Source organism: Frateuria sp. YIM B11624, assembly GCF_049727805.1.
Classification (GTDB): domain Bacteria; phylum Pseudomonadota; class Gammaproteobacteria; order Xanthomonadales; family Rhodanobacteraceae; genus Frateuria_A.
Genome location: NZ_JBCNYA010000002.1, coordinates 1 through 57,671 on the forward strand (window position 1 = coordinate 1; position 57,671 = coordinate 57,671).

Annotated in this window: 42 protein-coding genes, 1 tRNA gene and 1 pseudogene (1 of these 44 running past the window's edge); 20 read left to right on the top strand and 24 right to left on the bottom strand. The window is 70.2% G+C overall.

What is annotated here, in order from left to right:
* The 3 genes from AAIL17_RS01010 to bioB form a co-directional block, all read right to left on the bottom strand.
* On the bottom strand, positions 1-854 hold an 854-nt coding region (locus tag AAIL17_RS01010; protein WP_424680942.1), incomplete at its 3' end, for a sulfurtransferase.
* 26 nt (positions 855-880) lie between these two features.
* Positions 881-2,068: an 8-amino-7-oxononanoate synthase gene (gene bioF / locus AAIL17_RS01015; RefSeq protein WP_424680943.1), complete on the bottom strand. Its 1,188-nt coding sequence runs from the start codon at positions 2,066-2,068 to the stop codon at positions 881-883.
* A gap of 6 nt (positions 2,069-2,074) precedes the next feature.
* Positions 2,075-3,076: a biotin synthase BioB gene (bioB, locus tag AAIL17_RS01020; protein WP_424680944.1), complete on the bottom strand. Its 1,002-nt coding sequence runs from the start codon at positions 3,074-3,076 to the stop codon at positions 2,075-2,077.
* A 142-nt stretch (positions 3,077-3,218) separates the two neighbouring features.
* Here bioB and AAIL17_RS01025 point away from each other — a divergent pair, with 142 nt between their 5' ends.
* Together AAIL17_RS01025 and AAIL17_RS01030 are read left to right on the top strand one after the other, a co-directional pair.
* Entirely contained in the window at positions 3,219-3,425 is a 207-nt protein-coding gene (locus AAIL17_RS01025; RefSeq protein WP_424680945.1) for a hypothetical protein, read from the top strand.
* 16 nt (positions 3,426-3,441) lie between these two features.
* Complete coding sequence (locus tag AAIL17_RS01030; protein ID WP_424680946.1) at positions 3,442-4,155, top strand: ComF family protein; 714 nt, start codon at positions 3,442-3,444, stop codon at positions 4,153-4,155.
* A 36-nt stretch (positions 4,156-4,191) separates the two neighbouring features.
* Here AAIL17_RS01030 and ubiA read toward each other — a convergent pair whose 3' ends face one another.
* Both ubiA and AAIL17_RS01040 read right to left on the bottom strand, forming a co-directional pair.
* Entirely contained in the window at positions 4,192-5,085 is an 894-nt protein-coding gene (gene ubiA / locus AAIL17_RS01035) for a 4-hydroxybenzoate octaprenyltransferase (protein ID WP_424681112.1), read from the bottom strand.
* Between the two features lie 270 nt (positions 5,086-5,355).
* Complete coding sequence (locus AAIL17_RS01040) at positions 5,356-5,526, bottom strand: hypothetical protein (protein ID WP_424680947.1); 171 nt, start codon at positions 5,524-5,526, stop codon at positions 5,356-5,358.
* Positions 5,527-5,725: 199 nt separating this feature from the next.
* On the opposite strand from AAIL17_RS01040, the gene AAIL17_RS01045 reads away from it, so the two are divergent.
* Positions 5,726-6,841, top strand: coding sequence for a GGDEF domain-containing protein (locus AAIL17_RS01045; protein WP_424680948.1), 1,116 nt, complete (start codon positions 5,726-5,728; stop codon positions 6,839-6,841).
* 276 nt (positions 6,842-7,117) lie between these two features.
* Here AAIL17_RS01045 and ilvA read toward each other — a convergent pair.
* The 15 genes and pseudogenes from ilvA to AAIL17_RS01120 all read right to left on the bottom strand — a co-directional run.
* Positions 7,118-8,113 (bottom strand): annotated as a pseudogene (gene ilvA, locus AAIL17_RS01050) (threonine ammonia-lyase, biosynthetic); the annotation flags it as partial.
* Positions 8,110-8,346 (bottom strand): acetolactate synthase small subunit, encoded by a 237-nt coding sequence (gene ilvN, locus AAIL17_RS01055; protein WP_424680949.1) that lies wholly within the window; start codon positions 8,344-8,346, stop codon positions 8,110-8,112. The gene ilvN and the pseudogene ilvA, both read right to left, overlap by 4 nt.
* A 12-nt stretch (positions 8,347-8,358) precedes the next feature.
* On the bottom strand, positions 8,359-10,200 hold the full coding sequence (gene ilvB / locus AAIL17_RS01060) for a biosynthetic-type acetolactate synthase large subunit (protein WP_424680950.1): 1,842 nt from the start codon (positions 10,198-10,200) through the stop codon (positions 8,359-8,361).
* Between the two features lie 90 nt (positions 10,201-10,290).
* Complete coding sequence (gene ilvC, locus AAIL17_RS01065; protein WP_424680951.1) at positions 10,291-11,301, bottom strand: ketol-acid reductoisomerase; 1,011 nt, start codon at positions 11,299-11,301, stop codon at positions 10,291-10,293.
* Between the two features lie 51 nt (positions 11,302-11,352).
* Positions 11,353-13,068, bottom strand: coding sequence for a dihydroxy-acid dehydratase (locus tag AAIL17_RS01070; protein WP_424680952.1), 1,716 nt, complete (start codon positions 13,066-13,068; stop codon positions 11,353-11,355).
* Positions 13,069-13,200: 132 nt separating this feature from the next.
* Positions 13,201-14,298: a 3-isopropylmalate dehydrogenase gene (gene leuB / locus AAIL17_RS01075; protein WP_424680953.1), complete on the bottom strand. Its 1,098-nt coding sequence runs from the start codon at positions 14,296-14,298 to the stop codon at positions 13,201-13,203.
* Positions 14,295-14,894 (bottom strand): 3-isopropylmalate dehydratase small subunit, encoded by a 600-nt coding sequence (gene leuD, locus AAIL17_RS01080; RefSeq protein WP_424680954.1) that lies wholly within the window; start codon positions 14,892-14,894, stop codon positions 14,295-14,297. Before leuD ends, leuB begins: the two co-directional genes overlap by 4 nt.
* Positions 14,895-15,129: 235 nt before the next feature.
* Positions 15,130-16,542 carry a 3-isopropylmalate dehydratase large subunit gene (leuC, locus tag AAIL17_RS01085; protein WP_424680955.1) on the bottom strand — a complete coding sequence of 471 codons (1,413 nt, stop codon included), beginning with the start codon at positions 16,540-16,542 and terminating at the stop codon, positions 15,130-15,132.
* Positions 16,539-17,546, bottom strand: coding sequence for a branched-chain amino acid transaminase (locus AAIL17_RS01090; protein WP_424680956.1), 1,008 nt, complete (start codon positions 17,544-17,546; stop codon positions 16,539-16,541). Before AAIL17_RS01090 ends, leuC begins: the two co-directional genes overlap by 4 nt.
* The gene (locus AAIL17_RS01095; RefSeq protein WP_424680957.1) at positions 17,543-19,132 is read right to left on the bottom strand and encodes a 2-isopropylmalate synthase; all 1,590 of its coding nucleotides are present in this window, start codon (positions 19,130-19,132) and stop codon (positions 17,543-17,545) included. Before AAIL17_RS01095 ends, AAIL17_RS01090 begins: the two co-directional genes overlap by 4 nt.
* A 405-nt stretch (positions 19,133-19,537) precedes the next feature.
* The gene (locus AAIL17_RS01100; protein ID WP_424680958.1) at positions 19,538-20,425 is read right to left on the bottom strand and encodes a hypothetical protein; all 888 of its coding nucleotides are present in this window, start codon (positions 20,423-20,425) and stop codon (positions 19,538-19,540) included.
* A gap of 60 nt (positions 20,426-20,485) precedes the next feature.
* The gene (gene thrC, locus AAIL17_RS01105) at positions 20,486-21,790 is read right to left on the bottom strand and encodes a threonine synthase (protein ID WP_424680959.1); all 1,305 of its coding nucleotides are present in this window, start codon (positions 21,788-21,790) and stop codon (positions 20,486-20,488) included.
* The gene (locus tag AAIL17_RS01110) at positions 21,787-22,716 is read right to left on the bottom strand and encodes a homoserine kinase (protein WP_424680960.1); all 930 of its coding nucleotides are present in this window, start codon (positions 22,714-22,716) and stop codon (positions 21,787-21,789) included. The genes thrC and AAIL17_RS01110 overlap by 4 nt, the downstream gene beginning before the upstream one ends.
* Positions 22,717-22,736: 20 nt before the next feature.
* A complete protein-coding gene (locus AAIL17_RS01115; protein ID WP_424680961.1) occupies positions 22,737-23,888 on the bottom strand; it encodes a homoserine dehydrogenase in 1,152 nt (383 codons plus the stop codon).
* A 519-nt stretch (positions 23,889-24,407) separates the two neighbouring features.
* The gene (locus AAIL17_RS01120) at positions 24,408-26,396 is read right to left on the bottom strand and encodes a bifunctional 2',3'-cyclic-nucleotide 2'-phosphodiesterase/3'-nucleotidase (RefSeq protein ID WP_424680962.1); all 1,989 of its coding nucleotides are present in this window, start codon (positions 26,394-26,396) and stop codon (positions 24,408-24,410) included.
* Between the two features lie 192 nt (positions 26,397-26,588).
* On the opposite strand from AAIL17_RS01120, the gene AAIL17_RS01125 reads away from it, so the two are divergent.
* From AAIL17_RS01125 to AAIL17_RS01145, 5 genes are all read left to right on the top strand, one after another.
* The gene (locus tag AAIL17_RS01125; RefSeq protein WP_424680963.1) at positions 26,589-26,996 is read left to right on the top strand and encodes a GntR family transcriptional regulator; all 408 of its coding nucleotides are present in this window, start codon (positions 26,589-26,591) and stop codon (positions 26,994-26,996) included.
* Positions 26,997-27,018: 22 nt separating this feature from the next.
* Positions 27,019-27,930 carry an ABC transporter ATP-binding protein gene (locus AAIL17_RS01130; RefSeq protein ID WP_424680964.1) on the top strand — a complete coding sequence of 304 codons (912 nt, stop codon included), beginning with the start codon at positions 27,019-27,021 and terminating at the stop codon, positions 27,928-27,930.
* An 11-nt stretch (positions 27,931-27,941) separates the two neighbouring features.
* Complete coding sequence (locus AAIL17_RS01135; RefSeq protein ID WP_424680965.1) at positions 27,942-29,783, top strand: hypothetical protein; 1,842 nt, start codon at positions 27,942-27,944, stop codon at positions 29,781-29,783.
* Positions 29,784-29,941: 158 nt separating this feature from the next.
* A complete protein-coding gene (locus AAIL17_RS01140) occupies positions 29,942-32,047 on the top strand; it encodes a S9 family peptidase (RefSeq protein ID WP_424680966.1) in 2,106 nt (701 codons plus the stop codon).
* Positions 32,048-32,208: 161 nt separating this feature from the next.
* Positions 32,209-32,454 carry a hypothetical protein gene (locus AAIL17_RS01145; protein WP_424680967.1) on the top strand — a complete coding sequence of 82 codons (246 nt, stop codon included), beginning with the start codon at positions 32,209-32,211 and terminating at the stop codon, positions 32,452-32,454.
* Between the two features lie 37 nt (positions 32,455-32,491).
* Here the strand turns inward: AAIL17_RS01145 and nagA are convergent, their stop codons facing one another.
* From nagA to AAIL17_RS01165, 4 genes are all read right to left on the bottom strand, one after another.
* Positions 32,492-33,646, bottom strand: coding sequence for an N-acetylglucosamine-6-phosphate deacetylase (gene nagA / locus AAIL17_RS01150; protein WP_424680968.1), 1,155 nt, complete (start codon positions 33,644-33,646; stop codon positions 32,492-32,494).
* On the bottom strand, positions 33,646-34,680 hold the full coding sequence (locus AAIL17_RS01155) for an SIS domain-containing protein (RefSeq protein ID WP_424680969.1): 1,035 nt from the start codon (positions 34,678-34,680) through the stop codon (positions 33,646-33,648). The genes nagA and AAIL17_RS01155 overlap by 1 nt, the downstream gene beginning before the upstream one ends.
* 142 nt (positions 34,681-34,822) lie before the next feature.
* Complete coding sequence (locus AAIL17_RS01160) at positions 34,823-35,854, bottom strand: LacI family DNA-binding transcriptional regulator (RefSeq protein ID WP_424680970.1); 1,032 nt, start codon at positions 35,852-35,854, stop codon at positions 34,823-34,825.
* A 65-nt stretch (positions 35,855-35,919) separates the two neighbouring features.
* On the bottom strand, positions 35,920-37,224 hold the full coding sequence (locus tag AAIL17_RS01165; protein ID WP_424680971.1) for a sugar MFS transporter: 1,305 nt from the start codon (positions 37,222-37,224) through the stop codon (positions 35,920-35,922).
* Positions 37,225-37,637: 413 nt separating this feature from the next.
* Here AAIL17_RS01165 and glk point away from each other — a divergent pair, with 413 nt between their 5' ends.
* The 12 genes from glk to AAIL17_RS01225 all read left to right on the top strand — a co-directional run.
* A complete protein-coding gene (gene glk, locus AAIL17_RS01170; protein ID WP_424680972.1) occupies positions 37,638-38,672 on the top strand; it encodes a glucokinase in 1,035 nt (344 codons plus the stop codon).
* Between the two features lie 105 nt (positions 38,673-38,777).
* On the top strand, positions 38,778-41,495 hold the full coding sequence (locus AAIL17_RS01175) for a TonB-dependent receptor (RefSeq protein ID WP_424680973.1): 2,718 nt from the start codon (positions 38,778-38,780) through the stop codon (positions 41,493-41,495).
* A 130-nt stretch (positions 41,496-41,625) separates the two neighbouring features.
* Complete coding sequence (locus AAIL17_RS01180; protein ID WP_424680974.1) at positions 41,626-43,959, top strand: beta-N-acetylhexosaminidase; 2,334 nt, start codon at positions 41,626-41,628, stop codon at positions 43,957-43,959.
* Between the two features lie 40 nt (positions 43,960-43,999).
* Positions 44,000-45,073, top strand: coding sequence for an acyltransferase family protein (locus tag AAIL17_RS01185; RefSeq protein WP_424680975.1), 1,074 nt, complete (start codon positions 44,000-44,002; stop codon positions 45,071-45,073).
* A gap of 82 nt (positions 45,074-45,155) precedes the next feature.
* Positions 45,156-46,202: a glycerophosphodiester phosphodiesterase gene (locus tag AAIL17_RS01190; RefSeq protein ID WP_424680976.1), complete on the top strand. Its 1,047-nt coding sequence runs from the start codon at positions 45,156-45,158 to the stop codon at positions 46,200-46,202.
* Between the two features lie 216 nt (positions 46,203-46,418).
* Complete coding sequence (locus tag AAIL17_RS01195; protein WP_424680977.1) at positions 46,419-49,514, top strand: TonB-dependent receptor; 3,096 nt, start codon at positions 46,419-46,421, stop codon at positions 49,512-49,514.
* Positions 49,515-49,691: 177 nt separating this feature from the next.
* Positions 49,692-50,963 carry a sterol desaturase family protein gene (locus AAIL17_RS01200; RefSeq protein ID WP_424681113.1) on the top strand — a complete coding sequence of 424 codons (1,272 nt, stop codon included), beginning with the start codon at positions 49,692-49,694 and terminating at the stop codon, positions 50,961-50,963.
* Between the two features lie 250 nt (positions 50,964-51,213).
* Positions 51,214-52,704, top strand: a complete 1,491-nt coding sequence (locus AAIL17_RS01205) for an amino acid permease (RefSeq protein WP_424680978.1) — start codon at positions 51,214-51,216, stop codon at positions 52,702-52,704.
* 88 nt (positions 52,705-52,792) lie between these two features.
* Positions 52,793-54,754: a M61 family metallopeptidase gene (locus tag AAIL17_RS01210; protein WP_424680979.1), complete on the top strand. Its 1,962-nt coding sequence runs from the start codon at positions 52,793-52,795 to the stop codon at positions 54,752-54,754.
* A 148-nt stretch (positions 54,755-54,902) separates the two neighbouring features.
* Positions 54,903-56,801 carry a M61 family metallopeptidase gene (locus tag AAIL17_RS01215; protein WP_424680980.1) on the top strand — a complete coding sequence of 633 codons (1,899 nt, stop codon included), beginning with the start codon at positions 54,903-54,905 and terminating at the stop codon, positions 56,799-56,801.
* A 303-nt stretch (positions 56,802-57,104) separates the two neighbouring features.
* Positions 57,105-57,181: transfer RNA gene (locus AAIL17_RS01220), tRNA-Arg, on the top strand.
* 147 nt (positions 57,182-57,328) lie between these two features.
* Positions 57,329-57,671: the beginning of a helicase-related protein gene (locus tag AAIL17_RS01225; RefSeq protein ID WP_424680981.1), read on the top strand. 2,843 nt of this gene lie beyond the right edge of the window; the window shows 343 of its 3,186 coding nt (coding positions 1-343); the start codon lies at positions 57,329-57,331; its stop codon lies beyond the right edge, outside the window.

Genomic DNA, 57,671 nt, shown 5'->3' on the forward strand with positions numbered 1-57,671 from the left:
GGGGGGGAGGGGGTGGCCCCCCCCCCCCCCCGGCTCGCAGGGAGGGTGGTAGGTGGAGAGACGCCCGAAGCGGGCTCCCCGCAAGAGTGTCCCCTCACCCCAACCCTCTCCCCGGAGGGGAGAGGGAGCAAGGGCGAGGGCTGCAGCGCCTTGTCGACCGCGCCACGCCCGTCGAACACGAAGCAGTCGCCTTCCCAATGGCTGCCGTCGGTCTCCTCCAGATATTTCAGGATTCCGCCTTCCAACTGCAGCACTTCGCCCAGGCCTTGCTCGGCCAGGTGCAACGCCGCCTTCTCGCAGCGGATGCCGCCGGTGCAGTAGGACACGATGGCCTTGCCGGCATAGCGCTCGCGATCGGCCAGCACCGCCGCGGGCAGCGCGGTGAAGCTCGGCACGCGGTAGTCGACCGCTCCGGCAAAGCGGCCCACGTCGGTCTCGTAGTCGTTGCGCGTATCCAGCAGCACGACCTCGCGGCCCGCATCGTCATGGCCCTGGTCGAGCCAGCGCTTGAGCGTGGCGGCCTCGACCGCGGGGGCGCGGCCCTGGTGCGGCGCGACGGGCGCGCGCAGGGTGATGATTTCGCGCTTGAGCCGCACGCGCAGCCGTCCGAACGGCACGGCGTCGGAGAGCGACTCCTTCACCGGCAGGCCGGCGAAGCGCGAGTCCTCGCGCAGCCAGGCAAGGAACTCGTCGACGGCATCGCGCCCCCCGGCCAGGAACAGGTTGATGCCTTCCGGCGCGAGCAGCATGGTGCCCTTGAGCGCCAGCGCTTCGGCGCGCGTGCGCAGGGCATCGCGCAACGCGGGCAGGTCCGCGAGCGGGACGAAACGGTAGGCGGCGACGTTGACGATCATGCGGGCAGGATGCGGCGAGCCGACGATTATACCGGCGCCTCGGCGCCGGCCCGCGGCAGGGCCGCCAGCGCGTCGAGCAGGCGATCGACGTGTTCCTCTTCGTGCGCAACGCTCAGCGTGATGCGCAACCGCGCCTGGCCGGCCGGCACCGTCGGTGCGCGGATCGCTGTCACCAGCACGCCGTGCGCCTCCAGTGCCCGTGCGGCCGCGAGCGCGCCGGCGGCGTCGCCCAGCAGCAGCGGCTGGATCGGCGTGTCCGAGGCGGCCAGCGGCAGACCCAGTTGTGTGGCGCCGGCGCGGAAGCGGGCGATCAGCGCAACGAGTTTTTCGCGCCGCCAGCTTTCCGTGCGTGCCAACTGCACCGCCGCAAGCGTGGCGGCGGCCAGCGCCGTCGGCATCGCAGTGGTGTAGACGTAGGTGCGGGCGAACTGGGTCAGGCCCTCGATCAGCTCGGTCGATCCGGCGACGAACGCGCCGTGGGTGCCCAGCGCCTTGCCCAGCGTGGCCATCAGCACCGGCACCTCGTGCGCGCCGAGGCCCGCCTCGGCGACACTGCCGGCGCCCTCGGGACCGAGCACGCCCAGGCCATGCGCATCGTCGACCATCAGCGTGGCGCCCTCGCGCCGGCACGACGCGACCAGCGCACGCAGCGGCGCACGGTCACCGTCCATGCTGAACACGCCGTCGGTGGCGAGCAGCGCGGCCGTGCCGGGTTCGCCGGCCAGCTGGCGCGCCGCGGCGGCGGCATCGCCATGCAGATAACGGCGCAGCGTGGCGCCGGCCAGCATCGCGCCATCCAGCAGGCAGGCATGGTTGAGCTTGTCCTGCACGCACACGTCGCCGCGGCCGAGCAGCGCCTGCAGCACACCGAGGTTGGCCATGTAGCCGGTGGAGAACAGCAGCGCGCGCTCGCGGCCGGTCCACTCGGCCAGCGCTTCCTCCAGCGCGGCATGCTCGCGGCGATGTCCGCAGACCAGGTGCGCGGCGGTGCTGCCCACGCCCTCGTCGTCGGCCACGCGCTTGAACGCGGCGATCAGTTGCGGATGCTGGGCCAGGCCCAGGTAGTCGTTCGAGCAGAAGGTGAGCAGGCGGCGCCCGCTGGCCTCGAGCCAGGGGCCTTCGGCATGCTCGATGGTGCGCGCGCGGCGCAGCAGGTCGGCACGCGCCCGTTCGGACGTCCGCACGGCCAGCCGCTGGATCAGGTCCGCGCGCACGGCGCGTCAGGCCGATTCGAGGATATCGGCGTGCACGGTGCCCGAGCGCTCGACCACCTCGAGCGGATGCAGGTCCAGCCGCGCGAACAGCGCCCGGTCGGCGGCGACGTCGGGGTTGCCGGTGGTCAGCAGCTTCTCGCCGTAGAAGATCGAGTTGGCGCCGGCGTGGAAGCACAGCGCCTGCACCGCCTCGTCCATCTGCTGGCGGCCGGCGGACAGGCGCACCATCGAGGCCGGCATCAGGATGCGCGCCACCGCGATGGTGCGCACGAACTCGAACGGATCGAGCGCTTCGGTGCCGTGCAGCGGCGTGCCCTCGACCTGCACCAATTGGTTGATCGGCACCGACTGCGGATGCTCGGGCAGGTTGGCCAGCGTCTGCAGCAGGCCGGCGCGCTGCCCGCGCGATTCGCCCATGCCGACGATGCCGCCGCAGCAGGTTTTCATGCCTGCATGGCGCACGTGCTCGAGCGTGTCCAGGCGGTCCTGGTACTCGCGCGTGTGGATGATCTGGCCGTAGAACTCCGGCGCGCTGTCGAGGTTGTGGTTGTAGTAGTCCAGCCCGGCCTGCTTGAGGGTGTAGGCCTGTTCGCCGCTCAGCATGCCCAGCGTGGCGCAGGTTTCCAGGCCGAGCGCCTTCACCGCGGAAACGATCTGCGCCACCTTCGCCACGTCGCGGTCCTTCGGGCTGCGCCAGGCCGCGCCCATGCAGAAGCGGCTGGCGCCGGCGTCGCGCGCGGCCTGCGCGCGCTCGAGCACGGCTTCCACGTTCATCAGCTTCTCGGCCTTCACGCCGGTCTGGTAGCGCTGCGCCTGCGGGCAGTAGGCGCAGTCCTCTGGACAGCCGCCGGTCTTGATCGAGAGCAGCGTGGACACCTGCACCGCGTTCGGGTCGTGATGCGCGCGATGGACCGTGTGCGCACGGTGCAGCAGGTCGTTGAACGGCAGCGCGAACAGCGCGGCGACTTCCGCGCGCGTCCAGTCGTGGCGGATGGGGGCGGGAATCATTGGCGGCGGCTCCGCGTGGGGACGCGGCAGTGTGGGAACGGTCCTTTCGCCTGTCAACCTTGTCTGTTTCAGCAAGGTTGACTGACGCACGCGCACGTGGGTCCGCTACCATCGTGCCACCCCACCCCCATGGAGCAAGCCGATGAGCGCAGGTCAGGGCAGCACCGGCAACGTCATCGCCGCGGTGTGCAGTTTCTTCATTCCCGGGCTGGGCCAGTTGGTGCAGGGTCGGCTGCTCAAGGCGGTCATCATGTTCGTGCTCGCCGCGGCGCTGTGGATCGTGTGGCTCGGCTGGATCGTCCACCTGTGGTCGATCCTCGACGCGGCGTTGTACAAGCCGCAAGGCTGAGACCGACACGATGCGCATGGATGCGCTTGCCCGACCACTCGCCCGCCTGCACGCCTGGCTGCTGCCGTGGCGCTGCCTGCTGTGCGACGATGCCGGCGCCGATGGGCTGGACCTGTGCGCGGCCTGCGCGGCGGAACTGCCGCGCAACACGAACTGCTGCACGCGTTGCGCGCTGCCATTGCCGAACCCGACGCCCCTCTGCGGCGCCTGCCAGCGCAAACCGCCGCCGTGGCAGGCGGCGTGGGCGCCGTTCCGCTACGGCTGGCCGCTGGACCGGCTGGAGGCGCGCTACAAGTTCGGCCGCGAGCTGGCCGCCGGACGCACGCTGGGCGCACTGTGGAAAAGCCTACCGCCGCCCGTGCGTCCCGCGCTGATCCTGCCCGTGCCGCTGCATCGGGCGCGGCTGCGCGAGCGCGGCTACAACCAGGCGCTGGAGCTGGCGCGCCCGCTCGGTCGCGCGCTGGGGATTCCGGTGCGGCACGACCTGCTGCAGCGGCCGCGCGCCACCGCGGCGCAGACCGAGCTGGATGCCGCGGCGCGCCGGCGCAACGTACGCGGCGCGTTCGCCGTGCGGGCGGACGCGGCGTTGCCGGCGCACGTGGTCGTGCTGGACGACGTGATGACCACCGGCGCCACGCTGGCCGAATGCGCGCGGGTGCTCAGGCGGGCGGGCGTCGCGCGGGTGGACGTGTGGGCATTGGCGCGGGCGCCGTCACCGCGCGGGCGGTGATGGCGGGCGCCACGGCATCCTGCGAAGGCCTGGGCCTTACTTCACCGCCAGCGCCAGCACGATGCCGATCCACAGCGCCAGGCCGACCCAGTTGTTGTGGCGGAACGCCGCCAGGCAGGCATCGCGCGCGCGGCGGCGGATCAGCCACAGCTGCCAGCCGAACAGCCCGGCGGCGGCGAGCAGGCCCAGCCAGTACGGCCAGCCCAGTTGCGCGCGCTGGCCGACGAACAGCATGGCCAGCAGGAAGGTGCCGATCAGCATGCCGAGGATCGGCAGGTCGGCATCGCCGAACAGGATCGCGGTGGACTTGGCGCCGGCCTTGAGGTCGTCGTCGCGGTCGACCATCGCGTACTCGGTGTCGTAGATCACCGACCACAGGATGTTGCCCAGGAACAGCAGCCAGCCCAGCGGCGGCACCGTGTTGGTCACCGCCGCGAACGCCATCGGGATCGACCAGCCGAAGGCCGCGCCCAGTACCACCTGCGGCAGGTAGGTCCAGCGCTTGGTGAACGGATAGATCGCCGCCAGCGCCGCGCCGGCGAAGGAGAGCTTGACGGTCAGCGCATTGGTCAGCAGCACCAGCAGGAACGAGAACGCGAGCAGCACGCCGAACACGAGCAGCGCCTCGCGCGGGCTGACCCGGCCGCTGGCGATCGGCCGCCCGGCGGTGCGCGCCACTTGCGGGTCGAGCTTGCGGTCGGCGAAGTCGTTGATCGCGCAGCCGGCCGAGCGCATCGCGAACACGCCCAGGGTGAAGATCACCAGCGTGCCCCACGGCGGAAAATCACCGGCGGCCAGCCACAGCGCCCACCAGGTCGGCCACAGCAGCAGCAGCGCGCCGATCGGGCGATCCATGCGGGTGAGCACGAGGTAGTCGGCGGCCTTCTCGCGCCAGCGCGGCGGCAACCGGCGCAGCAGCAGGTCGAGCACGCGGGTGGCGCGGGTGGAACTGTCGGCCGGGCGGACCGGGCGGGCGGCGGGAGCGGCGGGACGCGGCCGCGCCGTGGTCGGCGGCGTGCGGCGCTGGCGCTTGCGGGGAGGAGGGGCCATGCCGCGAGTTTAGCCCGCGCCGACGGGCGGGATTGAGCGGTGCGGCGTGTTCGCCCGATCTTCCGGATGCCCCGGCGGAGGGGGTGAAGGGCGGGCCAGCCGCGAGCCGCGCCCCGCGCCCGGCCCTTTCCTCCCAAATGGTTCGAAGACTCAGGGCGGCGGTGGCGCCAGCGGGTCGTCCTCTTCCAGCGGGCTGCCCAGCGGATCGGTATCGGCATCCCGCGCCGGGCTGGCGTGCCCGGGGTTGCGGATTTCCTCGTCCGGCCGCTGCTGGCCGGGTTGCGCGATCGGCGGTTCCGGATGCTGCGGGTTGTTCGGCATGGCAGGTCTCCGTGGGTGGGTGGAGCCCGAGCGTCGCGCAGGCGCCGTCAAGCGGGTGAGAGCGCGACGAGGCCCGGGGTCGCATCCCGCCGCGAGAGATCCAGCGGGCTCAAGTTGCATGGGGCAGAGGCCGATAAAGCGGGCGAGAGAGCCCGTCGCGACGCGGCGGGCGGTTGAGCAGGCCCCACCGGGAGGCCCCATGTCCGTCGCTGTCGACATCACGCAAGAGGCGCCCGCCGCACTGGCGCGCGCACAGCCGGCGGCTGTGCCTGGGCCTCGATCCGTGGTGCCGTCGGCGCACGCGCGGCTGCTCGACTCGGTCGCCGCCTTCACCCACCACCGCGACATCGACGCGCTCGACCACAGCCTCGCGCTGTCGCTGGCCGAGTTGGCGCCGGCGCGCGAGGTGCTGCTGTGCAAGCGCACGGTCGACGGCCGCCGCATGGACAGCCTGGTGCGCTGCATCGCCGATGGCGGCGGCGGCTTCGTCATGGGTGCGTGCGATCCGGACGAGCACGATCCTTCGCTGCAGCCGGTCTGGCATTGCATGGACAGCCAGCGCAGCCACGTCGAGATCGGCGAGGACGGCTGCCACCGGCTGTACGTGCCGATCCTGCACGAAGGCCGCGCGCTGGGCGCGCTGCAGCTGGAGAGCAGCACGCCGCTGGATGGCGCCCGCGCGCTGGCCGAGGGCTTCGCGCGGATCTATGCCAACTACATCACCCTGCTCAACGAGAGCGAGCGCGACAAGCTCACTGGCCTGTACAACCGGCGCACCTTCGAGCGCCACCTGCAACGGATGTTCCTGCCGCTGGCCGTCGCGCGCCGGGCGCATGATCGCCGCGCACAGGGCCCGGGCGCGCCGGCGGTGTGGCTGGCGATCTTCGACATCGACCACTTCAAGCGCGTCAACGACACCTACGGCCACATCTACGGCGACGAGGTGATCCTGCTGCTGGCCCAGCAGATGCGCGCCTGCTTCCGCCAGGGTGACGTGCTGTTCCGCTTCGGCGGCGAGGAGTTCGTGATCCTGCTGGCCGGCCACGATGAAACCGAGGCGCGCGCCGCGCTGGAGCGTTTCCGCGAGCGCGTGGCCAGCTACCTGTTCCCGCTGGTCGGGCACGTCACCGTCAGCGTGGGCTACGCGCGCGCCGCGCTGGGCGACTATCCCGAGTCGGTCATCGACCGTGCGGACAAGGCGCTGTATTACGCCAAGGAACACGGACGCAACCGCACGCACGGCTACGAGGAACTGCTCGGCCGCGGCGAGCTCGCCTCCGAGGCGGTGAGCGCCGGCAGCATCGACCTGTTCTGAGCGGTGCCTTGGCGCGTCAGTCGCGCGCGAGTCCACAACGCGGCCTTCCGCTTGTTGGGTGCTTTTCCAACGGCGCGTACGCAGATCCCCGCGAGCCCCGACCCCTCACCCCAACCCTCTCCCCGGAGGGGAGAGGGCTTCAGATTGCGTAGGGTCTGCATAGCGCCACAGCCGGCTCCCTCTCCCCTCCGGGGAGGGTTGGGGTGAGGGGGCGGGGCTCGCGGAAATGATGCCTGCGTGCCGCGTACCAGCTTCTCGCCCCCGTCCAGCTCAAGCCAACGCCACCTGCTCGGCCACGAAACGCAGGCTGTCGAAGTTCAGGTTGGCGCCCGACACCACGGCCGCCAGCGCGCCGCTTCCGTCGTACGCCGCCGCCCATTGCCGCAGGCCCGCCAGTGCCAGTGCGCCCGAGGGCTCCGGCACGCAGCGCAACTCCTGGTGGATGTCCCGGATCGCGGCGCAGATCGCGTTCGTGTCCACCCGCACGATGGCGTCGGCATGGCGCCGGCTCAGCGCATAGTTGAGCGCGCCGACCTGCTTGACCGCGGTGCCGTCGGCGAACAGGCCCACCTCCTCCAGTGCCACCGGCGCACCGGCTTCGAACGAGCGCGCCATCGCGTCGGCGTCGGTCGCCTGCACGCCGATCACCCGCACCTGCGGCCGCACCGCCTTGAGCACCGCTGCCATGCCGGCGAGCAGGCCGCCGCCGCCGACCGGCACGAACACCGCATCGAGCGGCCCACGCCATTGCTCGAGCAGCTCCAGCGCGACGGTGGCCTGGCCGGTGATCACCTCCATGTCGTCGAACGGATGCACCAGGCAGGCGCCCGTGCGCGAGGCCAGGAGAGTCGCTTCCGCCTGTGCCTCGCTGTAGCTCGCCCCGGCCAGGCGCAGTTCGACATGCCGGCCGCCCAGCCGGCGCACCGCATCGATCTTCATCCGCGGCGCGCTGCGCGGCATCACCACCGTCGCGGCGATGCCCAGCCGCGCGGCGGCCAGCGCCACGCCCTGCGCATGGTTGCCGGCCGAAGCCGCGACCACGCCGCACGCACGCTCCGCCGCATCCAGCGTGGCCATGCGCTGGTAGGCGCCGCGCAGCTTGAAGGAGAAGGTGGGCTGCAGGTCCTCCCGCTTGAGCAGCACCGGGCGGCCGAGCTGTTCGGACAACTGCGCGGCGACGTCCAGCGGCGTGACGCGCGCCACCTCGTACACCCGCGCGTGGCGCGCGCGCACCAGCAGTTCGGCGGCGCCGGGAAGGTCGCCCTCCGTCACGGCGGCGCCTGTTCCACTTCCAGCACGTCGACCAGCCGGCGCGCCTTCTGCACCAGCCGGCCCAGCGCGGGCGCGTCGCCGCGCACTTCAAGCACCATCCGCGCGATCGATGGATCCTCGGTGACGCGCACGGTGAGCGCGTCGATGTTGCAACTTCGGGTAGCGAACAGCCCGGCCACGCGCAGCAGCGTGCCAGCCTCGTTCTGCAGCAGGATGGACAGCGTGTGCGGCATCGGCGCGTCCCTTTAGAACATCGCGCCGGCCGCGGCCAGCGGCGCGGCGGCTTCGCGCGAGGCGATATGCGGGCCGGTGACCATCTGCGCGTAGCTCGCGCCGGGGCCGACCATCGGATAGACGCAGGCGTCCGGGTCGATCGCCACCTCCAGGAAGGCGGGACCATCGAAGGCAAGGAAGGCGGCAATCGTGTCCTCCAGCGAGGTTCGATCCTCCAGCCGCCGCGCCCAGGCGAAGCCGTCGGCCTGCGCCGCGCGCACGAAGTCGCGACGGTGACCGGGACGGGACGAAGCGGCGAAGCGCCCGCCGTAGTAGAGCCGCTGCCACTGCCGCACCATGCCGTCGCCGCCGTTGTCCAGCACCAGTACCTTCACCGGCAGGCCCAGGCGCGCGATGGTTTCCAGCTCGCCGGCATTCATGCGGATGCTGGTGTCGCCGTCGATGTCGATCACCAGCGCATCCGGTCGCGCCAGTTGCGCGCCGACCGCTGCCGGCAGGCCGAAGCCCATCGTGCCCATCGCGCCGGAGGTCAGCCACTGGCGCGGCTCGCGAAAAGACAGCCACTGCGCCGCCCACATCTGGTGCTGGCCCACGCCGGTGCTGACGATGGCGCGGCCCTGCGCGTGGCGGTCGACCGCCTCGAGCACCGCCTGCGGCTGGATCAGCGCGCTGGCGCGGTCGTACTCCATCGCGTGCTCGCGTTTCAGTTGCGCGAGGTGCGCGTGCCATTCGCCGAGCGCGGGACGCACGCCATGCGCGCGGCCCCAGGCGGTCAACCGTTCCAGCGCGCGCGCCAGCGGGCCGATGTGGTGCCAGTGGACCGGCTTGACCTTGCCCACCTCGCCCGGATCGATGTCGACCTGCGCCAGGAAACGCGCGCGCGGCGCAAAGCGGTCGGGTGCGCCACACACGCGGTCGTCGAAGCGCGCGCCCAACGCGCACAGGAAATCGCAGTCCTCCACCGCGTAGTTGGCGTAGGCGGTCCCGTGCATGCCGAGCATGTGCAGCGCCAGCGGCGCGCGGGTGTCGACCGCGCCGATGCCCATCAGGCTGGTGGTGACCGGCAGGCCGAACGCTTCGGCGAAGGCGCGCAGCGCGGGCGCGGCGCCCGCCGCGACCACGCCGCCGCCGGCGTACAGCAGCGGGCGACGCGCACGCAGCAGCGCCTCGAAGAATGCCGCGCACTCGGCGTCGGACAGCGCGGCCTGCTCGGTCCGGCGCAGCCGCGCGCGGTAGCCGGGCAACGCCAGCTCGCCTTCACCATGGAAGCGCAGCGCGGCGTTCTGCACGTCCTTCGGGCAGTCGACCACCACCGGCCCGGGGCGCCCGCTGCGCGCCAGCATGAAGGCGCTGCGCAGGGTCGCCTCCAGCCGCGCCGGATCGGTGACCAGGAACACGTGCTTGGCGCAGGCGCCCATCAGGTGATGCACCGGCGCCTCCTGGAAGGCGTCGCTGCCCAGGGCCGCCGTGCCGACCTGGCCGCACACCACCACCAGCGGAATCGAGTCGGCCATGCAGTCCTGCACCGGCGTGACCATGTTGGTGGCGCCGGGACCGGAGGTGACGATCGCCACGCCGACCTGGCCCGAGGCGCGCGCGTAGCCGGCCGCCATGAACCCCGCGCCCTGCTCGTTGGCCGGCACCACCAGCGGCATCGGCTCGCGGCCATCCTCGCCGGCATGCGCCGCGTTGTGCCGGTACAGCGCGTCGAACACCGGCAGGATCGCGCCGCCGGCGTAGCCGAACAGCATCTGCACACCCTCGTCGGCAAGCACCTGCACGATCACCTCCGCGCCGGTCAGCGACTGGCCGGCGCGCGGGTGGATCGCAGGTGGGTTCGGCTGGGCGTTCACGATGGGCAACTCCTTGGGTAAGAGACGGTGGAAAGCCCCGCTCTCCGCACCGCGGGAAAGGGGCACGAGCGCACGCGGCGGCGCCGCGTGCTAACCCACCGCCTTGAGCGGCGCCGGCTCCTCCTTCGCCGGCTGCAGCCATGGCATGCGCGCGCGCAGCGCCGCGCCGACCTTCTCGATCGGATGGTCGAGGTCGGCCTGCCTCAGGCGCCGGTAGTTGGGCAGCCCCGCCTGGTGCTCGGCGATCCACTGCCGCGCGAAGGTGCCGTCGCGGATGTCGCCGAGTACCGCGCGCATGCGGTCCTTGGTGCCGGCATCGACCACCCGCGGCCCGCTGACGTAGTCGCCGTACTGCGCGGTCTCGGACACGAATTCGAGCATCTTGGTCAGCCCGCCCTCGTAGAACAGGTCGACGATCAGCTTCAGCTCGTGCATCACCTCGTAGTAGGCGATCTCCGGCTGGTAGCCGGCTTCCACCAGCGTCTCGAAGCCCTTGGTGACCAGCTCGCTGGCGCCGCCGCAGAGCACCGCCTGCTCGCCGAACAGGTCGGTCTCGGTCTCCTCGCGAAAATCGGTCTGGATCAGCAGCGCGCGGCCGCCGCCGATGCCGTCGGCATAGGCGCGCGCCTTGGCCGCGGCCGCGCCGCTGGCATCCTGGTGCACCGCCCACAGGCAAGGCACGCCGCGGCCGCGCGCGTACTCGCTGCGCACCAGCGCGCCGGGACCCTTGGGCGCCACCAGCACCACGTCGATGTCCTTGCGCGGCTCGATCTGGCCGTAGTGCACGTTGAAGCCGTGCGCGAACAAGAGCGTGGCGCCGGGCGCCATGTTCGGTGCGATCGCCTCGCGGTAGAGCGCCGGCTGCGCCATGTCGGGGGTGAGCACGGCGACCAGCGCCGCGCCCTTCACCGCCTCGGCCGGTTCGGCCACGGCGAAGCCCTCGGCCTGCGCGCGCTGCCAGGACGGCCCGCCCTTGCGCAGGCCGAGCACCACGTCATGGCCCGAATCGCGCAGATTGAGCGCATGCGCGCGGCCCTGGCTGCCATAGCCGAGCACGGCGATGCGGGTGTGGGCGAGCGGGTTGGATGCTTGTGTCGTCATGCGATGTTCTCCAAGGTTTGCCCCTCCCATCGGAGGGGTGGAAGTGAGGGGTCAAGCGGTGACGGAGGCAGGCGTGCGCCGCGCCTCCTCGGCGCTGCGTGCCGCGTTCGGGCGGGCGATCCAGGGCAGTGCGGCGTGGGTGGTGGCGCCGTCGGAGGCCGAGCCGACCAGCCGCGCGTACTTGGCCAGGGCGCCGCGGGTGACCTTGGGCGGCGCCGGCTGCCACGGTCGGCTGGCGAGATCGGCGGTGGTGGAGAGCGTGCGTCGGTGCGCATCGATGACGATGGTGTCGCCCTCGCGCAAGCGCGCGATCGGCCCGCCGCGCGCCGCCTCCGGCGCCACGTGGCCGACCATGAAGCCGCGCGTGGCGCCGGAGAAGCGGCCGTCGGTGATCAGCGCCACGCTGTCGCCCAGGCCGCGTCCGATCAGTGCCGCGGTGACGCCGAGCATCTCGCGCATGCCGGGGCCGCCGGCCGGGCCTTCGTTGCGGATCACCACCACGTCGCCGGGCCGGATCGCATCGCCCTGCACGGCGGCAAAGGCGGCTTCCTCGCTCTCGAACACGCACGCGCGGCCCTCGAAGCGCTCGCCCTTGCCGGGAAGCTTCAACACGCAGCCTTCCGGCGCAAGGTTGCCGTAGAGGATCGAGTAGCCGCCGCGTGGTTTGAGCGGCGCGGTCACCGGGTGCACCACCTCCTGCGCCTCGGCGCGCGGCGCGGCGGCCACTTCGGCGAACAGCGAGCGGCCGGTGACGGTGGGCACGTCCTCGAGCATGCCGGCGGCGATCAGCTCCTGTGCCACGCGCGCGCTGCCGCCGGCGCCGAACAGTTCCACCGCGGTGTAGCGGCCGCCGGGGAGCAGGTCGGCGATCACCGGCGTGTGCTCGGCGGCCGGCTGGAAATCCTCCAGCGTCCATGCCACGCCTGCCTCGCGCGCGATCGCCAGCAGGTGCAGCACCGCGTTGGTCGAGCCGGCGGTGGCGGCGACCATGCGCGCGGCGTTGGTCAGCGAGGTGCGCGTGAGCAGCGCGCGCGGCGTGCGGTGGTCGCGCAGGCACTCCATCACCAGTTCGCCGCAGCGGTAGGCCGCCGCGCGCTTGGCCGGGTGCGTGGCGGGAATGTCGTTGAAGCCCAGCGGCGACAGGCCCAGCGTGGAGAGCACCATCGCCATCGTGTTGGCGGTGAACTGCCCGCCGCAGGCGCCGGCGCCGGGGCAGGCGTGGCGCTCAACCGCCGCCAGTTGCGCGTCGTCGATGCGTCCGGCGCCGTGCGCGCCGACCGCCTCGAACACCTGCTGCACGGTGATCGCGTGGCCCTCGTGCTGGCCGTGGTCGATGGTGCCGCCGTAGAGCGCCACGCCGGGGATGTCCAGCCGCGCCAATGCCATAGCCGCGGCGGGGATGGTCTTGTCGCAGCCGCACAGCACCACCATCGCGTCCAGGCAGTGGCCATCGACTGCCAACTCGATGGAATCCGCGATCAGCTCGCGGCTGACCAGCGACGCGCGCATGCCCGGCGTGCCCATGGCGATGCCGTCGGTCACCGCGATGGTGTTAAACTCCACCGGCGTGCCGCCGGCCGCGCGGATGCCCTCGGCCGCCGCCTCCGCCAGCTCGCGCAGGTTGAGGTTGCAGGGCGAGACGTTGGACCAGGTGTGCACCACCGCGACCAGCGGCTTGGCGATGGCGTCGTCGTCCAGGCCGGTGGCGCGCAACATGGCGCGGGCGGGCGCGCGGTCGGGGCCGCGCTTGATCAGGTCACTGCGCATGGAGGTTCCGGGGCATGGTGAGAGGTGCCCCCTGCGTGCCGGGCGGGGAGGCGGGGAGGGTGCAGATCTCCGGCCATGGACACGCAGGGGAGCAAGGGGCGGCCGTTCCTGGCCATTGGCGGGTGGCGTGCGTCATCCGCAGGCCCGCACGCCGGCGAAGAACGCGTGGTGGTTGGCGGCATGGTCGGCCAGCGCCACCTGCACCGCGTCGAGCACTTCGGCGGTACCGGCCTGGCCGCCGAGGTCGCGGCTGCGCGGGCCGTGCTCGAGCACTTCGGCCACTGCCGCTTCCACCGCGCGCGCCTCGGCCTCCAGACCCAGCGAATGGCGCAGCAGCAGCGCGGCGGAGAGGATCGCGCCGAGCGGGTTGGCCACGCCCTGCCTCGCGATGTCCGGAGCCGAGCCGTGGATGGGTTCGTACAGGCCTGCGCCGCCCTCGCCCAGCGACGCCGACGGCAGCAGGCCCAGCGAGCCGGCCAGCGCGGCCGCCTCGTCGGTGAGGATGTCGCCGAACAGGTTCTCGGTGACCACCACGTCGTAGCGCTGCGGCTGGGTCAGCAGCAGCATCGCCATCGAGTCGACCAACTGGTGTTCCAGCCGCACGTCCGGGTACTCGGCGGCCACGCGCGTGACCGTGCTGCGCCACAGGCGCGAGGTCTCCAGCACGTTGGCCTTGTCCACCGAGGTGAGGTGCCTGCGGCGCGCGCGCGCCAGCTCGAACGCGCGCCGCGCCACGCGCTCGACCTCGGCCACGGTGTAGCGGCATTCGTCGGTGGCGGCCTCGTCGCTGCGGGTCTTCGCGCCGAAGTAGGCACCGCCGGTGAGTTCGCGCACGAACAGCACATCCACTTCGTGCAGCCGCTCGTTCTTCAGCGGCGACAGCGCGGCGAGCGCGGGATGCACCGTCAGCGGGCGCAGGTTGGCGTACACGCCCAGCGCGGCGCGCAAGGCCAGCAGGCCCTGTTCCGGACGCACCTTCGCTTCCGGGTCGGACCACTGCGGTCCGCCCACCGCGCCGAGCAGCACCGCATCGGCTTGCCGGCAGGCCTCCAGCGTGGCGGCGGGCAGCGGTTCGCCGGTGGCGTCGATGGCGCAGCCGCCGATCAGGTGGTGGCTGAAGCGGAAGGTGTGGTCGTAGTGCTCGGCCACGGTTTCCAGCACGGCGACCGCGGCGGCGGTGACTTCCGGGCCGACGCCGTCGCCGGGCAGGGTAACGATGTGCGCTTTCATGCGGCCTCCGGGCGGGTCGGGTTCTGATGAGCGTGTTCGTAGTGGTCGATGGCCTGCGACTGGCCGAGCAGGAAGCCGAGCTGGTCGACGCCGTGCAGCAGGCAGTGGCGGGCGAAGGGTTCGAGTGCGAAGCCGATGCGGCCTCCATCGGGGAGTTCGACAAACTCCCCGGCGACGTCGATCGCCAGCTCGATGCCGGGGTGGTCCAGCAGCCAGCGGTGCGCGGGCGCATCGATGACCAGGGCGAGCAGGCCGTTCTTCAGCGCGTTGCTGCGGAAGATGTCCGCGATCTCGCTGCACAGCACGGCGCGGAGCCCGAAATCGAGCAGCGCCCAGGGTGCGTGCTCGCGTGAGGAGCCGCAGCCGAAGTTGCGCCCGGCGACCAGGATCGAGCAGCCCTTTGCCTCCGGCCGGTTGAGCGGGAAGGCGGGGTTGTCGCCGCCGTCGGGCAGGTAGCGCCAGTCGTGGAAGCAGAGCTTCCCCAAGCCTTCGCGCGTGGTGGTGGTGAGGAAGCGCGCCGGGATGATGCGGTCGGTGTCGATGTTCTCGTCCGGCAGCACGGCAGTGCGGGAGCGCAGGCGGGTGATCGGTTTCATCGGGAAGCCTCGCAAGTGACAGCTCCCTCTCCCCCATTACTTATCAAGGATGGGGGAGAGGGTTGGGGTGAGGGGTCGGGGCTCGCGGGGAAGGTGGTTGTGCGATGGCTAGAGACGCGCGCTTGCGCGCGCCGTTTTTGCTTTCGCTCCGTAGCCGATGCGTCGCAAGAGCGGCCCCTCACCCCAGCCCTCTCCCCGGAGGGGAGAGGGAGCGGCGCGCGCTTCGTCGTGACGTTCATGCCGCCACCTCCGCCACCACTTCGCGCGCATCGGCGACAAAGCCGGCCACCGCCGACGCCGCAGCCGTCGCCGGACTGGCCAGCACCGTGCGCGCCCCCTTGCCCTGCCGTCCCTCGAAGTTCCGGTTCGACGTCGACACCACGAGCTGCCCCGGCTGCGCCAGGTCGCCGTTCATCGCGATGCACATCGAACACCCCGGCACGCGCCACTCGGCGCCCGCCGCGCGGAACACCTCGTGCAGCCCTTCCGCCTCGGCCGCACGGCGCACCGCCTCGGACCCCGGCACCACCAGCATGCGCACACCGCTGGCGACGCGCCGCCCGCGCAACACCGCGGCCGCCTCGCGCAGGTCGGGCAGGCGCGAGTTGGTGCAACTGCCGACGAACACCACGTCGACCGGCATGCCGCGCATCGGGCGGCCCGCCTCGGCGCGCATGTAGGCCAGCGCACGTGCCTCGGGTGCGTTGCGCGGCGCAGGGACCGGCGCGTCCAGCGCGATGGCCATGCCCGGATGCGTGCCGTAGGTGACGGTGGGGCGCACCTCGCGCGCGTCGATGCGGATCTCGCGGTCGTAGGCCGCGCCGGCGTCGCTGGCGAGCGCGCGCCAGTACGCCACGGCACGTTCCCACGCCTCGCCCTGCGGCACGCGCGGACGGCCCTGCAGCCAGGCGAAGGTGGTCTCATCCGGCGCGATCAGCCCAGCGCGCGCACCGGCCTCGATCGACATGTTGCACACGGTCATGCGCTCTTCCATCGAGAGCGCCTCGATCGCCGCGCCGCGGTACTCGATGACGTGGCCGGTGCCGCCGTCGACGCCGATGCGGCCGATCACGTGCAGCACCAGGTCCTTGGCGCCCACCCCTGGCGGCAGCGCGCCGTCGATGTGGATCGCCAGCGTCTTCGGCTTGCGCTGCAGCAGGCACTGCGTGGCCAGCACGTGGCCCACCTCGGTGGTGCCGATGCCGAAGGCCAGCGCGCCGAACGCGCCGTGGGTAGAGGTGTGGCTGTCACCGCAGACGATGGTCATGCCCGGCTGCGTGGCGCCGAGTTCCGGACCGATCACGTGCACGATGCCGCGCTCGGCGCTGTCCCAGCCGTGCAGCTCGATGCCGAAGGCGCGGCAGTTCGCCTCCAGTTGCGCCACCTGCGCGCGCGCCTCGGCGCTGGCGTAGGGGCGCTCGCCGTCGGGGCCGGGCGGCAGCGTGGGCGTGGAGTGGTCGAGCGTGGCCAACGTGCGGTCGGGACGGCGCACGGCCAGGCCGCGGCCGCGCAGCTCGTCGAACGCCTGCGGCGAAGTCACCTCGTGCACCAGGTGCAGATCGACGTAGAGCACGGCCGGCGTCTCCGGCGTCTCAGGCACCACCACGTGGGCGTCCCAAAGTTTGTCGAACAGCGTGCGCGGGTTCATGCCATAGCTCCCATGGATGCGGGCTTTTCCTGAGGCGTGCGGCCATGGACGGCTGCGTTTTCCGCGTGGTCATGGACTGCCCGGGTCGACCCGTGGACCCACGTCAGCCAGTTCCAGCGGTCGGCGGTACGCCCGTCGAACAGGCCGAAGAAGGCGTCGCGCAGCGCGCGCGTGACCGGGCCGGGCGTGCCGTCGCCGACGCGCTTGCGGTCGACCGAGCGCACCGGTGTGATCTCGGCGGCGGTGCCGCAAAGGAACACTTCGTCGGCGCTGTAGAGCGCCTCGCGCGGCAGGTCGCGCTCTTCCACCGCCAGGCCCAGCTCCCCGGCCAGGGTGACCACCGTGTCGCGCGTGATGCCGGCCAGGATGCCGGCGCTGGTCGGCGGCGTGAGCAGGCGACCCTTGCGCACCAGGAACAGGTTCTCGCCGGCGCCTTCGCTGAGCAGCCCTTCGTGGCCCAGCGCGATGCCTTCGTCGTAGCCGCCGCGGCGCGCCTCCAGCGCGATCAGCTGGCTGGAGAGGTAGTTGCCGCCGGCCTTGGCCCAGCTGGGGAGGGTGCCCGGCGCCGGCCGCCGCCACGACGACACGCACACGTCGGCGCCGCGCTCGGCCGCATCGCCCAGGTACGCGCCCCAGGGCAGTGCGAGGATCGCCACTTCCACCGGCCCGTCCGCCTGCGGTAGCACGCCGAGCGAGCCGGCGCCGCGGAACACGATCGGCCGCACGTAGGCCGAGCCCATGCCGTTGGCGCGGATCAGCTCCAGGCAGGCGGCGTCGATCTCCGCGGCGGTGTAGCCGACCTCGATGTCGTACACGCGCGCCGATTCGAACAGCCGCCGCGTGTGATCGGCCAGGCGGAAGTACGCCGGCCCCTGGGGCGTCGCGTACACGCGCAGGCCTTCGAACACCGACGAGCCGTAGTGCAGCGCATGCGCGCCGACGTGCACGCTGGCCTGGTCCCAAGGCTTGAGCCGGCCGTTGTGCCAGAGGAAGGGGACGCTCATGCGATGGCTCCTTGCGCGGCGGGTGCGGACGCGCGGCGCGCCTCGGCCTCGCGCGCGATGCGGTTGACGATCGACAGCACCGCCTGCGCGGTGGCCTCGACGATGTCGGTGCTGGCGGCGCGGCCGTGCCAGGTGCGGCCGTCGTGCGCGGCGGTGAGGCGGGCCTCGCCCTGTGCGTCGCTGCCGCTGCCGATCGCGCGCAACTGGAAGCCGGTCAGCTCCAGCGCGCAGGCGCTGGCGCGCTCGATCGCGCGCAGCAGTGCATCGACCGGGCCTTCGCCAATCGCCGCCTCGGCCACCATGCGGCCGTCCTCGTGCTTGAGCCGCACCGAGGCCGAGGCGCTGCCGAGCAGGCTGGCGCTGTGCAGGTGGGCGATCGACCACGGGCCTTGCGCCTCCGGGTCCAGACCCAGCGCCAGCGCGGCCAGGTCCTCGTCGTGGATCTCGCTGCGCCGCGCGGTCAGCGCCTTGAAGCGCTCGAACAGGCCGTCCAGCGCGGCGTCGTCCGGCGTGTGGCCGAGCGCGGCCAGGCGCTGGCGCAGCGCGTGGCGGCCGGAATGCCGGCCCAGCACCAGCGGCGCATCCTCGGCGCCCACGTCCTGCGGCCGCATGATCTCGTAGGTGCCGCGATGCTTGAGCACGCCGTGCTGGTGGATGCCCGACTCGTGCGCGAAGGCGTTGGCGCCGACGATCGCCTTGTTGCGCGGCACCGGCTGGCCGGTGAGTTCGCCGAGCAGCCGCGAGGTGGCGTGCAGCCGCCGCGTGTCGATCCGCGTGCCCACACCGAAGTAGGGCGCGCGCACGCGCAGCGCCATCACGATCTCTTCCAGCGCGGCATTGCCGGCGCGCTCGCCGATGCCGTTGACGGTGCACTCGACCTGCCGCGCGCCGGCGCCGACCGCGGCCAGCGAGTTGGCCACGGCCAGCCCCAGATCGTCGTGGCAATGCGCGGAGAACACCACCGACTCGTCGGGCACGCGCTCGCGCAGGTAGGCGAAGAGCGCGGCTACTTCCGCGGGCGTGGCGTAGCCCACGGTGTCCGGCGCGTTGAGCGTGCCCGCGCCGGCGGCCGCCGCCGCGGCGAACACCTCGGCGAGGAACTCCGGCTCGGTGCGCAGCGCGTCCTCGGCGGAGAATTCCACCTCGTCGCACAGTCCGCGCGCCCGCGTCACCGCCGCCGCCGCGGCCTCCAGCACCTGCGCGCGGCTCATGCCGAGCTTGTGCTCGCGGTGCAGCGGGCTGGTCGAGAGGAACAGATGAACGCGCCCGCGCTGCGCGCCCTCCAGTGCCTGCGCCGCACGCTCGATATCGCCGCGCTGGCAGCGCGCCAGTGCGCACACCGTGCTGCCGCGCACCCGCCGCGCGATCTCCCGCACCGCCGCGAAATCCTCCTCCGACGCCTGCGGGAAGCCAGCTTCCAGCACGTCCACGCCTAGCGCTTCCAGCGATTGTGCGATGCGCAATTTCGCCCTGCGGTCCAGCGCGAAGCCGGGCGCCTGCTCGCCGTCGCGCAAGGTGGTGTCGAAGATCCGCACGCGCGGCGCGTCGGCCTGCAGCGGGTTCGCTCCTGTGGTGTCTGGTTTCATCGCATGAGCTCCGTTGGGTGGAGCCGAGGCAAAAAGAAACCCCGCAACCGTTGCCGGGTGCGGGGTTTCAGGTTTGTCAGGTCGGATTTTTCGTTACCTGGACACGCCTCAGCCCGCACCTCCGTTGGTAATAAGGAGGACGAGTACGAGGGCAAGAAGGAGCTGGCCGCGAAGCGACGCGAGGCCCGCGACCGCCGGGAGGCGATCCATCAGGGCAATGCGACGCTGGCTGTTGCGCTGCGGCATGTCGTCGACCTTAGGCGCGGCCGTGCGGGCGTGTCAAGCACTTTCTTATGACGGTTCGTTCTATGGCGTCACGGCGATCTTTAGACGTCCAGACGTCCGTTGCCTAGTGACCGATGCATCGCGGATCGAGCAGGTGCCCCTTACCCTTACGTGGCGAGGCTATGCGCACGTGGAAAAGGCGACAGCAAGTTCGTATTGAACTATTTCGACGCACGGCTGCGCTTCCGCTTCTCTTGCGATCTCCGGGTTGAGCTTGCGGCTGCCCCCATGGACGAGGATGCCGCGGGCCGGAATGCCTGTTTCCTTTTCGACATGCGCCATGTAGCCCCTGAGCTGTTTGATGTTGTCTTTCGTGGGGCTTCCCTGCTTGCATTCGATGATGACAGGTCGCCCTTGGCGGTCTTCCAGGAGGACATCGGACCGGGTCCGATCCGAGAAGACTCGCTCGCGCACCCGCTCGTTGGGGTGGGGCAGCAGTCCATCCTCCAGCCGGTGCGGGTACGCCGCAATGTAGCCCGAGAGTGCACGCTCGTAATCGAAGTGCGTGAGCAGGCCGACCCAGTTCGACGAATCGTTCATGGCGGCAACCAAATCGGCGACCGGAAGCGAATGAACGCGAGCCAGCGTGGGCCGCAGCTCTCCGGATGACATCCTCGCGTCTCTCGGCAGCTGGACCACCATGTCCCGGTCGTCAGGCCCGACCGTCAAGTCCCACCGGACCAGGATTCGCCTACCCATTTCGCCATGCGGATAGTCCCTGCTTTTGCCGACGAGAGGGTTCCACTGATTGTCGGCCACCTCCGTCGCGGTTACTTGCCCGATCCTGCCGACGCGATGGCCGCGCAGCGCAACGACGATGGTGTCTCCGGGTCGAATGGCCTTGAGCGCCGCGCGAGCGGTAGCCCAGCCGCGTCCGCCTGGGGTAAGCCCTTCCAAGCGATAGCCGTCTTGAGGCGGCCAGCCAATGCCGACGCTTTGGTGTTTGAACCACCGCTGCCACATACCCGGGAATTCGCTTTCAAGGCAAGTCACTTTCCAGAGAGCCAAGGGTCGTCCTCCGCCGGCTAACGGTCGCAAGAAGCTGGGGGCGATACGGCAGCCGCAGCGTCACGATCGCCCTCCAAGCCATTGCTTGAGCATATCGTCCCCCGCTGCCACCGGCGTCGCCTGCGCTGGCCGCGCGAGCATGGTGGCCAGCGAGGGCGGTACCGGAATGGGCCGGCCGAGCAAGGGCTCCAACACGGTTTCGAATTTGGCCGGATGCGCGGTCGCGACGATCGCCCAGGCGCGGCCGCTGGATTTCCGTTCCCGTTCGAACATCGCCAACGCTGTGGCGGTGTGGGGGCAAACGACTTCGTCGTAGTCGTTGGCGTGTCGCAACAGAGTGGCACGAATGGTGGCATCGTCGACGCTTTCGGCGCGCAAGTCCTGGCGCAATGCGTCGTCGTCGCGCCAGCTCCAGCGCAGGCGCTCGAAGTTGCTCGGTGCTCCGACGTCCATCGCGTTGGCAAGGGTCGGTACGGCATCGCGCGGGCGGTAGTCGCCACCGGAGAAGAACTCCGGCAGCGTGGCGTTGGCGTTGCAGGCCAGCCGCACCTCGCCAATCGGCAGGCCGATCGCGCGCGCCCAGACGCAGGCCAGCGCGTTGCCGAGGTTGCCGGTAGGGACGATGAAATCCAGTGGCGTGCCGTGCCTGCGCCACCAGCCCAGCGACGCGTGCGCGTAGTAGCTCATCTGCGGCAGCAGGCGGCCGAGGCTGATGCTGTTGGCCGAGCTCAGCGGGACCTCGCGCTGCAGTTCGGCGTCGTTGAGTGCGGCCTTCACCATGCGCTGGCAGTCGTCGAAACTGCCAGCCACGCGCAGCGCCTGCACGTTGCCGCCGAAGCTGCCCAGCTGGTGCGCCTGACGCGGCGACACGCGGCCGTCCGGGTAGAGGATCGCCACGCGCAGGTTGGCCTGGCCGTGGAAGGCGGCGCCCACCGCGGCGCCGGTGTCGCCGGAGGTGGCGACCAGGATGGTCAACGGCGCCGCGTCGCCGCCGCGCAGGCGGCGCAGGCAGGCGGCGAGGAAGCGCGCGCCGAAATCCTTGAAGGCGGCGGTCGGGCCGTGGAACAGCTCCAGCAGCAAGGCGTCCGGCCGCGCGAGCGGGCGCAGCGGCGCGGCGAAGGTGAAGGCTTCGGCGCAGATCGCCGGCAGTTCCGCGGCCAGCGGATCACTGGCGAAGAAGGGCGCGAGCAGCGTCGTGGCGGTGGTGGGAAGGTCGCCGTGTGGGTCGAAGGCGGCCGGGTCGAGCGTGGGCAGGCGCTCTGGCACGTACAGGCCGCCGTCGGGTGCGAGGCCGGCGGCGATCGCCGCGCCCAGGCCGACCGCCGGCGCGTGGCCGCGCGTGCTGACGTAGCGTGGCGCGCTCATGCGAGCACCTCGGCCGCGGGGCCGTCGATCGGGCCGACCAGCACGTCGCTCGACAGGCCGGCCTCGGCGAAGGCCGCGCGCATGGCCTCGGCGGCGGCGTGTGCGGCGTGCGCGTCCTCGAACCAGCCGAATACGCTGGGACCGGCGCCGGAGATGCTGGCGCCGAGGGCGCCGTGGTCGAGCGCGGCCTGCTGCACGCGGGCGAAGTTCGGCACCAGCGGCGCGCGGCGCGGCTCGACCAGCACGTCCTTCAGGCCTTCGCGCACCAGCGTGGCATCGCCGCGCCAGCAGCCGGCGATCACCTGCGCCAGGTTGGCGCTCTGCACGACGAACTCGTGCAGGGCGTAGGCGCCGGCCAGCGCCGCGCGCGCCCGGCGCGTCTCCAGCACGTGGTGCGGATGCACCAGCGCGCAGTACCAGTGCGCCGGCACCGGGATGCGCACCAGCCGCGTGGCGGTCGCCAGCATCAGCCCGCCGAGCAGCTGCGGTCCGACGTTGTCGCCGTGGCGGCCGCCGCTGGCCACCGCTTCGCCATCCATGGCGTAGCCGTACAGCGCCTCGCGCGGCAGCGGCACGTCCAGCAGCGCGTTGGCGGCGACCAGCGCGGCCACGCAGGAGGCGGCCGAGCCGGCCATGCCCGAGCCCAGCGCGATGCCCTTGTGCAGGGTGAGCTCGAAGCCGTGCTCCAGCCGCAGGGCGGCGCGCAAAGCGATCAACGCGGCACCCGCCGTGTTGCGTTCGGTCTCGAGCGGCAGTCCCGATACCACGCCCTCGATGGCGGCGATGCGCACCACCGGTTCGTCGATGCGCGTCACCTGCGCGCGGTCGCCGGCACCGGCCAGGGTGTGGCCCAGGATGTCGAAGCCCACGCCCACGTTGCCCACGCAGGCGGGGGCGAAGGCGCTGGCGGTGCGGACGGACGACATGGGCGGTTCCTTGATGAGGTTCATGCGCGTGCTCCCTGGGCCTCGGCGATGCGCAGCACGTCGGCGAACACGCCGGCGGCGGTGACCTGCGGCCCGGCGCCGGGACCCTGCACGATCAGCGGATTGTCGCAGTAGCGGGCGGTGCGCAGTTGCACGATGTTGTCGGTGAGCCGGGTGTGCGCGAAGGCATGCTGCGCCGGCAGCGCCTCCAGCCGCACGCGGGCGCGGCCGTGGGCGTCGAGGCTGGCGACGTGGCGCAGCACGCAGCCGGTCGCGCGCGTGCGGGCAAGGCGTTCGGCCAGCGGCTTGTCCAGCTCGGTCAGTTCGTCCCGGCCGAGCCGTTCGAGGAAGGCCTCGGCGGAAAGCGCCGCCAGCGCGGGCGGTACCAGGCTTTCCACCTCGACGTCCTCCAGCGACAGCGGCCAGCCGGCCTCGCGCGCCAGGATCACCAGCTTGCGCGCCACGTCGGTGCCGGAGAGATCCTCGCGCGGATCGGGCTCGGTGTAGCCCTGCGCATGCGCCTCGCGCAGCAGCGCGGAGAACGGCTGCGCGCCGTCGTGGCGGTTGCACAGCCAGGCCAGCGTGCCGGAGAACATGCCGTCGATCGCATGCAGCGTGTCGCCGGTGTCGAGCAGGTCGCGCAGGGTCTGGATCACCGGCAGGCCGGCGCAGACGGTGGCCTCGTAGCGCCAGCGCGCAGGACCGGCCACCACGGCGGCGCGGATCGCCTGCCAGCGGGCGAGTGCGCCGCTGCCGGCGAGCTTGTTGGGCGTGACCACGTGCAGTCCCGCGGCGAGCCAGCCGGCGTAGCGGTCGGCGACCACCTCGCTGGCGCTGCAGTCGACCAGCACCGCCGCGGCGTCGAGTCCGCGCACGTGGGCGGCGAAGGCGTCCAGTTCGGACGGGCGCCAGGTTTGTGCGCCGTCACGGCCGTTGAGCTGCGGATCGTCGCAATCCAGCCACATGCGGTGGCGGGTGGCCACGCCGCGGAGTTCGAGTGCGAGGCCGAGCTGCGCGGTCAGGCGCGTGCGCGCCGCACGCAACTGGTCGAGCAGTGCGCCGCCGACGCGACCAGGGCCGATCACGCCCAGTGCCAGCGTGCGTGCGGCAGGCGAGGCGGCGGCGTGCAGCCGTGGCCTCGAGGATTCGATGGGTGAAGCGAGGACGTCCACGTGAGCCTCCTTGGTTAGAGGCCCCTGGCTCGCGTGACGGTGTCGGTGAGTGCTGCATGCCGGCCCGCCTCGTCGAGGGCGGGGCCGTTGCGTGATGGAACTTATGCGCGCACGGACACCCACCCGGACCGGGTAGTGGTCGTGGTGGTAATGCTCGTGGCGGTGACGGACAGTGCGATGGCGCCGGCGCGCGCGGCCATGCCCGGCTTAGCCGGGGCGGGGACTTCGCGGGCGCGGGTGGAAAACGGCGACATGGGTGTGGACGTTACGTGGCAGGAGCGGGCCGCGTCAACGCAGCATGCTGGACATGCTGCCCAAGAGCGCCCCCATCCGCCTGTCGGCACCTTCCCCCGCGTGCGCGGGGGAAGGCTCGGGAATGTGGCGTTGCGCCAAGGATTGCTTCCCCTGTTCGCGGGGAAAGGCTCGGGAGCGTCGCGCTTCGTCAATGATCCTTCCCCCGTTTACGGGGAAAGGTGTCCGCAGGGCGGATGGGGGAGGCCTTGCGACAGGCCGAGCCACTTACCGGGATGCGCCCAGGTCGATCGCATAGGTGGCGGTGCCGTCGCCATTCGCGCGCAACTGGCGGATGTTGGTGACGCCGTCCGTGCCAGCCAGGGCCTGCTTGCCTGCGGCCGCGGTGAAGGTCACCGGGCCGCGCGTCTTCATCGGCGCGAAGTGCCACGAACCTGCCGGCAGGTTGGCGCGGTCGAGCGTGCCGGTGCGCCTGAGCCAGGCGGCGACGATCTCGCGCACGCCGTCCTGCGTGGCCAGCACGATGTTGCTGCCGTCCAGGCCCGGAAAGTTGCCGCCGCCGCTGGCGCGGTAGTTGTTGGTGGCGACGATGAAGAGCTGCTGCGGCGTCACCGGCTTGCCCTGCCAGGTGAGCGACACGATGCGCTCGCCGACCGGCTTGCCGAGGTCGATCATGTAGGCGAGGTCGCCCTGGATCTGGTCGAAGTTGAAGCCGGGCACGCGGGTGTTGACCAGCGCCTGCTCGCCCGCCTTCGCCGGATCGATGCGGTTGAAGCGCGCGGCGGACTTCTCCAGCCAGGCCTTCACGCCGGCGCCGTCGGTTTTCACCGCGGCCAAGGTGTTCGGATAGAAGTACAGGTCCGCCGCGCTGCGCAGGGTCAGCGGACCCGGTGCGACATCGGTGTAGTCGTCCGGCCCGCCGAAACCGGTGCGGAAGGCGGCCGCCGCGGAGAGTACCGGCACGCCGGCCAGCTCGGGATGCAGCTTCGGCAGCTCGCGCTGCACGTAGTCGCGCTGCGCGGCGTTGACCACCGACAGCGCGCTCATGTCGCCCTCGTCGGCGAAGTAGCTGGACAGCCGCAGCGTGCTGGTGCCGATCGGCGTGTTCACGTAGGCGACCGTGGCATCGTGCGCCTGCGCAACCAGCGGCGCGATCGCCGGGTCGGCGGGCACGCACTGGTTCTTCTGCGGGCAGATCGGGCGCACCTCGCTGTGGGTGTCGCTGGCGTCGATCGTCCAGCGGCCGCCAGTGCGCTGCAGCGCCAGCTTGATCAGCCCCAAGTCCTTGCCGAAGAAGCCGCCCATCACCGCCGGCTTGCCGCGCACGAAGCCGCGCCGGGCGTCGACCTCCTTCATGCCCTCGTAGCGCGGGCCCGGGAACTCGGTGTGCGAATGGCCCAGCAACAGCACGTCGATGCCCGGCACGCCGGCCAGGTACCAGCCGCCGTTCTCCATGTCGCTGGTGTACGGCGCGGTGTTGAGGCCGCCGTGCAGGATCGCTACCACCAGGTCCGGATGCTGCGCCTCGATCTGCGGCAGGTAGCGCTGCGCCGCCTCGACCACGCCGCTGACGGTCACCCTGCCCTTGAGGTTGCGCTGGTCCCACTGCAGGATCGGCGGCGGCGTGAAGCCGATGATCGCCACCTTCAGCGGCACCTCGATGCGGCTGCCGTCGGCGGTGTAGGCCTCGATGGTCTTCGTCACCATCGTCCAGGGCTTGAAGATCGGCTCGCCGCTGTGCGCGTCGAACACGTTGGCCAGCACCAGCGGGAAATGCGGGCCGGCGCAGCGCGGCGTGGCCTTGCCGTCCACCGTCATCGGCGTGCCGGTGACCTGCGAGAGGAACGGCAGGCCGTAGTTGAACTCGTGGTTGCCGGCGGTGCCGCCGTCGTAGCCGACCGCGTCCATCGCCTTGTAGATGGCCAGTTCCTGCGCGCAGTCGACCGGCCTGACCAGCGCCTGGTAGTCGGCCAGCACGGTGCCCTGGATGGTGTCGCCGCTGTCGAACAGGAAGGTGTTGGGGAATTGCGTGCGCGCGCGGCGGATCAGCGTGGCGGTGCGCTCGTAGCCGACGGTCGGGTCCGACTTGGCCTTGAAGTAGTCCCAGCTCAGCACGTTGGCGTGGACGTCGGTGGTCTCCAGGATCGCCACGTCCGCGCGCGCGCCCTCGGGCGGTGCGGCGGGCTTCGTGGCCGCGCCGGCGCAGCCGGCGAGCAGGGTGGTGGCGAGCAGGGGCAACAGCGGGCGGAGCGACATCGGAACGTCCGGCGGCGAACGGAAAGGCGGGCAACGTAGCAGATCGGCATGACGATGGGCGGGCGCTGCGCTGTCCTGTCCAGCCCCGGAAGTTTCGCCTCGCCTGGCGTAACCGACGGCGGCCAAGCCGCTTGACAGGCCGTCCAACCAACTGTACTACTACACACAGTACAGACAGCACAGGTATCCCGCATGCCCCGCAGCCAGGCCCTGATGATCCAGATCGCCACCGGCGACGCGCGCCCGATCAGCAAGCAGATCGTCGATGGCGTGCGCATGAAGATCGCCACCGCCGAGCTCGCCCCGGGCGACCAGTTGCCCAGCGTGCGCGGCCTGGCGCAGCAGTTGACGATCAATCCCAACACCGTGGCCAAGGCCTACGCCGAACTCACCGCCGAAGGCTGGCTCGAATCGCGCCAGGGCCTGGGCCTGTTCGTCGCCGCGCCGCGCCAGCGGCTCTCCAACAGCGAACGCGACCGGCGCATGGACGAGGCGATCCAGGCGTTCGTGCACGAGGTCGCCGCGCTCGACTATCCGCCAGATCGCGCGCTGGCGCGGCTGGACCGCGCGCTGCAGGTGTTGTCCCGCAAAAGCGCCTGAGCCCTTAGACGGACCCTGAGCCATGACCGCTACCGACTACGTCATCGAAACCCGCGCGCTGAGCAAGCGCTACGGCAGCAAGCTCGCGCTGGATGCGCTGGACCTGGCCATCGCGCCGGGCCGCATTCATGCCATCGTCGGCGCCAACGGCGCCGGCAAGTCCACGCTGTTCCGCATCCTGCTCGGCTTCCTGCCGCCGAGCGGCGGCAGCGCGCGCATCCTCGGCCGCGACAGCCAGCAGCTCACGCCCGAGGACCGCGGCCGCATCGGCTTCGTCAACGAGGAGCACACGCTGCCGAACTGGATGCGCGTCTCGGCGGTGACCGCCATGCAGCGCCGCCAGTACCCGCGCTGGAACCCGCGCGCCTTCGACGAGGTGATCGGCCACTACCACGTGCTGCCGGAACAGAAGGTCGGCCAGCTTTCGCGTGGCGAGCGCGCCGGTTTAAACCTGGCGCTGACCCTGGCGCAGGGACCGGAGCTGCTGGTGCTGGACGAGCCCACGCTGGGCCTGGACGTGGTGGCCAAGCGCGCCTTCCTCGAATCGCTGATGTACTCCAGCGCGGCCGAGCAGTGCACGGTGATCTATTGCTCGCACCAGATGGAGGAGATCGAGCGCGTCGCCGAGAACCTGATCATCCTCGAGCGCGGGCGACTCGCGCACATGTCCGCGCCGGAGGAATTCTGCGCGCGCGTCAGCTACTGGGTCGCCGACATCCCATTCGCCGGCCCGCCGCAAGCCAGCGTGCCGGGCCTGCTGCAGGCGCAGCGCATCGACGGCCTGCACCATTACCTGGTGCTCGACCAGGACGAGGGCTTCGCGCAATTCCTGCGCGGCGCCGGCGCGCGCACCGTGCAGAGCATGCCGGTGAGCCTCGACCGCGCGGTCAACGGCTTCCTGGCGAAGAACCACGCGATGCCGGCGGCGGCATGAGGAGCGGCGACATGCGTGACCTGTTCAAGGCCGAACTGCTGCGTTTCCGCGGCTGGGCGCTCGGCGCGTTCGCGGCGCACCTGCTGGTGCTGGCCTTCCTCGCCCGGGTCGTCGACCTGGCGCAGCAGCCGCTGCTGGTCTACCGCGTGTTCGGCGGCGTCGACATGCTGGCCGGCGTGCTGCTGGGCCTCTACCAGATGGGCAGCTATCGCCGCCCGAACACCTGGCTGAACCTGCTGCACCGGCCGCTGGCGCCCGCGCGCATCGCCGCGGCGTTGCTGGGGGCGGGACTGTTTTGGCTGGTCGTGGCGGTGGCGCTGCCGGTGCTGCTGATCGGCGCCTACCAGGCGGGCCTCACCGCGCGCGTGGTCGACCTGCGCCACTGGCTGCTGCCGCTGGCCGCCTGGCTGCTGGCCGCGTGCGGCTACTTCGCCGGCGCCTGCTGCATGCTCGGACCGGCACGCCGCGCGGTTGCCGCGCTGGTGCTGCCGGTCGCGCTCGCGGTCAACCAGGCCAGCGGCGGCTGGGCCCTGCTGGTGCAGGCGCTGGCGCTGGCGTGGCTGGCGGCGATGCTGGTGGCGTCGTTCAAGCCGGACCTGTCCGCGCCGCCGCGCACGCCGCTCGCCACCGTGCTGCTGGCGCTGCCGTTGCAGATGGGGGTGTACCTGCTGTTCCTGCTGCTGGAGTTCGGCGGGCAGATGGTGTGGATCATGCAGGGCAGCCACCCCAACAACACCGAAACGCCACCGCCCGGCGGCCAGAACGAGACCGAGCGCATGACGCCCCGCCAGCGCATGCTCGCGGGACTGGCCGCCAGCCACGCGCCGCAGGCGCCGACCTGGCGCGAGCAGGTGGCACTGTCGGAGGTGGTCTCGCCCGGCGTGGACCTGTCCGCCTTGCCCGTGCGCGGCGCGCTCACCAACGCCGCGCCGATCGACTTCGACGACACCGCGCAAGGCGTGCGCTGGACCTTCAGCCACGACCGCATGCGCCTGGTCGGCTACCGCATCGCCGGCGGTCGTGGCGTCGGCACGCTGGGCGTGGGCGTGGCCAATGGCGCGTTCGCGGCGCCGACGGTCGCCGTCGGCGGCCTGCCCGGCCAGCCGAAGGACGATCGCAGCCTGATCGCCGGCAACCGGCTCTACCACTACGTCAGCGACATCCGCCAGGTATTGCCGCGGATCCGGCTGCCGGAGGGGGAGTGGCTGCTCGGCGCCACGCCGGTGGGCGAGAACCTGGTCGTGCAGAGCGATCGCGCGCTGTACTTCTACGACGGCCGCGACGTGGTCGCCAGCGAAGCGTTGCTCCAGCCGCGCGAGCGCATGCCGATCCCAGGCGCGGTGGGCGACCTGCGCGACCTGGACCTGATCGAGCTGGTCGACGGCTACCTGGTGTCCGCCTCGTTCACCACCTACGCGTGGGTGATGGACGGCGCGGCCCCTTACCAGACGCTGACCTGGGTGCACGACGACGGCCGCGTGGAGGAAGTGGCCCGGCGGACCATCGCCTTCGACTACCCGGCCTGGTTCCGCTACCAGGCATGGTGGCCCTCGCCAGCGCTGTACGCGTTGCGCCAGGCCGCATCCGGCCTACTCGCCACGCCCGATCCGATGCAGGCCACCGAGCCGGCGCCGATGCCGCACAGCATCCAGTGGCTCGCCGGCGTGCTGATGCTGGCCTCGCTACTGGCTTCGCTGTGGCTGGTACGCCGACGTGGGCTGTCGCTGCCGGCGCAGGCGGCCTGGGTGATCGCCTGCGGCGCGATCAGCCTGCCGGCGCTGGCGAGCCTGTGGCTGCTGTACCCGGCGGGCGAGGCGGAGCCGCTGGCGGTGCGACGATCATTGGCCGTCTAGACATCCATTCCGCCGGGCACTGCCAGCTCTCCACCCCCGCTTGCGGGGGAGGCTGGGAGGGGTTGCCTGGGGTGGAACGAAGAGCACCCCTTCCCACCCTCGCCGGCTTCCCGGGCGAGGGAGCCTGATCGCGATCCTTCCGATCCACGGAGATACGCATGCACCTGTCCTTCCGCTCCCTTCTCGTCCTGTGTGCGGCATGGTTCCTACTGCCCGTGTTGCCTTGCCGGGCGGATGCCGACGGCGATGCGCTGCGCGCCGCGGTGGCGCGAGAGCGGGCGCGGCCGGCAGCGCCGCGCTTCGATCGCGCGGCCTTCCTGCGGCACACGTCGGTGCCGGTGGTCGCGCTGTCGCCGGAGGGCGACCAGGTCGCCTACCTGCGCGAGCGCAACGGCCACCGCAGCCTGTGGCTGCTGCCGGCCGCAGGCGGCCAGGCGCGGCAGCTGCTGGGCGAAACCGATGCGCAGCAACTGTACTGGTCGCATGACGGCCGCTGGCTGCTGCTCGAATCGCCGCGCCAGCTCTTTGCCGTCGCGGCGGCCGGGCAGGGTGGTTCGGGCATCGTCGCCACGCTCGGCGGCCGCGAGCGGCGCGAGCTGTGGATGGTCGATCCGCTGCAGCCGGCCGCGGTGCTGCTGCGCGAGCACCTGCCGGCCACGCCGGACGCGCCCGAGCGCTGGCAGCTGCTGCGCGCCGACATGCGTGGCCAACGCAGCCTGCTGCGCGCGGATGGGCGGCAGCTTGCGGGCGTTGCCTTCGACCGCACGGGGCGGCTGGCCTTCGTCGAGCGGGTCGAGGGCGAGGCGCTGGTGATCCATCGCGTGGCGGCCGACGGCAGCCTGCACGAAGTGCTGCGCTGCGTGCGGCTGCAGCGTTGCGATCCGCTGCCGCTCACCGATGCGCAGGGCCGCCTGCTGCTGCGGGGCGACGTCGGCGGCGATCTCTACCGGCTGCTGCGGCTGGAACCCGACGGCTCGCTGCACACGCTGCACGTCGACCCGCGAGGCGAGGCCGACCTCGACGCCGTGGCGCCCGATCCGCGCGACGGCACGCCGCGCCTGGCCAGCTACCGCGGCACGGTGGCGGCGAACCATGGCCTGGACGAGGACGCGCGTCGCCACCTCGCGGCCATCGAGGCGCGCTACCCCGGACGCAACCTGGCGTTGACGGTCGGCGCGTCGCACTGGCTGGTCGACGAGCGCGCCAGCACGCTGCAGGGCGAGCGCTGGCACCTGTACGACACGCGCGATGGCGCGTTCACGGACATCCTCGACTTTCCCCCGCTGGATGAGCGCGACGATCGTCCGGCCACGTGGCTGCCCGAATCGGCCATGGCGCGCAAACTGCCGATGGCCTGGCGCGCGTCCGATGGCATGCGCGTGCACGGCTTCCTGTGGCTGCCGCCCGGCGCCGATCCGGCGCGGCTGCCGCTGGTCGCGGTGGTGCACGGCGGGCCGTGGGATGCCGCCCGTCCCGACGCCTTCGGCACCGGCTACAGCCAGTTCCTGGCCAACCGCGGCTATGCGGTGTTCGAGCCCAACTTCCGCGGCTCGACCCATTACGGCCGCGCCTACGTCTTTGCCGCGCACGGCGACTTCGGCAACGGGCGGGTGCAGCAGGACATCGTCGAGGGCGTGCGCTGGCTGCTGGCGCAGGGCATCGGTGACGCCGATCGCGTGGGCATCGCCGGCGCCTCGTTCGGCGGCTACGCGACGCTGCTCGGGGTGACCTTCCAGCCGGAGCTGTTCAAGGTCGGCGTGGCGATCGTGCCGCCGCCGGACTTCGGCTGGGACCTGCGCTGGATCGGCCGCACGCCGGAGGCGCTCGCCCTGTCGCGCTACATCCCGTTCGAGGACTGGCTCAAGGCCTTGTCGGTGGACCCCCGCGATGCCGCCGCGATGGCGCGCCTGCACGCGCAGTCGCCGCTGGCGCATGCCGGCGACATGAACCGGCCGCTGCTGCTGTTCGCCGGCGGCGAGGACAAGCGCGTGGCGCTGCGCGGCGTGCTCGGCTATGCCGCCCGCCTGCGGTTGCAGGGCAAGGACGTGAGCCTGCTGGTCGATCCGCAGGCCGGCCACCACAACGACAAGCCGCTGGCGCACGAGGCGTACCTGTACCTGCTTGCCTTGATGCTGCACCGCCACCTCGGCGGCGCGGCGCCGCAGCCGCCCGACCCGGCGCTGCGCGGTTACCTCACGCGCAGCCTGCGCATCGCCGGCCGCGACCTGCGTGCGGGCGGGCTGGAACCTGCGGCGAATCCGTAGAGCGGGCTTCCGTCCACCGTGTCAGGGTTTGATGGGCCGACGTTCGCCCTGCGGCAGGACTGAGGCAAGGTTCGCCGTTCGGCCGCCCGTCGGTTGCCGGTAGTCGGAAGCGCGTGCTACTTCGGCCAGGCAGGGGGAAACTTGCTGAAAGGAGTTCGAGCATGCTTAGCAAGATCGTGACGATCGTGCTGCCGATCGCGGCCATGGCTGCCGCCTCGGCGTTCCTTCCCGACCAGGTCGCCCAGGCTTATCCGGGGTCGTGCCTGACCAACTGGGAAACCTGCAAGGCGCAGGCGACCACGCCAAGGCAATCCGCCTTCTGCGACCAGGCCTACATCCAGTGCACGGGTGGGGCGATGCCGCCGAACGTGGTGGACCCGATGCTCGGGAACCTCAGGAAGCACTGAGTTCCCGCGTCCCGGCCGGCCGCGCCGGCCGGGACCTTCAGGCCGCCCAGCGCACCCCACCGACCCACGTCTCGCGCACGTGAAGCGTGTCGTCGAGCACCGCGAAGTCGGCGCGCTGGCCGGGGCCGATGCGGCCGTGGGTCTGTTCGAGGCCGAGCCATTCGGCCGGGTAGGCGCTGGCCATGCGCGAGGCCTCGGCCAGCGGCAGGCCGAGCAGGTTGACCGTGTTGCGCACGGCGCCGGCCATGTCCAGCGCGCTGCCGGCGAGCACGCCGGCGTCGTTCATGCAGATGCCGTTGCGCGCGGTGATGGTCTGCCCGTTGAGCACGTAATCCGGGCGCGCGCTGCCGACCGGCGGCATCGCATCGGTGACCAGCACGCACTTGCCCGGCGGCTTGGCGTTGATCGCCACGCGCAGCGAGGCCGGATGTACGTGGTGACCGTCGACGATCAGCCCGCACCAGCTCGCCGCATCGTCCAGCGCGGCGCCGACCACGCCGGGCTCGCGGCTGGTCAGCGGAGTCATCGCGTTGTACAGGTGGGTGAAACCGCACACGCCGGCGTCCAGCGCCGCGCGCGTGGTGGCGTAGTCGGCGGCGGTGTGGCCGGCGACTACGCGCACGCCGGCGGCAGCCAGGCGCGCGATCACGCTGGGGTCGACACGCTCCGGTGCGAGGGTGAGCATCACCACGCCGCGGCGCTGCGCGGTGAGCGCGAGCAGGTCATCGGCGTCAGGCGTACGGAACAGCGAGGCGTCGTGGATGCCCTTGCGCGCGGGCGCCAGGAACGGGCCTTCCAGGTGGATGCCGAGGATGCCCGGCACGCCGCGCGCGATCGCCGCGTCGACGGCGTCGAGCGCGGCGCGCATCTTCGGCGCGGTGTCGGTGATCAGCGTCGGCAGCAGGCCGGTGGTGCCGAAACGCCGATGCGCGGCGGCGATGCCTTCGAGCGTTTCGACGGTGGGCGCGTCGTTGAACAACAGCCCGCCGCCGCCGTTGACCTGCACGTCGATGAAACCGGGCAGCAGCAGCGCGCCGCCAAGGTCGTGGCGTGGCGCCTCGGCCAGGCGCGGATCGTCCATGCCGGCCAGCGCGAGCACGTGGCCGTTGCGCACGAGCACCGCGACGTCCTCGCGCAGGCCTTCGTCGGCCAGCACGCGGGCGTTGACGAGAGCGAGCAGCGGTTCGGACATCACAGCGTCTCCGTGACCTTGCGCAGATGCGGCGGAACGTCCGGATCGTAGCCGCGCGCCAGTGAAAGCGCGGCGGTGGCGCGGTAGAAGCTCTGCACGGCGAGCAGCGGCGTGGTGATTGCCGGCACGCCGGCCGGCAACGGCAGCGCGTCGGGGCCGCTCGCGCCGGGCGCGGCCACCCACACGCGCGCGCCGCGCGTGCGGAACTCGCTGGCGACGCCAAGTGTGCCTTCCAGCGAGCCGTCCGCCTGCGCGAACACCAGCACCGGGAAACCCTCGCCGACCAGCGCCATCGGCCCGTGCCGCACCTCGGCCGAACTGAACGCCTCGGCGTGCAGGCCGCAGGTTTCCTTGAACTTCAGCGCCGCCTCCAGCGCCGCGCCGAAGCCGTAGCCGCGGCCGACCACGAACAGGTTGTGCACCGCGAGCAGACCTTCGCCGAGCGCGGACCAGTCGGCCTCCCAGCCCTGGCGCAGGTCGGCGGGCAGGCGGTCCAGCGCGGCGTGCAGCGCCTCGTCGCCGCTCCAGCAGGCGGCCAGCTGCAGCACCGCCGAGAGCGTGGCCAGATAGCTCTTGGTCGCCGCCACGCTGCGCTCGGGGCCGGCGTGCAGCGGCACCACGGTGTCGGCCGACTGCGCCAGCGGCGAGTCGGTGTCGTTGACCAGCGCGACCACCTGCGCGCCGGCGGCCCTGGCGGCCTGCACGCTGAGCAGCAGGTCCGGGCTCTTGCCCGACTGCGAGATGGCCAGGAACAGCGCGCCTTCCAGTTGCAGCGGCGCGTCGTAAATCGAGGCCACCGACGGCGAGGCGGAGGCGGTGACCACGCCCAGGCGCGTCTCGAAGACGTACTTGGCGTAGGCGGCGGCGTGGTCTGAACTGCCGCGCGCGCAGGTGACGATGCAGCGCGGCGGCTGCGCGCGCAGGCGCTCGCCGAGCTCGGCCAGCACGCCGGCGTTGGCGGCCAGCTGGTGCGCGATGACGTCGGCGGCGGCGTGCGCCTCCTGGTACATCAGGGTGTCTTGGGGTGATTTCATGGCGTGTTCCGGGAAAGGGCAGGTGTGCGTTCCCTCTCCCTGCGGGAGAAGGTGCCCCACCGTTGGCAAGGGACGGAGCGGGTAAGCGATCGCGCGGGACGGGACGTGTGAAAGGCCGGGGGCCTGTCCGCGCGTGGCCTGTTCAGCCCTTCCGCGGCGGCGCCGTCGACCCGCGCACCACCAGTTCCGGCACGAAGCCCTCGTTGGCGGTGTCCGGCGCCGATTCGCCCTGCTGCAGCTCGGCCATCAGCCGCAGCGCGGCATGCCGGCCGATCTCGGCGGTCGACTGCCGCGCGGTGGTCAGCGCCGGCCAGGCCTGCTTGGAGAACGGGTTGTCCTCGAAGCCGGCGATGGAGAGATCCCACGGCACGTCCAGCCCGGCCGAGCGCGCCGCGGCCAGCACGCCGGCGGCGATCTCGTCGTTGCTGCCGAAGATCGCGGTGGGCGGCTCCTTCAGCGCGAGCAGCTTGCGCGCGCCGCGGAAGCCGTCGTCGAAGGCGTAGCGGCCGGGCAGGATCAGCTTCTTGTTGAGCGGCAGCCCGTAGTCCTTCAGCGCGTCCGCATAACCCTGGTAGCGCTCGGGACTGGAGCGGTGGTGCGGTTCGCCCCACAGGAAGCCGATCCGCGTGTGGCCGAGCTGGATCAGGTGCTCGGTGATCGCGTAGGCCGCGTCGCGGTCGTCCACCCACACGCAGGGCGAACCATCGGCCGGATCGTGGCGCGCCGCCAGGATGCGCACGAAGCAGATGTCGTGCGCCTTCAGCGTGGCGATCAGTTGCGGTTGCTCGGACATCGGCGGCGCCAGCACCAGCCCGGCCAGGCGCGAGCGGCGCACCAGCGCGCACAGCTCCTCGGCCAGCTTCGGCGAGGTCGAGTCGCAGGGATGGATCTGCAGGCCGAAGCCGCGCTCGCGGCAGGCCGACAGCACGCCATTCTGCATGCTGATGACGTAGTGCGCGTTCGGGTTGTCGTAGACCAGCCCGATCGCGTAGGAGTGCGCGGCGCGCAGGCTGCGCGCGGAGAGGTTGGGGCGGTAGCCCAGCGCCTCGATCGCCCGCTCGACCTTCTCGCGCGTGTCCTCGCGCACCGACGCTTCGCGGTTGATCACCCGCGAGACCGTCTTCAGCGACACGCCAGCGCGCTTGGCGACGTCCTTGATGGTGGCGTGCAGCAACGACGGGCTCTCCTTCGGATCGGCGCGCCATCCTAGCCCAGCGCCATGCCGGCGTGGCGGCGCCCTCACCGAGCGGACGCGCCATCGCCGTCACGCAGGCCCACGCGGTAGCCGCGCAGGCCGTAGAACAGGATGTACAGGTAGCACGGCACCATCAGCGCCGCGAACACCGCCTGGAAGTCGAAGTAGGCCTTCAGGTGCGCATACAGCTGAGGCACCACCGCGCCGCCGGCGATGCCCATGATCAGCAGCGCCGAGCCGGCCTCGGTGTGCCGGCCCAGCCCATTGATCGCCAGCGGGAAGATCGCCGGCCACATCATCGCGTTGGCAAAACCCAGCGCCGCCACGAATCCCACCGACAGGTAGCCGTGGGTGGCATAGGCGCACGCGCTGAATAGCACGCCCAGCACTGCCGAGACGGCCAGGTAGCGCTGCTGCGAGATGAAGCGCGGGATCAGCACCAGCCCGGCCAGGTAGCCCAGCAGCATGCCGCCCAGGGTGAAGGCGGTGAAGAACTTGGTCTGGTCCAGCGGCAGATGGAAGCCGGCGCCGTAGGTGCCGATCGCGTCACCGGCCATCACCTCCACGCCGACGTAGAGGAACAGGCACAGCACGCCCAGCCACAGATGCGGGAAACCCAGGATGCTGCTGCCCGCGTGGCCGGTCGGCGCTTCGCTGTTGGCGCTGGCCGGGCGGATCTCCGGCAGCGACGAGCGCAGGATCCACACCGCCAGCAGCGCAAGCAGCACGCCCATGCCCAGGTAGGGCGCATGGATTTTGGCGGCGAACGCATTGAGCAGGGCTTCGCGCGCCTGCGGTGTGGCCGCCGCCTGCACCTGCGCGTCGATGTCGCCGATGCCCGAGAGCACCAGCGAGCCGATCACGATCGGCGCCAGGATGCCGGCGAACTTGTTGCAGATGCCCATGATCGCGATGCGCTGCGCGGCGCTTTCGATCGGGCCCAGGATGCTGATGTAGGGATTGGAGGCGGTCTGCAGGATCGACAGTCCCGCGCCGATCACGAACAGGCCCACCAGCGCGCCGGAAAACACCCGCATGGTGGCGAACTGGCCGAACGCCAACGCGCCGATCGCCATCACGAACAGGCCCAGCGCCATGCCTTTCTTCATGCCGGTGCGCCGCAATACCACCGACGCCGGCAGCGAGAACACCAGGTAGGAAATGTAGAAGGCGAAGGGCACCAGGAAGGCGTAGACGTCCTCCACCTGGAACGCCAGCTTGACGAACGTGATCAGCGGCCCATTGAGCCAGGTCACGAAGCCGAAGATGAAGAACAGCAATCCGATGACCAGCATCGGCCCCAGCGTCGAAGGCTTGGGGTGATCGGCCGCAAGCGTGGTGGACGACATGGACGGCACTCCTGAAATAGGCAAACGCATGACCAATGCGAGCGCCGCCGCTGCGGCCACTCCCCCGCCCGGCTTTATGGCCTCGTGCGTCAACGTTGTCAATTTATGTCTTTGTCTGGCATACGCGCCGACCCGGAAAAGCGCCCATCCAATGGCCTATCCGGACCTTTTCCTGATGCATTGCGCCACGCCCGGAAACGGATATGCGCCGACGGCATGATCCAGCCACGTAGAGGCCTTTCGCGGGGATTTTCGCAAGCCGTGACAGGTAATCCGGGGCGTTCGTGCTGCAGTGCGTGAAATCACTTTCCGGAAATGTCGGCGAAACGCGTTGACAACGTTGTCATGCCTGTCCAGACTCCGGCCCGGCTGGCGTCCTCCGACGCCGGGCGGACGGGGAAGGGAGGAGTCGCGTGGCCGAGGTCGCCAACCCAAGGAGTGCGCCGCAGCGCCTGCCGCAGGAAGCCCTGCTGCTGGCGGCCGACGTCGGCGGCACGCATGCGCGCGTGGGCCTGCTCAGCCGCCGGCCCGACGGCGCCAGCCCGGTCACCGTGCTGCGCTACCAGCGCTACGCCTGCGCCGAGTGGCCGAGCCTCACCGCGGTGCTGCAGCACTTCGTCACCTACCTCGACGCGCCGGCCGCGATCGACCAGTGCGTGGTGGCCAGCGCCGGTTACGTGCTGGACGACGCCATCGTCAACGACAACCTGGCCTGGCCGGTGTCGATCCGCGACATCCGCGACAACCTCGCGCTCGACCACCTGGCGGTGATCAACGATTTCGAGGCGGTCGCCTGGGCGACCCAGTTCCTCACCGACGCCGACACGCTGCCGGTGATCGAAACCAGCGCACCGCCGCAGCAGGGCCCGGTGCTGGTGATGGGCCCCGGCACGGGGCTGGGTTCGGCGGTGCTGCTGCCGGGCCAGCCGCATGCGACGGTTCTGGCCACCGAAGCGGGACAGATCGCGCTGGCGCCCGGCAACGAGCGCGAGATCGAGATCCTCAGGCTGTTCGCGCGCGAGCGCTCGCACGTCTCCTTCGAGTACGCGCTGTCCGGTCCCGGGCTGCGCAACCTCTACCGCGCGATCTGCACCCTGCGCGACGTCCCCGCGACGTTGCGCGAGCCCAACGCGATCACCCATGCGGCGCTGATGCGCAGCGACGCGGCGGCAGTCGAGACACTGGAAGTGTTCTGCGGCCTGCTCGGCAGCTTCGTCGCCGACCTGGTGCTGCTCTACGGCGCGCGCGGCGGCGTGTTCCTCGCCGGCGGCATCCTGCCGCAGATTCGCCAGCTGCTGCTCGCCAGTTCGTTCCGCGAGCGCTTCTTCAACAAGGGCGTGATGCGCCCGTTCCTGCAGCAGGTTCCCGTACGACTGATGGAACACGGCCAGCACGGCGTGATCGGCGCGGCCGGCCTGGCCATCGCCGGACACGTCGTGCCCGGGTGAGCTTGACTTCAAAGAGCAACTGCAAATCGACCGGGCGCGAGCCCATACAACCAGGCGGCGCCCCAACCATCACACGGCGCTGGACTTCTTGAGGGGAGGACGACCATGTCACACCGCAAAACGCTGTTAGCCGCGAGCATTCTCGCCAGCCTGTGCCTCGCCGGTGCGCTGCATGCGCAGGATGCGGCGCAGACCACGACCGGCGCCGACGCCACCACGCAGGCGTCCAAGGCGCAGGCCGAAAAGGACAGGATCAAGCAGCTGTCCACCATCACCGTCACCGGCATCCGCGGTTCGGTGGAGAAGGCGCTGGACATCAAGCGCGACTCCAATTCCACCATGGAAGTGGTCACCGCCGAGGACGTCGGCAAGCTGCCGGCGCACAACGTGGCCGACACCCTGCAGCGCCTTCCGGGCGTGAACATCAGCTCGTCCAGCGCCGACGAAGGCGGCTTCGACGAAGCCGACCGCGTCAGCCTGCGCGGCACTAGCCCGAGCCTGACCCAGACCCTGATCAACGGCCACGGCGTGGGCTCGGCCGACTGGTTCGTGCTCAGCCAGGGCAACAACGTCGGCCGCAGCGTCAGCTACACCCTGCTGCCGTCCGAGCTGGTCAGCCGGGTGGAAGTGCACAAGTCGTCCGAGGCGCGCTTCCAGGACGGCGGCACCACCGGCAACGTCGACATCATCACGCGCAAGCCGCTCGACTTCGAGAAGCAGTACACGACCAACCTCAGCGCCGGCGCGGTCTACGCCGATGCGCCGGAAAAGAGCGATCCGCAGTTCTCGGGCCTGTTCAACTACAAGAACACCGACGGCACGTTCGGCGTGATGGTGCAGGCGTTCAAGCAGAAGCGCCACCTGCGCCGCGAGGCACAGGAGATCCCCGGCGGCTTCGCGGTGATCGACCCGACCTCCGCGCTGGCGCAGAGCAACCCCGACCTGGCCGGCGTGCGCGTGCCGGGCCTGCTGGGTTCGACCCTGTTCGAACAGGTGCGCGACCGCAAGGGCGGCCTGGTCGAGCTGCAGTTCCGTCCCAGCGACGACCTGACGCTGGGCGCGAGCGGCTTCTATTCGAAGATGAAGGCGAACAACTACAACCGCAACTTCATGTTGTGGGGCGGCAACTTCGCGACCAGCCAGGCCCCCGAGCCCGGCTACACGGTGCAGGACGGCGTGCTGACCAACGCCACCTACGCGGGCGTGCCGGGCACGAACTACGTCGTGTACGACATGATCTACCGCGAGGCCTCGTCCAAGACGCAGTACTACACCCTGGACGCGGACTGGAACGTCTCCGACAACGTATCGGCCAAGTTCCAGGCCGGTACGACCAAGGGCGTGGGCGAGACGCCGCGCCAGTTCATCGCCGAGGTGACCGCCGCCAACGGCGGCGGCGCAAGCTGGACCACCCACGGCAACAGCGCGCCGATCGACTGGAGCGTGGGCGGCGACATCAGCCCGGCCGGCGTCACCGGCTTCGGCACCTGGGGCAACCAGGAAGTCCGCGCGGTCGACAAGGAAAACTGGTTCACTGCCGACTTCACCCAGTACTTCAACGCCGGCGTAGTGCAGTCGTTCGACTATGGCGTGCGCTATGCCAAGCATGACCGCGAAGCGCAGTCGCCCGAGGGCGCCTCGCCGGGCGATATCTGGTCGGCGCTGCAGAACGGCGCCACCGCCAACTACCCGAGCGGCTTCGCCGACGGCATCGGCGGCACCTTCCCGCGCGACCTGTGGTATTTCACGCCGGATGCGTTGAAGAGCGCGATCGTGGCCAACTCCACCTGGCTGTCCAACAACGACGGCCCCACCGGCCGCCACAACTACGGCGCCGAGTGGAGCGTGGACGAGAAGAACTTCGCCGCCTACTTCCAGGTGAATTTCGAAGGCGAGAACTGGAGCGGCAACGCCGGCCTGCGCTACGTCAACATCAAGCAGGGCATCGACACCTACTTCGCCGATACGGTGAGCCCCGACGTGAGCAGCCTGTTCGGCGCGTGGGATCGCCGCCATTACGACAACAAGTACAGCCGCGTGCTGCCGAGCGCGAACCTGAAGTTCAACCTCTCCGAGGATCTGGTGCTGCGCGTGGCCGCCTCGCAGACGCAGACCCTGCCGGACTACTCCGCGCTGGGCGCCTCGTCCTACGGTTCGGACCTCAACAAGACCGGCGGCGGCGGCAACCCGAAGCTGAAGCCGGTGATCTCCACCAATGTTGACGCGGGTCTGGAGTGGTACTTCATGCCGCGCGGCCTGCTGTCGGCCACCGCGTACTCGATGAACATGAAGGACTACGTGGCTTACGGCGTCCAGAACCAGCAGCTGTTCAGCGAACTGACCCATCAGCTCGAGACCTACCAGATCTCGATGCCGATCAACGCCGACGCCAAGGTCCGCGGTGTGGAACTGGCGTACGACCAGCCGCTCGGCAAGTACTTCGGCGTCAGCGCCAACTACACCTATGCCGACGGCAGCTCGGACTTCACCTGGGCCGATGGCAGCGACCACCTGCTGGGCACCTCGAAGAACACCTACAACGTCGGTGCCTACTTCGAGAACGATACTTTCGGCGCCCGCGTCAGCTACACCCGACGCTCGTCGTTCCTGATCGGCCTGTCCGGCACCAACCCGTACTACCAGGACAGCTTCGGCACGCTGTCGGCCTCGCTCAGCTACAAGGCGACCGACTGGCTGAGCTTCAGCCTGGATGCGCTGAACCTCAACAACCCGACCATCAAGTACTACCAGAGCGCGACCATTCCGACCTCGTTCTACGAGAACGGCCGCCAGTACTACCTGAACGCGCACCTGAGCTTCTGATCCACCGCGATGTCACGCAGGCCAGGGACGGCCTGCGCTCTCCCCGCTCGGGCCCGGTCTGCACGTTTCGGGCCCTTTTTTTTGCGCAGGCCGCGGCGATGGCATGCTGGGCCATCCCAAGGAGATGCCGATGATGCGCCGACCGTTCTTGTTCCGTTGCGTGCCGTTCCGTTGCGCGTGTCTGTTGCTTGCATTCGCCCTGTTGCCTTCGCGCGCGGCGTTTGCCGCCGAGCCGGCGCCTTCCCTGATTCCGCTGCCCGCACAACTCCAGTTGCAGCCGGGCGGCTTCACTGTCGATGCGCATACGCCGCTGGTGCTCGCCAGCCGCGATGCCGCCACCCGGCAGACCGCGCAGTACCTGGTCGACCTGCTCGCGCGCACGCGCGGGCTGAAGCTTTCCATCACCCGCGACGCCGGCGGCGCGCCGGCGATCGTGCTCAGGCGCGACCCGCAGGCCGCCGTGGCGCAGGCCGGCGGCTACGCGCTCAACGTCACGCCCAAGGGCATCGAGGTGGCGGCGCGCGACGATGCCGGGCTGTTTCATGGCGCGGTCACGCTCTACCAGTTGCTGACGCCCGACGCCGGGCAGGGCGCGGTGGCGGTGCCTGCGCTCGCCATCGAGGATTGGCCGCGCTTCGCCTGGCGCGGGTTGATGCTCGATTCGGCACGGCATTTTCAGAGCGTGGCCGAGGTCGAGCGGCTGATCGACCAGATGGCCCAGCACAAGCTCGACGTGCTGCACTGGCACCTAACCGACGACCAGGGCTGGCGCATCGAGATCAAGCGCTATCCCGAGCTGACCCGGATCGGCGCCTGGCGCACGCCGCCGGACGCCGGCCATGACGGCGAGCCGAAGCGCTACGGCGGCTTCTACACGCAGGACGAGATCCGCCGGGTGGTCGCCTACGCCGCCGCTCGCCACGTCACCATCGTGCCGGAGCTGGACATGCCTGGCCACGCGCAGGCGGCGGTGGCCTCGTATCCGCAGATCGGCGTCACCGGCAAGCGGCCGCAGGTGTCCGCCGATGCCGGCATCAACCCCTGGCTGTACAACGTCGACGAGGACACTTTCGCCTTCATCGACCACGTGCTCGACGAGGTGATGGCACTGTTCCCCTCGCAATACATCCACGTCGGCGGCGACGAGGCGATCAAGGACCAGTGGCAGGCCTCGCCCGCGGTGCAGGCGAAGATGCGCGAGCTGGGCATCACCAGCGAGGACGCGCTGCAGGGCTGGTTCATCGGGCGTATCGGCCGTTACCTCGAACAGCACGGGCGCAAGCTGATCGGCTGGGACGAGATCCTCGAGGGCGACAACCTGCCGGCCGGCGCCACGGTGATGTCCTGGCGCGGCATCGACGGCGCGATCAAGGCGGCGCTGCTGGGCCACGACGTGGTGATGTCGCCCTCGCCGGACCTGTACTTCGACCACGTGCAGAGCGACCTGCCCGGCGAGTACGCCAGCCGGTACGGCGTGGAATCGCTCCAGGACGTGTACGGCCTGGAGGTCGTGCCCGGCGTGCTCAACGCGACACAGGCGAAGCACGTGCTGGGCGTGCAGGCCAATGCCTGGACCGAGCACATGCCCACCATGGCGCACGTCGAGCACCAGGTGTTCCCGCGGCTCGACGCGCTCAGCGAAGTGGCATGGTCGCCCGCCGCCGGCCGCGACTGGCCCGGCTTCCTCGCCCGCCTGCCGGCGCAGATGGCGCGCTACCGTGCGCAGCACGTCAACGTGGCCGACAGCGCCTTCGCAGTGGACATCGGCGCCGACCGCAACGTGGCGCTGGCCACCGGCAAGGCGACGGTCACGCTCGCCAACCAGGCCGACTTCGGCGCGATCCACTACACGCTGGACGGCAGCGCGCCGACGCCGGCCTCGCCGCGCTACGGCGCGCCGTTCAACGTGACGCTGCCGGCCACCGTGCGTGCCGCCAGCTTCGCCGATGACGGCAGCGCGCTGGCCGCGCCGCGCGAGCGCGTGCTGGACCGCGCCAGCCTGCTTTCGCTGCCCGGCACGGCGCTGGCGAACTGCCCCGGCAGCGACTTCCGCCTGCTGTTGCAGCCGACGCCGGACGCGACGAGCACCCAGCCGGTCTATGCGGTGAACCTGTTCGATACCTGCCAGCGGTTCCCGCCCACGCTGATGGACGGCGTCGGCGCGATCCACGTCGACGCGGTGCGGTTGCCCCGCAATTTCGCGCTGGCGCACGAGCAGAAGCTGGTCGTCTCGCGCCCGCACGCCACGCCGTTTGGCGAGCTGGTGGTGCACGCCGACCGCTGCGACGGGCCGGTGCTGGCCAGCCTGCCGCTGCCCGATCCGAAGCACAGCCCGCGCCGGTTCGGGCTCGACGCGAAGCTGCCCGCGCAGGAAGGCGAGCACGGCCTGTGCCTGGTCTACACCGCGCCCATCGACGGCCCGCTGTACGCGCTGGACCGCGTGTCGCTGGAAGCGAAACCTTGATTCGCCGTATCCGCGGCGGTCGCGGCGGCAGGCCATGGGCATGAGCGCCTCGGCCGGCCGCCTCGCCTCGCTCGACGCCCTGCGCGGCCTCACCGTGGCCGGCATGCTGCTGGTCAACGACCCGGGCGACTGGGACCACGTGTACCGGCCGCTGGAACACGCCGCCTGGCACGGCTGTACGCCGACCGACCTGGTGTTCCCGTTCTTCCTGTTCGTGATGGGCGTGTCGGTGGCGCTGGCGATCCTGCCGCGGCTGGAACAGGGCGTGGCGCCCGGCCGGCTGCGCGATGCGGCGCTGTGGCGGGCGCTGCGCATCCTCGCGCTGGGCCTGGCGATCAATGCGCTCGCCGCCTGGTGGCTGCCGGGGCGGGAGATGCGCTGGCCGGGCGTGCTGCAACGCATCGGCGTGTGTTTCGCGATCGTGGCGGCGTTCGCCATCTACACGCCGCGGCGCGCGTGGTGGATCGCCATCGTGGCGCTGCTGGCCGGCTACACGATCCTGCTGCTGTCGGGCGGCACGCTGGCCAAGTGGGACAACATCGTCGACCACATCGATGGCGCCGTGTTCGGCCCGTACGTGTGGGACCACAACCCCGCCACCGGCCAAGTGCACGATCCCGAAGGCCTGCCGGCCACGCTGCCGGCGGTCGCCAGCAGCCTGCTCGGCCTGTGCGCTGGCGTGTGGCTGCGCGCGGCGCAGCTCAGGCGGCTGTTCGCCGCCGGCGCGGCCGCGCTGGCGCTCGGTGCGGCGTGGTCGGTGTGGATGCCGCTCAACAAGAACCTGTGGACGCCCTCGTTCGTGCTGTGGACCGGCGGCTGGGCGATGCTGGCGCTGCTCGCCTGCCACTGGCTGGTCGACCGGCGCGGCTGGCCGGCGCTGGGGCGCCGTTTCGGCGTCAACGCGATTGCCGCCTACGCCGGCTCGGAGCTGATGCAGATCCTGCTCCCGGCGCTGGGCTGGCAGGAGCCGTTGTACCGGCACCTGTTCGCCGGCTGGCTCACGCCGCTGGCCGGTCCCTACGTCGCCTCGCTGGCCTGGGCGGTGGCGTTCGTGGCGCTGTGGTGGGCGATCGTGTGGGCGATGGACCGGCGCCGCCTCTACCTCAAGCTGTGACCGATCGCGTAGGGTGGGCGCCAGTCCACCTTGGTGCATCCGAGCCGGTGGGCTGAAGCCCACTCCACGATCGCCTGCCGCCATGAGCGAACGTTCCCTCGCCGCACGTCCCCAGGTCATCGCCCACCGCGGTGCCAGCGCGCACCTGCCCGAGCACACCCTGGCCGCCTATGCGCGCGCCATCGCCGACGGCGCCGACCTGATCGAGCCGGACCTGGTGATGACCCGTGACGGCGTGCTGGTGGCGCGCCACGAGAACGAGATCGGCGCGACCACCGACGTGGCCGAACATCCGTACTTCGCCGTGCGGCGCACGACCAAGCTCATCGACGGCGAGCTTGTCGAGGGCTGGTTCACCGAGGACTTCACCCTTGCCGAGCTGAAGACCCTGCGTGCGCGCGAGCGCCTGCCCGCGTTGCGTGGCACCTCCCACGACGGACAACACGCGGTCGCCACGCTGGAAGAGATCATCGAGCTGCTGGCGGCCGAGAACGCGCGGCGGGGCGGTGCCGTCGGCCTGATCCCGGAGATCAAGCACGGCACCTGGTTCGCGCAGGCGGGCCTGCCGATGGAACAACGCCTGCTCGACACGCTGCGCGCGCACGCCTGCACGCGCGCCGTGCCGGTGGTGATCCAGTCCTTCGAGCAGGCCAACCTGCGCGCACTGCGTCGCGACCTGGACGACCTGCCCAACGTGCGCCTGCTGCAGTTGATCGACGAGCCGGAGGCGCAGCCCTGGGACGTCCGCGCCCGCGGCGGCACGCTGCGCTACGCCGACCTGCTCACCGCGGCCGGCCTGCGCGAGGTGGCCGGCTACGCCGACGCCATCGGGCCGAATGCACGCGCCGTCCTGCCGGTCGACGGCGAGGGCCGCCTGGGTTCGCCGACGCCGCTGGTGCGCGACGCGCACGCGGCCGGGCTGGAGGTGCACGCATGGACCTTCCGTCCGGAGAACGTGTTCCTGCCGCGCAGCCTGTGGCACGGCGTGGAACCGGCCTCGCGCAACGCGGAAGGCTCGATCGCGGAGATCCGCGCGCACCTCGCGGCGGGCATCGATGCGCTCTTTACCGACGACCCCGCGCTGGGTCGTTGCGCGGTGCGGCAATCGCAGCATTCTGCGAAATGTTGAATTTTTGCTGTGGTGACCTTAAGGTTCAGTCAAACGAGTCCCGCTTCCCCACAAGCCTGTCTCGCCAGCACCGATCCCCCTATGCGGTTGCTGGCTTCTCTCAGGCACTCCTGTGAAACCGGTTTTTGGACGCGGATGGATGACCGTGCTCGTTGCCACGGGGCATGACGATGGCCTCAGTCCTTTATTCCAAAACAGGTTTTGGGGAGTTTTTGCATGAACTTGCAAGTTGCCAATCGCCCGGCCATCCGCCGGACGGCCCTCGCCGTCGCCCTGAGCGTGGGCTTCGCCGGCGTCGCCTTCGCGCAGTCGACCACCGGCAGCATCTTCGGTGATGCACCGGCCGCCCAGGGCGAAACCGTCCTGATCCAGAACAGCACCGGCTTCTCGCGCGAAGTGCCGGTCGACGCTTCCGGCCGCTTCGCCGCCAACCAGCTGCCGCTGGGCGACTACACGGTCACCCTGCGCCAGAATGGCCAGGACGTCGACTCGCGCAAGAACGTCACCCTGCGCGTGGGCGCCGGTACCCAGGTTTCCTTCGCTGCCGCCAGCTCGGCCGACGCCCAGAACCTGTCGGCGATCACCGTCAGCGCCAACGCGCTGCCGTCGATCGACGTGACCGGCGTCGACTCGCGCACCGTCATCACCGCTGAGCAGCTCGCCAAGCTGCCGCTCGCCCGCAGCGCCGAAGCGATCGCGCTGCTGGCCCCGGGCGTGGTTCAGGGCAGCTCCCTGTTCCAGAGCCCGCTGGGCGGCCAGGTGGTGTCCTTCGGCGGTTCCTCGGTGACCGAGAACGCCTACTACATCAACGGCTTCAACACGACTGACCCGCTCAGTGGCTTCGGCGGCATCAGCCTGCCGTACGGCGCCATCGATCAGCAGGAAATCCTCAGCGGCGGCTACGGTGCGGCCTACGGTCGTTCCGACGGCGGCGTGATCAGCCAGGTCGGCAAGCGCGGCACCAACGAGTGGCACTTCGGCGGCCAGATCCAGTGGACCCCGAGCCAGCTCAAGGGCGATCCGAAGAACTGGCACTACGTCAATGCCGACGGCAGCGACGGCGCCCTGCGCCAGTACCGCCAGGACAACAAGACCTGGGTGACCACGGTCGATGCCTATGTCGGCGGCCCGCTGATCAAGGACAAGCTGTTCATGTTCGCCGCCGTCGAGGCCGAACGCGAGCAGGGCAAGTCCACCGGTTCGAACGTCGCGCCGTTCACCGACCACTATCGCTACGACAACCCGAAGTGGTACGGCAAGCTCGACTGGAACATCAACGACAGCAACATCCTCGAAGTGACCGGCGCTTCGAGCAAGTCGTCCTATGAAGGCCGCTACAACAGCTTCGACTACGACACGTTGACCGAAGGCGGCTTCAACAGCTACGACACGCACACCAAGAACGGTGCGGACCTGTACTCGGCCAAGTTCACCAGCTACATCACCGACGACCTGACCGTGTCGGCCATGTACGGCAAGATGAAGGGCACCTGGTACAGCGACACGCCCGGGTACGATCCGACCTACCCGTACATCTTCGGCGCGCAGGACCAGAACCCGGCGCTGAACGGCGGCAGCCCGATCACCAACAGCCAGACGGTGTCGACGATCAACCTGCCTGGCCACCGCTCGACCACCACCAACCTGCGCCTGGACGTCAGCTATCACCTCGGCGATCACACGATCACCGCCGGTATCGACAACCAGAAGCAGGCCAATATCGACGCGGGCACCAAGTTCCCCGACGGCGGCCTGGGTTACGCGTGGGAGTACAACCCGCCGGTGACCGACGCCGACGGCAACGCCGACCCGACCCAGTACATCGTGGGCGGTCCGGACGCCGCGCTGCCGGGCGCCGACTGGCACAACTCGCCGTGGGTGGCCCCGACGGCCGGTTACGTCGGCGGTGAGAGTGGCTACTTCGTCGCGCAGTACCGCTACCACGACAACGCTTCGGTTCGTGTGGACCAGAAGGCGCAGTACATCGAGGACACCTGGCAGGTCAACGACCGCTGGCTGGTCAAGCTCGGCCTGCGCAACGACCAGTTCACCAACTACGGTGGCGGCGGCGACGCGTTCCTGCGCCTGACCAAGCCGCAGTGGGCGCCGCGCGTGGGCTTCAGCTGGGACGTCAACGGCGACTCCAGCTTCAAGGTCTACGGCAATGCCGGTCGTTACTACCTGGCGCTGCCGACCAGCGTGGCCCTGCGTTCGGCCGGTACCTCGCTGTACACCCGCGTGTACTACACCTACACCGGCATCGACGAGAACGGCATCCCGACCGGCCTGACCCCGATCGACACCAGCCGTGGCGCGGGCGAGCCGCTGTCCAGCAACGGCGAGTACGGCCAGCCGCGCGACCCGAAGACCGCCGCCTCGACCAACCTCAAGTCCGAGTACCAGGACGAGTACATCCTGGGCTTCGACAAGAAGCTGGGCGACGCGTGGGTGTGGGGTGCCAAGGCGACCGTGCGTAACCTGCGCAATGCGATCGACGACGTCGGCGACGCTCCGGCGATCATCGCCAAGATGAACGCGATGGGCATCGACCCGGCGACCTACGACGCCAGCCAGATCCCGGCCAGCTACCTGATCAACCCGGGCTCGACCTCGAACTTCCTGGTGCCGAAGCTCGGCGGCGGGTACTACGAAGTGCCGATGACCTGGCGCGGCGACTTCGGCTTCAACACCTCGCTGAAGCGCAAGTACTACGGCCTGAACCTGTACCTGGAGCATCCGTTCGACGGCAAGTGGTACGGCAAGATCGACTACCTGTTCTCGCGCAGCTACGGCAACAGCGAAGGCCAGGTGCGTACCGACATCGGCCAGACCGACGTGTCGGCGACGGTGGACTGGGATTACGCCGCGGTCATGGACTACGCCAACGGCGACCTGTCCAACGATCGTCGTCACCAGATCAAGGCCTATGGTTCGTACCAGATCACCCCGGAGTGGATGGTCTCGGGCAACCTGTCGATCCTGTCGGGCATGCCGCGCACCTGCCTTGGCTACTATGGCCAGGAGCAGACCAACCCGGGTCTGGGCTACGGTCCGTACTACCACTTCTGTGGTGGCGTGCCGACTCCTCCGGGCACCACGCGCAACCCGTGGACCTACAACCTGAGCCTGAGCGCCGAGTACCGTCCGGAGTGGGCGGGCAAGCACCTGGCCTTCAACGTGATGGTCTACAACGTGTTCGACAGCCAGAAGACCACGCAGGTCTACCCGATCGAAGCGAGCGCCAGCTACCTGCGCCCGTACAGCTCGCAGACCCCGCGCTACGTCCGCTTCGGCGTGTCGTACGACTTCTAAGGTCGAAAGCCATACCCGGGCTGTCCGCAGCCCGGTGCACTACCGGGGCCGCAGGTTTTCCTGCGGCCCTTTTCTTTGCCTGGACGCCGGCCTGGTGCGTCGCCGCCCACCGCCGCGCCGCGCGGTAGGATGCGAGACTGGAACCGCCATCCGGGAACGGCGTTCGCCGCAAGCACCATGCACGTGCAGGAACTGATCATCACCTGGGCCACGCCGGTGTTCTTTGCGCTGATCGCCCTGGAGCTGCTGGTGGCGCGCCTTCGCGGACGCACCGCCTACCGCGCCAACGACGCGGTCAGCAGCATTGGCCTGGGCGTGATCTCGCAGGTCGTGGGCGTGTTCGGCAAGCTGCTTTCCATCGGCATCTACGCCTGGGTCGCCGCGCACCTCGCCCTCGTCACCCTGCCGGCCGGCAACGTGCTGGTCTGGGTGGCTGCGCTGCTCGCCTACGACTTCCTCTACTACTGGCTGCACCGCGCCGGGCACGAGGTGAACATCCTCTGGGCGGCGCACGTGGTGCACCACCAGAGCGAGCACTACAACCTTTCCACCGCGCTGCGCCAGACCGGCAGCGGCGTACTGCTGGGCTGGCTGTTCTACCTGCCGATGGCGCTGGCCGGCATCCCGACCGAAGTGTTCGTGGTGGTGGCGCTGATCGACCTGCTCTACCAGTTCTGGGTGCACACCGAGCAGGTCGGGCGGCTGGGCTGGTTCGACCGCGTGTTCTGCTCGCCGTCCAACCACCGCGCGCACCACGCGGTGAACGAGCGCTACCTGGACCGCAACTACGGCGGCATCCTGATCGTGTGGGACCGCATGTTCGGCACGTTCGTCGAGGAAGACGACGCCGACCCGCCGGTGTACGGCACCCGCGCGCCGCTGCGCAGCTGGAACCCGCTGTGGGCGAACGCCGAGGTGTACTGGGCGGCCGCGAAGGACATGTGGCATGCGCGGCGCTGGCGCGACAAGCTGCTGGTCTGGCTCAAACCACCCGGCTGGCGGCCGGCCGACGTGGCCGCGCGCTTTCCGAAGCCGGCGTTCGACATCCATCGCGAGCGTTTCGACCCGCCCATGTCGCGTCCGCTCACGGTCTATTGCCTGCTGCAGTTCGCGCTGCTGCTGGGCATGGCCACGCAGTTCCTCGACCTGAGCGCGCGCGCCGGCCTGCCGACCCTGCTCGCCTACGCCGCCTACCTGGTCGGCAGCCTGACCGTGCTCGGCGCGCTGATGGAAGGACGCCGCGGCGCGCGCTGGGCCGAAGCGATCCGTGTACTCGGTACGGCGGCGCTGCCGCTGGCCATGGGCCGGTGGTTCGGCGTGCCGCAATTGGATGCACGGATCGCGCTCGCGCTGATGCTGGTGTTCGGCGCCAGTGCGCTGGTTTTGCCCATGCTGGATGCGGAACGCCTGCTGCTACGCGCACGCGGGGATTCCCGCCACTCCGTGTAACCAAGTCCCCGGCTGTGCCCGCCACCATGGGGCGCGCATCGACTCTTCTCCCGTTTACGGGGGAAGGTGCCCGAAGGGCGGATGGGGGAGGCCTTGCGAAGAGCTCGCCCGGACATCGCGCCCAACAGCGCCCCATCTGCCTGTCGGCACCATCCCCCCGCGTTCGCGGGGGGATGGATCGTCGCGTGCTGTGCTTACGCCCGCCGGACTGCACGCTATGATCCGACGCTCGCTCTGAAGGGGACACGCGATGGGTTTTCTAGCCAGGCTGGTGCGCCACAAGTCGGTCGAGCAGTTGCAGGCCGAAGCCGGCGGTTCGAAGGATTTCCGCCGCGTGCTGGGACTCTGGCAGCTCACCGCGATCGGCATCGGCGCGATCATCGGCGTGGGCGTGTTCGTGCTGGCCGGCCAGCAGGCGGCGGTCAACGCCGGCCCCGCGGTGGTGCTCTCCTTCATCGTCGCCGGCCTCGGCAGCGCCTGCGCGGCGCTGGCCTATGCCGAGTTCTCCGGCCTGATCCCGGTCACCGGCAGCGCCTACACCTATGGCTACGCGGTGCTCGGCGAGCTGTTCGCCTGGATCATCGGCTGGGACCTGCTGATCGAGTACGCACTGATCGTGGGCGTGGTGGCGATCGGCTGGTCCGGCTACGTGCAGGCGCTGATCGAGCAGCTCTTCCACGTGCAATTGCCGGTCTGGGCGCAGGGCGCCTACGACCCGGCGAACCCGGGCAGCGGCAAGGTGTTCAACGTGATCGCCGCGGCCATTTCGCTGCTGATCGCGGTGATGCTCACGGTGAAGACCGAGTGGGGCGCGCGCTTCAACACCGCCGTGGTGGTGATCAAGGTGATCGGCGTGGCGCTGGTGATCGGCGTGGGCGCGTTCTTCGTCGACACCGCCAACTGGCACCCGTTCATCCCCCCGGTGGTGCACGGCGAGAGCGGCGACCATTTCGGCTGGGGCGGCGTGCTGGCCGCCTCCAGCGTGGTGTTCTTCGCGGTGTTCGGCTACGACACTCTGACCACGGCGGCGGAGGAGGCCAAACACCCGCAGCGCGACCTGCCGCGCGCCGTGCTGCTCTCGCTGGCGGTGTCGATGGCGCTCTACTTGGCCGTATCGCTGGTGCTCACGGGCATGGTCCCGTATGCGCAGCTCAATTCGCCGGCGCCGGTGGATGCGGCGTTCAAGGCGCTGGGGCTGGACTGGGTGCGCGGCATCATCTCGGTGGCGGCGATCGCCGGCATCACCAGCGTGCTGTTCGCCTTCATGCTCGGCGCCGCGCGCATCTGGTTCGCGCTCTCGCGCGACGGCCTGCTGCCGAAGTGGTTTTCGCAGGTGCACCCGAAGTACGGCACGCCGGCACGTCCGACCATGATCCTGGGCGTGTTCACCGCGCTGGTCGCCGGCTTCCTGCCGATCGGCGAGGTGGCCGAACTGGTCAACATCGGCACGCTCTCGGCCTTCATCGTGATCTGCGCCTCGGTGCTGATCCTGCGCGTGCGCAAGCCCGAGCTGCAGCGCAGCTTCCGCACGCCGGCGCTGTGGCTGGTCGCGCCGGCGGGCATGCTGTTCTCGCTGTTCCTGATCACCGGCTGGCCGTGGATCACCGACGGCCGGCTGCAGTTCCTCGGCGGCCTGCCGGCGGTGACGATCTGGCGCTTCGTGGCGTGGATGGTGCTGGGCCTGGCGATCTATTTCCTCTACGGCATGCGCCACAGCCGGCTCGAACACGGGCGCGACTGAGGCGTTTTCCACACGCCGGCGCATGGTTCCGGCGTGACCTCTGGCAGGGGGAGGGGCGTGACCTTCGTCCTACCATCGGATGACTGTCATGTTGGCTATCGGGTTGCCGTCGCGGCCCCAGCGTGGCAGTTGTCCGCCAGGGGAAGTGCCCGTGAAGAATGTCCGTTCGAAGCTGTTGGTGGCCGCGCTGGGCGCAGCCTTGTCGTCCGGGGTGCTGGCGGAGAAGGCACCGCCGGTCGACCAGCCCTATCCGGGCATGCTGACGCTGAAGGTGGACCTCAGCGACGCGCCGAAGAAGATCTTCCGCGTGCACGAGACCATCCCGGCCAAGCCGGGCGCGTTCACGCTCTACTACCCGCAGTGGATTCCCGGCGAGCACGCGCCCACCGGGCCGATCGACAACCTCGCCGGCCTGGTCATCACCGCCGGCGGCAAGCGCGTGCCGTGGCGCCGCGACCTGCGCGACATGTACACGCTGCACCTGACCGTGCCCGAGGGCGCCAGCCAGCTTGAACTCCAGTTCCAGTTCCTCTCGCCGGGCGAGGGTGGCCTGTTCGGCGCGAGCGCCTCGTCCACGCCGAACCTGGTGGACGTGGAATTCAACCAGGTGGCGTTCTACCCGGCCGGCTACTACACGCGGCAGATCCGGATCCAACCGACGGTCACCCTGCCCAGGGGCTGGCAGTTCGGCTCGGCGATGGAAGTGCAGTCGCGCGATGGCGCGACCACCACGTTCAAGCCGATCAGCTTCAACAACTTCGTCGATTCGCCGCTGGTTGCCGGCGAGCACTTCAACCGCGTGGACCTCGATCCCAAGGGCGGCGTGCCGGTGCACCTCAACGTGGTCGCCGACGAGGCGGACCAGGTCAAGTTGAACGACAAGCAGCTCCAGCAGCACCGCAACCTCGTCGTCCAGGCCAACAAGCTGTTCGGCGCGCACCACTACGACCATTACGACTTCCTGCTCACGCTGTCCGACCACACCGGCCACTTCGGTCTGGAGCACCACCAGTCCAGCGACGACCGCCTGCCGGCCGACATGCTGACGGACGACAAGTCCTACAAGCTGATGGCGAGCCTGATGCCGCACGAGTACGTGCATTCCTGGTGCGGCAAGTTCCGCCGCCCGGCCAAGCTGTGGGCGCCGGACTTCAACACGGTGGAAGAGGACGACCTCTTGTGGGTCTACGAGGGCCTGACCGACTACTGGGCCGGTGTGCTCACCACCCGTTCGGGCATGTGGACGGCCGCGGACTACCGCGACTCCATGGCGAACATCGCCGCGGCGATGTCCGCGCGGACGGGTCGCGACTGGCGCCCGCTGCAGGACACCGCCGACGCCGCGCCGCTGACCTACTTCGGCGGCAGCGGCTGGGGCAACTGGCGCCGCGGCACCGACTTCTATCCGGAAGGCCAGTTGCTGTGGCTGGACGTGGACACGCAGATCCGCGAGCTCTCCGGCGGCAAGCACTCGCTGGATGACTTCGCCCGCGCTTTCTTCGGCATGGACAACGGCAGCTACGTTACCAAGACCTACACCTTCGACGATGTGGTAGCCGCGCTCAACCAGGTGCAGCCCTACGACTGGAAGACCTTCCTGCGTACGCGGCTGGACTACGTCGGCGACCAGTTGCCCGAACATGGTATCGAGCGCGGCGGCTGGAAGCTGGTCTATACCGACACCCCCAACGCCGAGACCAAGGCGGCCGAATCGCTGCGCCACAACGTCAACCTGGCCTATTCGCTCGGCCTGTCCGCCTCCAAGAGCGGCAACATCTACGACGTGCAGTGGAAGGGTCCCGCGTTCGACGCCGGCTTGGTGCCGGGCCTGACCATCGTCGCGGTCAACGGCAAGGACTACTCGCCGGACGCGTTGAAGGACGCCGTCACCGCCGCCAAGGCCGGCAAGGCGCCGATCGAGCTGCTGGTCAAGAATGTGGACGTCTACAGCACCGTCGAGGTGGACTACCACGGCGGCCTGAAGTACCCGCACCTGGTCCGCGCCGACGGCAAGGACCTGCTGACCGCGATCACCGCACCACGCAAGTAGTGCAACCCACCCTCACCGTCCGTCCCGAGCGTAGGCCCGAGGGGCCGAAGTCGAGGGACCGGCGTGCCGCGGATGTCCTTCGACTTCGCTGCGCTACGCCCGGGACGAACCGGTGAGTTTCGAGCACCACCACCGGAGAGCCCCTTCCGTGAAAACCAAACCCCTCGCATCCGCCCTGCTGGCCGCCAGCTTCGCGCTGGTCGCCGTCTCCGCCTTCGCCGACGTGCCGGCGCCGCGCGACGTGCCGTTCAACGGCATGATCAAGATTTCGGTCGACGCCACGGATCTCGCGCACCGCGTGTTCCGCGTCAACGAGACCATCCCGGCCCAGCCCGGCCCGCTGACCCTGCTCTACCCGCAGTGGATCCCCGGCAACCATTCGCCGACCGGGCCGATCGACAAGTTCGCCGGTTTGGTGGTCAAGGCCAATGGCAAGGTGCTGCCGTGGACGCGCGACCCGCTCAACGTCTACGCCTTCCATGTCGACGTGCCGCAGGGCGCCACCGAAGTGCAGGCCTACTTCGAATACCTCTCGCCGCAGGACACCAAGCAGGGCCGCGTGGTGATGACGCCGGAAATGCTCAACCTGCAGTGGAACACCGTCACGCTGTACCCGGCCGGCTACTACACCAATCGCATCATGGCCCAGGCCAGCGTGACCTATCCGGCCGGCTGGCAGGCGGGCACCGCGTTGGAGGTGGCGTCCACCGACGGCAGCACGATCAACTACAAGCCGATCGATTACACCAACCTGGTCGACTCGCCGATCTACGCCGGCAAGTACTTCAAGCGCGTGGATCTCGATCCGAAAGGCAAGGTGCCGGTGCACATGGCGATCGTCGCCGACGATCCGAAGTACCTGGAGATCAAGCCCGAGCAGCTCAAGCCGCATCGCGAGCTGGTGCAGCAGATGTACAAGCTCTACGGCGCGCACCACTACAACCACTACACTTTCCTGGTCTCGCTCAGCGACAAAATGAGCGGCAACGGCCTTGAGCACCACCGTTCCAGCGAGGACGGCACCAGCGCCGACTACTTCACCGAGTGGGACAAGAACGTCTACGCGCGCGACCTGTTCTCGCACGAGTTCAACCACTCCTGGGACGGCAAGTACCGTCGTGGCGCCGACCTGACCACGCCCAACTACAACGTGCCGATGAGCGACACCCTGTTGTGGGTGTACGAGGGCCAGACCCAGTTCTGGGGCCAGATCATGGCGGCGCGCTCGGGCCTGTGGAATACCGAGCAGACGCTGGACATGCTCGCCTTCGTCGCCGCCACCTACGACAAGGGCCGCCCCGGCCTGGCCAGCTGGCGCAACGTGCAGGACACCACCAACGATCCGCCGATCGCCCAGCGCCGCCCGCTGCCGTACCGCAACTACCAGGCCAGCGAGGACTACTACTCGGCCGGCGAGATGATCTGGCTGGACGTCGACGGCAAGCTGCGCGAGCTCTCGCACGGCAAGAAGAAGATCGACGACTTCGCGCGCGCCTTCTTCGGCATGAACAGCGGCGACTGGGGCGTCAACACCTACACCTTCGAGGACGTGGTCAAGACGCTCAACGACATCCAGCCGTATGACTGGAAGAGCTACCTGCGCACGCGCCTGGACGGCCACGGCCCGCTGATCGGCGGCATCGCCTCGCACGGCTGGAAGCTGGTCTACACCGACAAGCCCTCCGCTGCGGTCAAGGCGATCGAATCGCGTCGCCACTTCACCGACCTGACCTACTCGCTCGGCCTCTCGCTCGGCAAGGACGGCTCGATCGCCGACGTGCTGTGGGACGGTCCCGCGTTCAAGGCCGGCCTCTCGCCCGCCATGAGCATCGTGGCCGTCAACGGCAAGGAGTTCTCCGGCGACGCCATCAAGGACGCGGTCACCGCCGCGGCGAAGGACAAGAGCCAGCCGGTCGAACTGCTGGTGAAGAACTTCGACGAGTACAAGACCATCCGCGTGGACTACCACGACGGCCTCAAGTACCCGCACCTGGTCCGCGACAAGAGCAAGCCCGACACCCTGGCGGATCTGATCAAGCCGCTGTAACGCCCACCAGCTCCCTCTCCCCTTCCTTGACCAAGGATGGGGGAGAGGGTTGGACTGAGGGGGCCAAGGCTTGGTCCGAAGCCCCACCCGTGCCGTAGACGAAATTCCCCTCTCCCTCTGGGAGAGGGGCTGCGGAGAAAGTCCGGCGCAGCCCGCGCATGCCCACTTTGCCCGAACCCTCACCCGCCGCGCGGGCACCTCTCCCCAAGAGGAGAGGGAACGGCATGAACCCGCCCACCCAACTCCGCTATACTGCCCGTCCGCCGCGGATCGACCGATCCCCGCGCGGCCTCGCAACACCACGCGCCCGTAGCTCAGCCGGATAGAGTAGTGGCTTCCGAAGCCATTGGTCGGGGGTTCGAATCCCTCCGGGCGCGCCATCTTCTTCAGCCATTCGGCTCTCCAACAAGCGCTTTTGTTCTCGTCGGGCCAACCGATTCGCGCTCAAGTGGCGGTACATTTCAGAACTCAGCCACACAGCCGATAGCCTGCCGGTCGCCTGCGCCGGAAAGGCATGGAGTTCAGGAATGAAGTTGATCGGGAGCAAGGGGGGCGACCGAGTTTTGGATCTGGTTCTTAATGGGGTCACCCGTGATGGCGGGGTCGACCTCATGACTCGTTCCCTTTCGCTTTTCGCCTTCGAAGCGCTGTCAGCGCCCTTGTTTGAAAGCGGCAAGTTGCGGCTCGTCATTCCCGCAGAAGAAACCAATCTCGAGTTTTCCGGCGGTATCCACGACCGGGTCCACCGCAACCAGCTTCGCCTTCGTTCGTTGGCGCGGTCCTTTGCCGACCTCGTCGTCTCCAAAGTGGAGATCCGGCAAGCCCGCGGGCAAGTGCCACAGGGGGCCGTGGTTGTGCGTGACGTTGGCG

Excerpts from the sequence above, each read along its gene's own strand:
- bioB (WP_424680944.1), bottom strand. The coding sequence starts at position 3,076 with ATGATTCCCGCCCCCATCCGCCACGACTGGACGCGCGCGGAAGTCGCC.
- AAIL17_RS01025 (WP_424680945.1), top strand. The coding sequence starts at position 3,219 with ATGAGCGCAGGTCAGGGCAGCACCGGCAACGTCATCGCCGCGGTGTGC.
- AAIL17_RS01030 (WP_424680946.1), top strand. The coding sequence starts at position 3,442 with ATGGATGCGCTTGCCCGACCACTCGCCCGCCTGCACGCCTGGCTGCTG.
- AAIL17_RS01040 (WP_424680947.1), bottom strand. The coding sequence starts at position 5,526 with ATGCCGAACAACCCGCAGCATCCGGAACCGCCGATCGCGCAACCCGGC.
- AAIL17_RS01045 (WP_424680948.1), top strand. The coding sequence starts at position 5,726 with ATGTCCGTCGCTGTCGACATCACGCAAGAGGCGCCCGCCGCACTGGCG.
- ilvN (WP_424680949.1), bottom strand. The coding sequence starts at position 8,346 with ATGCCGCACACGCTGTCCATCCTGCTGCAGAACGAGGCTGGCACGCTG.
- ilvC (WP_424680951.1), bottom strand. The coding sequence starts at position 11,301 with ATGACGACACAAGCATCCAACCCGCTCGCCCACACCCGCATCGCCGTG.
- AAIL17_RS01070 (WP_424680952.1), bottom strand. The coding sequence starts at position 13,068 with ATGCGCAGTGACCTGATCAAGCGCGGCCCCGACCGCGCGCCCGCCCGC.
- leuB (WP_424680953.1), bottom strand. The coding sequence starts at position 14,298 with ATGAAAGCGCACATCGTTACCCTGCCCGGCGACGGCGTCGGCCCGGAA.
- leuD (WP_424680954.1), bottom strand. The coding sequence starts at position 14,894 with ATGAAACCGATCACCCGCCTGCGCTCCCGCACTGCCGTGCTGCCGGAC.
- leuC (WP_424680955.1), bottom strand. The coding sequence starts at position 16,542 with ATGAACCCGCGCACGCTGTTCGACAAACTTTGGGACGCCCACGTGGTG.
- AAIL17_RS01090 (WP_424680956.1), bottom strand. The coding sequence starts at position 17,546 with ATGAGCGTCCCCTTCCTCTGGCACAACGGCCGGCTCAAGCCTTGGGAC.
- AAIL17_RS01095 (WP_424680957.1), bottom strand. The coding sequence starts at position 19,132 with ATGAAACCAGACACCACAGGAGCGAACCCGCTGCAGGCCGACGCGCCG.
- thrC (WP_424680959.1), bottom strand. The coding sequence starts at position 21,790 with ATGAGCGCGCCACGCTACGTCAGCACGCGCGGCCACGCGCCGGCGGTC.
- AAIL17_RS01110 (WP_424680960.1), bottom strand. The coding sequence starts at position 22,716 with ATGTCGTCCGTCCGCACCGCCAGCGCCTTCGCCCCCGCCTGCGTGGGC.
- AAIL17_RS01120 (WP_424680962.1), bottom strand. The coding sequence starts at position 26,396 with ATGTCGCTCCGCCCGCTGTTGCCCCTGCTCGCCACCACCCTGCTCGCC.
- AAIL17_RS01125 (WP_424680963.1), top strand. The coding sequence starts at position 26,589 with ATGCCCCGCAGCCAGGCCCTGATGATCCAGATCGCCACCGGCGACGCG.
- AAIL17_RS01130 (WP_424680964.1), top strand. The coding sequence starts at position 27,019 with ATGACCGCTACCGACTACGTCATCGAAACCCGCGCGCTGAGCAAGCGC.
- AAIL17_RS01135 (WP_424680965.1), top strand. The coding sequence starts at position 27,942 with ATGCGTGACCTGTTCAAGGCCGAACTGCTGCGTTTCCGCGGCTGGGCG.
- AAIL17_RS01140 (WP_424680966.1), top strand. The coding sequence starts at position 29,942 with ATGCACCTGTCCTTCCGCTCCCTTCTCGTCCTGTGTGCGGCATGGTTC.
- AAIL17_RS01145 (WP_424680967.1), top strand. The coding sequence starts at position 32,209 with ATGCTTAGCAAGATCGTGACGATCGTGCTGCCGATCGCGGCCATGGCT.
- nagA (WP_424680968.1), bottom strand. The coding sequence starts at position 33,646 with ATGTCCGAACCGCTGCTCGCTCTCGTCAACGCCCGCGTGCTGGCCGAC.
- AAIL17_RS01155 (WP_424680969.1), bottom strand. The coding sequence starts at position 34,680 with ATGAAATCACCCCAAGACACCCTGATGTACCAGGAGGCGCACGCCGCC.
- AAIL17_RS01165 (WP_424680971.1), bottom strand. The coding sequence starts at position 37,224 with ATGTCGTCCACCACGCTTGCGGCCGATCACCCCAAGCCTTCGACGCTG.
- AAIL17_RS01175 (WP_424680973.1), top strand. The coding sequence starts at position 38,778 with ATGTCACACCGCAAAACGCTGTTAGCCGCGAGCATTCTCGCCAGCCTG.
- AAIL17_RS01180 (WP_424680974.1), top strand. The coding sequence starts at position 41,626 with ATGATGCGCCGACCGTTCTTGTTCCGTTGCGTGCCGTTCCGTTGCGCG.
- AAIL17_RS01185 (WP_424680975.1), top strand. The coding sequence starts at position 44,000 with ATGAGCGCCTCGGCCGGCCGCCTCGCCTCGCTCGACGCCCTGCGCGGC.
- AAIL17_RS01190 (WP_424680976.1), top strand. The coding sequence starts at position 45,156 with ATGAGCGAACGTTCCCTCGCCGCACGTCCCCAGGTCATCGCCCACCGC.
- AAIL17_RS01195 (WP_424680977.1), top strand. The coding sequence starts at position 46,419 with ATGAACTTGCAAGTTGCCAATCGCCCGGCCATCCGCCGGACGGCCCTC.
- AAIL17_RS01200 (WP_424681113.1), top strand. The coding sequence starts at position 49,692 with ATGCACGTGCAGGAACTGATCATCACCTGGGCCACGCCGGTGTTCTTT.
- AAIL17_RS01205 (WP_424680978.1), top strand. The coding sequence starts at position 51,214 with ATGGGTTTTCTAGCCAGGCTGGTGCGCCACAAGTCGGTCGAGCAGTTG.
- AAIL17_RS01210 (WP_424680979.1), top strand. The coding sequence starts at position 52,793 with ATGTTGGCTATCGGGTTGCCGTCGCGGCCCCAGCGTGGCAGTTGTCCG.